This window comes from Segetibacter sp. 3557_3 (assembly GCF_004354985.1).
In the GTDB taxonomy this organism is placed as follows: domain Bacteria; phylum Bacteroidota; class Bacteroidia; order Chitinophagales; family Chitinophagaceae; genus Segetibacter.
Map to the genome: position 1 here is coordinate 1 of NZ_SMSK01000021.1, position 57671 is coordinate 57671.

The window sequence follows — 57671 nt, forward strand, 5'->3', positions numbered from 1 at the left end:
AAAGCAAGAAGCAGCATGATAACAAATAGCAGTCCTGTCAAGCTCAAACAGCCGATGACTATTGGCAATCCTCTTGAGCTTTCGAGAGGAGTTGCATAGAAGTGCGACGCAACGATGTCGCCAAATGTTCCTCAGCTCGTTACCAAAAAAATCCTGGTATCGAACTCCATTGTGTATGGCAATTACCTCGATGTTGATTTATTGCCCTACTTGCCGGAGAGCATTGCTTGTAGAAAATGAACCATCTGGTGCAGGGTGGAGAACAGCGCCTCCTTTTGTCTATTTATTACAACGCATGTGAACATTTAAACCTTGTTGGCCGTCTGCATGGATCGTTTTAGATCAACATGCAACCGGTGATCCAAGGCCTTACATGCACTAAGGCGGTTCGATACAATTAAGTTTGGTTGGCCGCATTATACTATAGGCACAAACAGGTACCTATTGGTCACACGAACCCAACCTTGATTAACAACCTTTTTAATCAAGCCACCCAGAGAGGTGTTTACTTGGTTGCATATGCCACGCAATTGCAAACAAAGTTGATCAACGGTTGGAATGTAAGTGATTGTATGGTATCTTTTGTGTTAAACTCAGCTGATGTCAACCAACTTAAATGCAAAGTTCTCGCTACGTGTTGCATCAGAAAACGACCGCCAGCAGATATATCGTATCCGACACCAGATTTATGCAAAAGAATTAAAGCAACATGCCGTAAACACAGAAAGTGAACTTAAAGATACACTTGACTTAAGCAATCACTATATCGTTGCCATGGAAGCTACAGCGGTGATCGGATTTATTAGTATTACCACACCGGTATCCCCGACCTATTCAGTTGACAAGTACTTTACCCGTTCTTCGATACCCTATGCTTTTGATGAATATCTGTACGAGATCCGCCTGCTTACCATAGTTGCATCGAAACGCAGGAACTCGCTGGCATTCGCGCTGATGTTTGCGGCCTTTCGCTGGGTACAGTCGCACGGCGGAAAGTATATCGTTGCTATATGCCGATCCGACATCCTGAGCATGTATACAAAAGCAGGACTTGTGCCCCTATACTTACAGGCTGCATCCGGTGCGGTATCTTATGATTTGTGTACCGCCGAGGTTGCAAAGCTTGACCAACAGGTTCGATTACATTTAAGCTCCTATCGGGCATTAGCACGTAGGGTTGACTGGCAACTTCCGTTTAAATTCTTCTCACCGCCTCCGTGTTATCATGGTGGATCATTTTTTGAGGCCATTGGTGAGGACTTGCAGAACATTGGAAATGCCGGCAGCATTATCAATGCAGATGTGCTTGACGCGTGGTTCAATCCCTCTCCAATGGTACTCGGGATGTTGGGTGCACATTTACCATGGCTATTGAAAACGTCTCCTCCAACCCATGCTGGTGGACTAATTAAGGTGATTTCGGAGGAGCGTGGCGTAAGGGTTGAATCCCTGTTACCAGGCGCCGGATCGTCCAACCTGATATTTGCTGGTCTTAAGAGCTTTTTGAATGCAACATCCAAGGTATTGATACTCGATCCTTGTTATGGAGAGTATATTCATGTGCTGGAAAAAGTAATCGGATGCGAGGTTACCCCTTTCACCTTAAGTAAAAGACAGGGATTTGTTGTAGACACTTCTGCTTTGCGAACCGAAATGCAGAAAGCGTATGACATGGTGGTATTGGTGAATCCAAATAGTCCAACTGGTTTACATACTCCAAGAGAAGAAATGGTAAACTTGTTAAAGTCCATTCCGTCAACTACACTTGTATGGGTCGACGAAACTTATGTTGAATATGCGGGTCCTAACCAGTCGTTGGAGGTGTTTGCGAGTAGTACAGAAAACGTGATTGTATGCAAATCGATGAGTAAAGTTTACGCCCTTAGCGGGGTCAGGGCTGCATACCTTTGTTGTTCTCCTCACCTGATCGAAAGTTTAAAAGTACTTACTCCACCATGGTCTATAAGTTTACCCGCTCAGGCTGCAGCGATAATGGCCTTAAAGGATAAGGACTACTATTCGGCAAGGTATGTGGAGACGAAGCACCTGCGCGAAAATTTGAGACAGCAGCTATGGGAGATCGGCATTCGTGAGGTTATACCTGGAGTAGCCAACTTCCTGTTGTTTTATTTACCAGTTGGCATTTCAGGAAGTAGATTTTTGCACCTCTGCAAAGCACAGGGACTTTACTTACGGGATGTAAGCAATATGGGAAAAAGCCTTGCCGCAAACGCCGTTCGCATTGCGGTAAAAGATGCAGAAACCAACAACAAGATGGTTGGGATTATTAAAAGTACGCTACAACAGTTGATGGAAACGCAGCTAGGCGAAATGGAAACTAGTGCGGGGTATGACAAAGTATAGCTGTCTGTTCTCCTGCTTGCATGTACCTCGTTCAGCATACATCTAAATGTCGCATTAATGTAGCAGAAAGAACAAAACGAGTTCAACGGACATGCCTACTATAAATAGGGTGGAAGCCCAGGCTAAATACTCGCTTTCCAGGATGTGGTAGAGGCCAATTGTTATGAGAAAAAGATTCTCTGTTACTTCAGGGCGCCACAGAAACTTTGGGCAAAACAGCTCCTTCAACCAGACATCGGTAAATCGTCCTGTACTGACACCGCAGCATTTCAACAACGCCGGTGGAACACACAACATATTTTTACGCCATATTTTTTGGGAATAACAACGTGAAAGTTGCCCCGAAGCCTTCCTCACTACTTGCACGGATGGTTCCATTGTGCCTGTCCATGATAGTTCTGCAAAGGGATAAGCCGAGACCAGTACCTTCAAAATCATTGAAACTGTTTAATCTTCGGAAGGCTTTAAAAATTGACTCCGAAAATTCTTCCTTAAAACCAATGCCGTTGTCTTGAACCGTGATTTCGAAGTAGCTGTTATTTGTATAACTCGTGCCTGCTTCCGGGGTTGAAGCGTTAGTATAGCTTATTTGAATCATTGGTTGTATACCGACTTTCGAGAATTTTAATGAATTGCTGATTAAGTTGTAAAAAAGTTGGTGGATTAACAAGTCGGTCCCGTAAACATCAGGTAAAAAATCGATATGTATGATTGCATTCTTTTCGCTTATAAGAACTTCCAGGTCAACCAGTACCTGGCCCAACAGATGATTTAAGCTGATGAGTTCGAAAGTGCTTTCAATCCTGGTTGCAGTTGAATACTCCAAAATGCCTTCAATCATAGTTTTAAGCCTTTCTGAAGCATTGATAATCTTTGAAAGGTATAATTCCGCTGACGGCGATCTGTTGGGCCCAAGTTCATCTTTGAGCTTATCAGCAAAGATCATGATTTTTCGGACTGGCTCTTTGATATCGTGGCTGGCGACATGGGCAAATTGTTCCAGTTGCTTGTTAGAGCTTTCCAGTAACGCTTGTTTTTTCTGCAACTCAAGTTCGTTTATTTTCTGCTGGCGGATATCCCTGATAAAGGAAATGAATGCATTACGACCATCAAGCATAGTGCTGGATATGGTAAGCGATATAAAGAACTCCTCACCCTTTCTGTTTAACGCTGTAATTTCAACTGTTTTATTTAGGGGATGGGCCTGACTTGCACCAAGATATCTTTTCATGCCCTGGTAATGTGCCTCGCGGTGCTGCTCAGGAATGATTGTCTTAGATAGCGGTTGGTTAACTATCTCTTCCGCGGTCCAACCAAACAGCTTTTCCGCAGCCGGGTTCCAGAATATGATGTCGCTATCTTGATTGATAACGATTATAGCGTCGGGAGCATTTAAGAACAGTTGCTGTAAATTGAGTTCACTTGCCATGATAGTTTGAAGGAAGGTGTCGTTCCTGGTTGAGCTTTCGCTGTCATTTACCAGATTATTCAAAAATACGCCCTTCGTTGGTGGGACCGGGAGTTTATATCTTCGAAGCGTATTTGAATACTTTTCAGGGTGCCGGATTGTACTCCGGTGACTCAAACATATCAAGATCTAAGCTTGTTTATAAAACGAAGCTACCCTTTACAGACGTTAAAGGAACATTGTTGTGGAGCGGTCGACTTGTTTTTGACACCCTCGACCAACACGTATTGAATTGCACACATAATTGGAATCTTCCTTAATTAATAAAGGTTCCTCCTATCCACTAAAACGAAACTCAGGTAGGTCAGAGCAATGGGGAAAGCGCTTTGGCCCATCCTGGATGATCCTGGTTCGGTTGAACGACTCTTCTGTGTTTGTATAGATGCAAGGACCATTCTCGCTAATGATGCCGAGGTACAAAACATCGGCATCTCACGAGATACTATCTGTCGACAACAGCGACTCAATTGGATCCCGATGTAATGACTGACGGGTATTCCGTTTGTAACGCAATATCACTTCGAGGGCACCGGGAGAAAGGGGCGCTCCCAGGTGCGCGGTCAGCTACTTTATAATATATGGCATAGGTTTTACATGTGTCTCACCAAAACTTCTGCAGTATGCCGGTATTACTCTTGTTTCTGATACTCACCGAACTTTGTACAATAGGAATTGTGTTTTTCGGAATTCACCTGTTCCGGGAGTGGTACTTGTGGAAGGATACCCTTGATGACGAATATGCCCTTCGCTGCCTTTACGGCGCTCTTGCACTGACCGCTTATTCTTTGTTGGGAAAATTTCCTGTTTCCTGGATATTGAGCAAGTCGCATAAAGATGAAGATGAGCCTACCCAGGAACATAGTAAGAATAGTTAACAGCTTAAACGGCCGGATGGCTCCTTGATCCATATCGAGTTCATGGGTGACAATAAATTGCAGCCCATTCTTTTCGTGCATGGATGGAATGAAAACAGTACCGCCTGGTATTACCAAAAAAAACAGTTTAGTAAGAATAATTATGTTATCCTGATCGACCTGCCAGGTTTGGGTAAGTCGAAAAGACCGGATAACAAAGATTTTTCGTTGCAAAAAATGGCTGCAGACTTAGAAGCCGTCATAGAGCATTTAAAGCTTTCTAAAGCCATCTTGTGGGGGCATAGTATCGGAGGGATGATTATACTTACTTATCTCACCCAAACAGCTAAAGACGTCGGGCAAAAAGTTAAGGGTATCATTTTGCAACACACTACGTTTACCAACCCTACTTATACCAGCATTGCCAGCACCTTACTACCGAAAATCCAAAAAGGGGTCCTTTATCCTATTTGTTATATTATGATCGCACTTTCCCCTGTGTTTTGGCTTAGCAAGTGGATGAGTTACTTAAATGGTAATATGCTTATCTCAACCCGGTTCTTAACCTTTGCCGGAACCCAAACACCTGCGCAACTGGATTTTATCTCGCGGCTTTCGGCTATGGCACCGCCTGCCGTTTTTGCACGCGGTATGCTTGGTATGATGAAAACCTATGATGTGAGCCAGGATTTACTTAAAGTTACCGTACCTACCCTAATCTTGGGCGCTGAACATGACCGGCTTACCAAACCTGTAGCAAGTGAGTATATGAATAAAAACATCCGCAACAATGAGCTTGTTATGTTATCACCAGCCGGGCACCAGGGCCTGATTGAAAGACATGTTGAAACGAATGATGCGGTTGAGAAGTTTATCAAAGGCTTGCGGTAATAGCCATGATGATTGTTGAAAGGCTCCTTTAACTGAAGGAGCTTTTTTTTGTAAGGACCCCGAGCCCGCCTTGAAGCACCCGGCAAGTAGTAACAGCTTTGGTTTGCGAGTGTATTCGAGCCGAACCTGCCTAACAGAAGTGGAGCTCGGAAATGGGATCTCCCCCTCAAAATTGGGTTTAACGACCTACGCAAGTATGGCACAAACTAATATATTTAAGTCAGCGCCGGTAGACTAACGTTTGCAGCATGGACCCCACTTATTGCTTATTGAAATCTCGGAGACTCCCGGTCTTAATCTTTTCTGAAGTTATCCAGGTAGCTGCAACAGTGCGCAACAAGAAAGCCTTGTATAGCACCGATGAATATTTAAGCGCCCCGTTGGCGATATCTGCACTTCTGGTGGAACTCACCAGGCAATAAGCAGTTTCCAGGATTGCTTAACACAATACTTTCTGCAAGAAGGATAAGGCGGGAAGTATCAGCCCTATGTTCCCTGTTAGGTTTTTCAACATCGGAATCTTCGCTACCCATCTAAAAACAGGGCACAAGCTTACCACCCCGGAGGCATGAGTAGGTTCCGCAAACAACAAAAAGCATAGGGGCTGTTGCACGTAACACCTTCCAGAGCTTAACGCCTTGTCCATCAAGGCGGAACATGTCATGAAAAGTGAGGGTTTTTGCTACTGTTTGAAAGAAGTTTTTTGGCACAAACAAGCAATAATGTAGAAAAGCGGCTAAAAACATGACTGGATTCAATCATTTTAACACATTTTAGATAACTTCATCGTTTTAGTATATACGCTTAAACAGTTCGCTCACCTCTTAACGATTAACGTAACGCCATGATCATTGCAAAACGTATTTTCATTTGGTTCATTTGCCTCTTTTCTGTTTGTTTTATTGGTGCTACCTGGAAAATCGCGGATGCGCCCCGGCGGCTTGAGATCTTATTCCTGGGTCATAAAAGCAAGCACCACGACTCGCAACTTCTTGCAGACATCTTGAACAAGGAGTACTTCAAAGACGGTATTAACATTACCTACACCAACGATCCAAACGACATGAACGATGCATACCTCAAGCATTTCGACGGCTTGGTGTTGTATGCCAATCACGATCAAATCACAAAAGACCAGGAAAAAGCCCTGCTGGGTTTTGTAAGAGGAGGAAAAGGATTTATACCCCTTCATTCCGCGTCGTATTGCTTCCGGAACTCACCCGAAGTCGTGGAAATGATTGGCGGCCAATTTGCGAATCACAAAACCGACTCTTTCCCAGCCGTTGTGGTAAAACCAGACCACCCTGTTATGAAGGGAATCAATGCATTTACTACCTGGGATGAGACCTATGTGCATACAAAAATCAGTAAGAATATAGAAGTGCTTTCGGAAAGGGTAGAGGGTGACCATCATGAACCTTATACATGGGTAAGGCCCTTTGGCGATGGTAGGGTTTTCTATACTGCCTATGGCCATAATGAAAAAACATTCAATAATCCTGGTTTCTTAAACCTTGTAAAAAACGGGATACTTTGGGCTGTAGGAGAAAAAGCAAGTGCAAACCTTGCTGCATACAAAATCGCCCAGCCGAGCTATAGTGAGGCCCAGATCCCGAACTACGAAAATCGTAATCCTGCTCCAAAGTTGCAGGCTGCGTTAACACCAGAGCAGTCCATGTCGTTAATGCAGGTACCTCCGGGATTTGAACTTCAGTTATTTGCTTCCGAGCCCGACATCGTTAACCCGGTCTTTATGAACTGGGATGAGCGTGGAAGATTGTGGGTAATTGAAACGGTAGACTATCCAAACGAAGTAAAAGAAGGGGATGTCGGAGACGATCGCATTAAAATACTGGAGGACACGAACGGGGACGGTAAGGCAGATAAGTTTACCGTTTTCGCCGACAAGCTGAATATCCCTACAAGCTTTGCCTTTGTTAACGGTGGTATTGTTGTAAGTATCGCCCCTTCATTTCTATTCTTAAAAGATACAAATGGAGATGATAAGGCTGATATCAGACAACCAGTTATCAGCGGCTGGGGTAAATCGGATACACATGCCCAGGCATCTAACCTTCGATATGGGGTCGACAATAAAATATGGGGTGTTGTAGGTTATTCCGGGTTTAATGGCAAAGTAGGGGATAGTACCATGAGGTTCAGTTCGGGTGTTTACCGGTTTACACCGGATGGCAAAAAACTTGAATACCTGTCGAACACCAGCAACAACACCTGGGGATTGGGCTTTTCTGAAGATTTTGATGTATTTATTTCAACCGCAAATAATACACATACAGCCTTCTATGGTATGGACAGGAAGTATCTGGCTATGGCTAAAATTGATGAGTCTGGCGTAGAAAAATTAGATGCGCACTACGAAATGCATGTGGCAACGAAAAATCTTCGGCAGGTCGATGTATTTGGCGGGTTTACCGCAGCTGCAGGTCATAGCCTGTATACCGCCAGAAATTTTCCTAAAGAATATTGGAACAGGGTTGCCTTTGTAAACGAGCCAACGGGCCGTGTGGTTCACCGCGCGTTCCTGAAGCAAAATGGTGCCGGTTTTATAGAAGATGGCGACGGGTGGAACATGCTTACAAGTGCAGATGAATGGGCCGGGCCGGTACAAACAGAAGTGGGTCCAGACGGAGCTGTCTGGGTAGTTGACTGGTACGACTTTATCATTCAGCATAACCCGACTCCTTCACCTCAGCGCGGTGGATACCAGGCAGAAAACGGGAAAGGTAATGCCTATATCAATCCTTTAAGGGACCATGAACGTGGACGCATTTACCGGATCGTTAATAAAGAAAACGATGCGCGTAATACGCTTAGTTTAAATAAAAATGACAGCAAAGGACTAATCAGCGCCCTTTCAAATAACAATATGTTCTGGCGTTTACATGCCCAACGCTTACTTGTTGAGAACAAAGACAAGACTGTTTTACCGGAGTTATACAAGCTGGTTCGAAACGAAAAAGCTGATGAAGCGGGTCTAAATCCAGCTGCAATTCATGCACTTTGGACCATGCATGGCCTACAGGTTTTGGATGGCACTAATAAAGAAGCATTCGATGTTGCTACAAAAGCGTTGTCACATCCTATTGGCGGGGTACGCCGTGCAGCCATCCAGGTTTTACCGCGCACAGCTGCTACATTCCAGGCCATCCAGAGATCAAAGGTGTTGGATGATTCCGATGGAAGGGTTAAGCTGGCTGCAATTCTTGCACTGACAGATATGAATGGGACTCCTGAAGTAGGGGAAGCATTGGTTGACGTCGCTCTAAAGCCGGAGAATGAAAAAGACAACTGGTTGAAGTACGCAATAACAGCGGCTGCAACCAAACACCAAACACATTTTGCGGCAGCTTATGCAAAAAAAGGTGCTGGTACTGCGGCAAGCAATATCGGTTCCGCCTCTTTTGCTCAACGCCTTTCCGTATTAAATCGCATTACAGCCATTCCCCTTCAGGCACGCAGGTTTCCCGGCGCAGCTCCATTAGAAGCTCCTGATGTAATCAATAAGGAGATCAACATTACAGGAGAACTGTCAAAAACCAGGGATCTTCCTTATGACGGTTTAATAGTAGCGCATGGGGATATTGTAAACGGCTACGGCTTATTCATGAAAGAAAACAAATTGTTCTTCCAGGTAAACCAGGGTGGTAAACAGTTTGTGGTTAATAGTGAACCGTTGTCGTCTGCTGCTAAAGTTACTTTTAGCGCGTCCCTGTTAAAAGAAGGTGCAATGACCCTTTCCGTTAACAACAAACAGGTTGCAAATACACTTGCGTCAGGATTGTTTAGCCAGACTTTTAAATCCGGTCTTAGGGTTGGATTAGAGGACAAACAAGGTAAGGACAAGGTTGCTGAATATCCGGATACCTTTAGGTTGCGGAGCCAGCTGGCAAAAGGGCGGTTAGAAGTCTTTACACCGGGTTCGCCAAAAAGCCTGGCAGCTGCTCCTAAGGCAGCCGTTGCAAAAACCATTTTAATGGGTGTGATCAAGGATGTGATGAAGTTTGACAAAGCAGTCATCACCGCAAAAGCCGGCACAGTAGTTAGCCTCGTATTCCGTAACCCGGATCATATGCAGCATAATTTTGTTTTAATCAGACCCGGAACAACGGAAAAAGTAGGTGCAGCAGCTGATAAACTTGCAACAGATCCCAACGGTACAAAGCTTAATTATGTTCCAAGAATGGCGGAAGTATTAGCTGCAACCCCGCTTGTGAACCCCGGCGGCAAAGTCACCATCACATTTACCGTACCCGATAAGCCCGGCGATTATCCGTATGTCTGTACATTCCCCGGACACTGGAGGATCATGAAGGGTGTCATGAAGGTTACAAAATAAGCCGGTATAAATAGATCGGATCAGCTAATGTTCCATTGCTGTAAAACACTGCCGTTAACACCAGCAGAACAAGCACCAATATGTTGTTTTCTCAAGAATTTTTTTGGGGACCAACAGCAATTGATTGCTCAACATCGTTGTGTCACTCACTTGTACGGCATACCCCTATTTACCAAATAATCACTACGTAAACAGTCAAACAATAAAAGACAAAAACGAAAAATGCAAATACAAGAAACCGCTGTCGCGGCTCCATCAGGAAAGGATATGAAGTTATTTTATGCCTGTTTTGTTGCATTGGTTACAACTGCTTTTGGGTTTATAACAAGAGCCGTCGTGTTACCTCAGTGGGGTGTTGAGTTTAACCTTACGCAAACCCAGTTGGGCGAAATAGCGGGGGTGGGCTTGTGGCCATTCGCTATCAGTATTGTTTTGTTCAGTCTTATCATCGATAAGATCGGCTATAAAACAGCGATGATCTTTGCATTCGTCTGTCATCTTAGTGCAGCAATTATTACCATTTTCGCCGACGGTTACTGGATGTTGTATATCGGTACGTTTATCGTTGCGATTGGTAATGGTACGGTCGAAGCGGTAACAAACCCGGTTGTTGCTACCATGTTTCCCAGGGCTAAGGTGAAGTGGCTGAGCATCCTGCACGCCGGTTGGGCAGGCGGCCTTGTACTGGGTGGTGTCATGGCCCTGTTACTGGGAGAAGAAACAAAGTGGGAGTATAAAATAGCGCTGATTATATTACCTACGCTTATCTATGCCATAATGATGATACCCCGGAAATTCCCTGTGAATGAAAGGGTAAAGGCAGGAGTATCCTATAAAGAGATGTTACAGGAAGTTGGCGCCGGCGGAGCTTTGATTATTGTGGGCCTCATCGTGTTCCAGTTGGGAGCTGTATTCGGATGGCCACTTGCAGCAAACATTGTTCTTACGCTGTTGATTACCGGTTTTTTCTGGATGTATACCAAAAGTTTTGGCCAGCCACTTTTTGTATTGCTTTTATTAATCATGATACCGCTCGCTACCACCGAACTGGGTACCGATAGTTGGATCAGTGACCTGATGTCTCCTGAAATGGGCAAGTTAGGTTTACAGGGAGGTTGGGTGCTGGTTTATACATCTGCAATTATGTTTGTCCTTCGATTCTTTGCGGGCGATATAGCACACAAAATTTCCCCCTTGGGGCTACTTGCCACCTGTTCGGCCATTGCTGCAATTGGCTTGTATATGATGTCTTTTTCGTCGGGGGTAATGATTTTACTCGCAGCCACCATTTATGGTTTGGGAAAAACCTTTTTCTGGCCAACTATGCTTGCGCTTGTTTCTGAACGCTTCCCCAAAGGCGGCGCGCTAACGCTTAATATAACCGGTGGATTGGGTATGATTGCAGCAGGTGTTATTGGTGCGGGTATCCTTGGCTTTATCCAGGACAAATCAGTGGACTCAAAAATTGCAGATTACGATAGCCAAAACAATACTGCGATCCATAGTACTTATGTTACCGAAAAGAAAACCAGTTTGTTTGGCGACTACGGCGGCCTTGACCAGAATAAACTTGCAACCGCAAGCGACGCTGATAAAGAAACTGTCGTAACCATACGCGAAACGGCAAAGAAAGAAGCGTTGCGTTACATTGTTATCTTCCCACTCATTATGCTGGTAAGTTATCTTGCACTTATGGCGTATTTTAAATCGAGGGGCGGGTATAAACCTATTGTGCTTGAAGAAGAAGCCCCCGCAACACCTTATTAATTTTTTCAGCTATGTCGTTACAAGTTAAGTTTGGTGTTTCTACCTGGCTCTGGACATCGCCTTTTACTACAGCATCAATTTCAACATTATTTCCAAAGATCGCAGAACTGGGCTTTGATGTGGTGGAAATTGCGGTGGAAGATCCGATGCTGATAGATTCAAATGCGGTTGCAGCAGGACTGAAAGAATATGGCTTACAGGCAGTTGTTTGTGGTGCTTTTGGGCCTTCACGGGATCTTACGAACGACGATCCCGCTGTTCATGAGAATTGTTTTGCTTACCTGAGGTCATGTTTCGACTTATGTAATACACTGGGTACTTCTTTTTTAGCCGGACCCATGTATTCAGCAGTAGGTAAAGCGCGAATGGTTCCGCCTGAACAACGAAAGCGGGAGTGGGATCTGGCCGTTAAAAACCTTCGTATCGCCTGTGAAATGGCGGCAGCAAGAGACTTGCAGTTAGCTTTGGAACCGTTAAACAGGTTTGAGTCCGACCTGGTAAACACGTCGGCAGATGTATTGCGCCTGATAAACGATATCTCCCATCCGGCGGCCAAAGTTATTTTGGATGGTTTTCACATGAATATCGAAGAGCCCGATGTGGAGCAAGCGATTATAAACGCGGGCGACAAGCTTATCCATTTCCAGGTATCTGAAAATTATAGGGGAACCCCCGGAACAGGTCAAACGCGGTGGGATGCTTATAAAAGGGGACTTGAAGCAATAAATTATAATGGTGTTGTATCAATCGAAAGTTTTACCCCCGATAACAAGGAGTTGGCAGGGGCAGTTTGTTTCTGGCATCCCATGGCGGAGAGCCAGGATGGATTTGCTTCTGAGGGGCTTAAATTTTTAAGGAATTTACTTGCTTCCTGATCTTTAGCGGGATATCACATAAGGGGGGTCAACCCGGATAACAAGACGGCCTTCCCGGATGATCAGCAGACGGGGTCAAAATCCGCCAGTCGCCAACATAGGGGAGTGGAAGAAGTAGGCCGGAATCCTTAATGGTCTTCCATGACGGGAGGTACAGGCTGAGCAATTAGGAAAGGTTACCAACACAGGCAGTAAGCGTTTGATGTTGGGGTATTAGTATGGCAATAACACGATCTTAAGATTAGAACCATCTTCAAAAAAATATATCATCATGGAAAACGACAAATTCAACGTTGCAATCGTGGGCTTAGGTTTTGGCGCAGAGTTTATACCCATATACCAGCGTCATCCTTACGCCAACATGTATGCAATATGCCAGAGAAATACCGACAAGCTAAACGAAGTTGGGGATGCATTTGGAATTGATAAAAGGTATGATGACTATAGCAAATTGCTTGCAGACCCGGCAGTGGATATCGTTCATATCAATACCCCTATCCAGAGCCACGCAGAACAATCGATTGCTGCGTTAAGGGCTGGTAAGCATGTAGCCTGTACTGTTCCAATGGCCACCACAGTTGAGGAGTGCCGGCAGATCGTAGAAGCAGTAAAGGAAACAGGGCGTATGTATATGATGATGGAAACCGTGGTCTATAGCCGTGAATTCCTATTCGTAAAAGAGATGTATGAAAATGGCGATCTGGGTAAGCTTCAGTTTCTTCGCGCTTCACATCAACAGGAAATGGCGGGATGGCCAGGCTATTGGGAAGGGTTGCCTCCAATGCATTATGCAACCCACTGTGTAGGTCCTGTGGTTGCCCTGGCAAAGGCCGATGCTGAATACGTATCCTGCTTTGGCTCTGGGCGAATTGATGAAAATCTTATTGGTAAATATGGCTCTCCGTTTGCGATTGAAAGCTGTCATATAAAGTTTCGCAATTCTGATCTGGCTGCCGAAGTCACCCGTTCCTTATTCAACACCGCGCGCCAGTACCGTGAAAGTTTTGATGTTTACGGTTCCAAAAAGTCGTTTGAATGGACCCTGGTTGAACATGAAGAGTCAGTTATACACACTGGTGAAACACCTGAAAAAGTAAAGATACCTGACTACGCACACCTATTGCCGCAAGAAATTCAAAGTTTTACAACAGGCGGGGTTTATGATGCCGACAGCAAACAGCACCTTTCGTTTATCCAGGGTTCGGGGCATGGCGGCTCGCATCCACACCTTGTACACGAATTCCTTTCCGCCCTCAAAGACAAGCGGGAACCTTTTCCAAATGCAAGACAATCTGCAAATATTACCTGTGTTGGTATTTTGGCCCATGAGTCTGCCATGCAAGGTGGGGAGAAGAAATATTTGCCTGATTTCACATTGAGTTAATCTGATTGAGACCAACAGTAAATTGTTTTAGATACAAGAACAGATCGAAGATTAAGCAGCTTCGTTAATCTCACAAACAAACACCTTTATGAAAAGTAAGCTGATTTATGTTTTAGCGTTGGTACTTTTTACCAACGCTTGCAGCGAGACAAAGAAAGACGCTGAGGCTACCAAAGCACCCGACACGCAAGCTGAAGCGCCACCACCACCACCTGCGGCACCCACCCGGAAAAATGGTTTAACCCAGGAGGACTATGATAAGGGACTGGCATTAGTAGTTAAGTCGGATTGCCTTAACTGCCATAAAGTTTCAGAAAAATTTGTCGGACCCGCTTATAGAGACGTATCCAATCGATACACGGCAAACCCCGACACTATCAACATGCTCGCAACCAAAATCATTAAGGGTGGTGTAGGACGCTGGGGACCGATACCGATGACCCCTCACCCCACACTTCCAAAAGAAGACGCTGTTCAAATGGTTAAGTACGTGCTTTCCATCGAATAGCACTATCACGTACGTTGCTAAATCTTACCCGACATCAACTGCATCGCTGAAAAGTGATATGCTATTTGCTACCCGGTTTTTTCCGGGGGACTGGCAGGCGACAGTAATTTTGAGCGGGCAATTAACAGGCTATGAAAGCAGTTAACATCTTTTTCATCATCATCTTTGTACTATCGGCTGCGCTGCAGTACAATGATCCGGACCCATATATCTGGATGCCGCTTTACTTATATGGTGGATTGTTGTGTTATTGGGCGTACCAAAAAAAGTATAAGCCGGTATTGTATTATATCGGCTTTGCTGTGTATATACCCTATGCCCTATACCTCTTTTTTGATAAGACCGGCGTTTTGAATTGGGCCGAAGAACACCAGGCGGAAAACATAGCACAATCTATGAAGGCAACAAAGCCCTGGATTGAAGAAACACGTGAATTTTTCGGTTTACTTATCCTGATATTTGCATTGACTATTAACATGGTTTGGTTGAGAAAACTTAAGCGGGTCGTACCATAGTATCGTTTTCGCAATCGGCTGAAACCAGTTAACCATCCTAAAGTTTGTTTAATAAAAGATTATGTGTAAAAGGACAATCGTATGGCTCCTGTTGTTGGTTTTTTTTAACACAGGGCTAAACGCTCAAATAACATCCAGGTTAACGGGTAAAGTTCTGGATGAAAATTCAAACCCAATCAGGGGAGCCTCGATTCGTTTGCTGAATACGAATTCAGGTGTGGTTTCAGACAACGATGGATCGTTTACCATACCTGATGTTTTTAATGGAAAGTATCTCGTTCAGGTATCTGCCGTCGGGTATGCCACCATATCTAATGAAACGGTAGTTAACGGAACAGGTAGCAACCTGGTAGTGACTTTATACCCGAATGTTAAGCAGTTGGATGAAGTTGTCGTATCTGTTCAAAAAAGGGAAGAGCTTTTGCAGCGATCACCCCTGAGTGTTACCGCCCTTTCATCTAAGCAGGTACAGGATTATCGGTTATGGAATATCCGGGACGTAACTGCCATCTCTCCAAATATGTATGCAGCCGATCCTGGAGACAAGCGAAATGTTACTTCCATAAGAGGAATAACCACTACATCCTACGATCCCGCTGTGGCTACATATGTTGACGGTGTAAATCAGTTTAGCCTGGACACATATATTAGTCAGCTGTCGGATATCGAACGCATTGAGGTACTAAGAGGTCCGCAGGGAACCCTTTACGGCAGAAACGCAATGGGCGGGGTTGTGAATATTATTACCAGGCAGCCAACAAACAAAACAGACGGCTTTGCTGAAGTTAACTTTGGTAATTACGGGCAACAGCGCTATGCACTCGGTATCAGAACTCCCATCATAAAAGATAAATTATTCGTGGGCATCTCTGGTTTGTTCGACAAATTCAATGGATATTATACCAATAAATTCAATAACTCGAAATACGATAAGCAACACAGTACCATCGGAAACTATTACGTTAAGTATTTGCCGGCGAAGCATTGGGATCTTACCCTTAACGTAAAGCACAACAGCAATCGAAATAATGGTCCGTTTCCATTAGTCGTTGGTGTTGCAGATGCCTTTAATGAGCCGTTCGTGCTGAGCCAAAATGCAACAACCAAACTTGTCGATAACATTTTCAACACCTCTTTTTCAATTAACCATACTGGTCGCTATTTCAACTTTACTTCTCAGTCATCTTACCAATCAGATTACAGGTATTATACACGGCCGATAGATGCGGATTTTTCTCCTATTGACGGGATAGAACTTAATTACAATTTCGGGAGAGATTGGAATAATGTAAAGGTGTTAAGCCAGGAGTTTCGGTTTACATCTTCTCCCGCGTCCACCTCACCAATCAGCTGGAGCGCAGGCACATACCTGTTTTACCAGGATAATCCCGTAAAACAAGCCACCCACTTTGGCAAAGATGCGCAGCTCGTGGGTTCCCCTGATGTTAACTATTCTCTTATTAATACTACCAGGGCGAAGGGTTCGGGTGTTGCGGTCTACGGGCAGGCAACTTACCGTATCAGTGATAAACTGGACATTACGGGTGGACTGCGATACGATAGGGAACACAAAAAGCAAAGTGTATTGGGTGAATACCAAAAGGACCCCAATCCGGTAACCTTGTTTGACTATCGACCCGATACATCGGCGAATGCCAATTTCAGCGCATTTAGCCCGAAGCTTGGCTTCAATTTCAAAGTAAATCAGCAAACGATTGTTTTTGCAAATTATACGAAGGGGTTCAGGGCCGGCGGCCTTACCCCGCTTGCCTCTGATCCTTCGCAACCTGCGCTATTTGCTTTTGAACCTGAACACAGTAACAACATCGAACTCGGTATTAAAAACCAATTGATGGCCAATCGACTGAACATCAACGTAACGGCATTCTATACCCGCGTATCCAATACACAGGTTCCAACATTGGTTTTACCAGAAGCAGTTACCATTACACGAAACACCGGCCGGCTTAACAGTAAAGGTATCGAGGCTGAAGTTAATGCTAACCTCATCAAAGGTTTGGAAGTAAACTACAGCTTTGGATATACCAGTGCCAAATACCTGGATTTGAAATTATCTCAGAATGGCGGAGAGGTTAACCTAAAAGGAAATCGCCAGATATTTACTCCCGAAACAACTTCTATGTTAGCGGCTCAATACACCCTTGCCCTGGATGCAAGACATGGAGTCAACCTGGTAGTAAGAGGAGAATGGAGATATCTCGGCACCCAATTCTTCGACCTGGCAAACAATATTCGACAGTCTCCTTACAATATTTATAACACGCGTTTAGGCGTCACCGCGAAACACCTTTCCTTATTCGTGTGGGGAAGGAACCTCGCAGACAAGAGGTACATCAGTTATGCATATGACTTTGGTGCTGTTCACCTGGGTGATCCGAGAACTTATGGAGTAACAATAGCAACAAGGCTCTAAGGCTTCCTGTGATAAGGTTAAAACCTCAGATGAAAAATGCTGTGAAGTCATCTTAGTAGCATATTGTCGAAATGTTTGCCTACATGAAGTCGATGTCTTTACGGCAGCAGAACCAGTTGCTTTGAACATTAAGTTGCTCTAACTGGTTCTGCTATAGTACAAAGAAATGCCACCATCATTCCCAACGGATAACAGGCTCATGTTGGTTAGTGATGGTTTTCTTGTGTATGCCAGTGAAACAATTTTTGTGAAATCTTCCAGCCCTCATCGGTTTTAATTAGGTTAAACAAGTCCGACATATGTACCCCGGAACCAACGTTTTTTCCGGACCATTGCTTTATCTCCAATCTTACAACAGCAATGGTGTCGAGAATCTCGATACTCGCAAATGTGGGTTCTATATCCGGAGCAGGCCCGTTTTCATCGATCCAGTCGAATAACACCTGGACCGGAGTAAACAGGAAGGACTCACCCGCGTATCCGACGAGGGAAGCATCAGCATGAAAAGCAGGACGCATGATTTCACCTTTGCCCTGCCTGGATCCCTCAATGTAATACTGTAATTTCTCTACCACATCGTTATATTCGGTCAGGTAGTTATTTGCCGTAGCGAAATCGGTAGCTGCTTGCATTTTTTTAAAGTTTATAGGGTTAAGGGTGATTTGGTTTGCAAGGAGTATTATTGATGTTAGCTCATAAATGGATTTGTTTCAAGTGTATAAAAACTTTGCACTTCCTGTTGTACTTGTCTACCAATAAGCGTCAACCTGGTAAATGGTAAGTGTCATTTGAGATTAACACCGCTTACTACATTATAAATCCGTGTACAGGATAAAAATTCATCGATCGTAACTTCGGCAACTTGTAATACCTCTACCGCCCAAAGCAAATGAAAGAGGTCTTTATATCTTCCGGCGCTAACACAACAGTTTTTCGCAATACGAAACTGGTTAGCATATACCTGGCTATGGTATCAAAATGATTATGGACTATTGCTCGTGTAAGCTGAAGAAGATTAGAACAGAACAGCTTTGCCCGGTGAAAAGCTTATCACATCCTGGCTGATGTTAAACTGACCTGGAGCCAAAGAAAATAAATTATAGGTGATGTTCAAAGCATTTTTGATTAAAAAGTATGAAGGTTAATTTGTCGCCCATAGCTCCTGGTTTTTACAAATGAAATCATAACCTAAATGCGTGGGGATAGGTTGAACCAAGGGGATCTTCCGGTTGCGGTTGCCGGTATTATGGTAGATAGGGAAGATCCGCGGACGGCCTAACGAAGCAGAGACATTGGCGTCTGGTATTGTGAGATCATTCTTCCGCCCTGCAGCCGAAGTATAAGCGCAATCCCCATATCGCATCCCAATCATTACCGTTAACCTACGTGCTAGCCAGTTTTATGCGGCTGATGATGGTCTTAAATCTAATCACAGAAACACATCACCCGGAACTAATCAGGGGTCGGGTGCCGCCTGCCCTTTTGAGCTTGTATCAACTTATTCTATCCGCAACTTCTGGTGGCTGTTACCCGACGATAGTAGCGGGGGGGTATGTGGCAGGGCCTCACCGCATAACGCAACTTCCTGACTACGTTGTAATACCTGGGTGACATTGTCAAGCAAATGGAAGTTTATCATTTAAAGGTGAGTGCACGGCGAAAACAAACACAGTTGCCACGACTCTTTCCAATTGCTTGTTAGCCTGCAATTTCTGCGATTAGTTTGTTGTGTTAAACCCCGGATACCTGTTGTTTTTAAGCAGATAGACACCACCTTTGGGAAACTAGTTACGACCAAATGGAAATAAGCCATTGCAATAATAATTTCAGCAGTTTACCTTTACTGAATATCCGGTGTCCTTCTTAATTATTAGTCGCACTCGCAATCATTTCAAGGATTTGATCATCAGCCCGGTTATTGGTGCGCCCGGAATGTTCACGCCGTTTTAAAGATGATACTAATGCTACTTTCATTATTTAGGAATTGACCAATATTTTGGCACATAGGGTTAGGCATAACTTTAGAAAGATCCTTACTTACACGCAACGTCAGCTATATATTTATTAATTCATACTTCGCTAATCTATCAAGAAAGAAAAGGTTTGATCTTGTTTTAATCTCAGCTTAATTATTCTGTTTATTTTATTTTAATTAGTCAGGTAAATTTCTTGTCAGCATTAAAAGCTCGCAGACCAGCGTGTGTTTTAATTTATAATCCAATCAATTTTTGCTAAAGCCATAAATTATCCAATGATGGAGCCTGTAAAATCCGGGAGTACTCAAGAGGCTCCCATCGAGGGCATGGAGAACGAATTTGGTTTTTCTTGTCAGCTTTTAACGGACAATTCCGAAACTATAAATTCTTTAGATTCAAGCAATTCAGCTTCGAAGCACCTCAATGCCAGGTCTGGAAACAATCAATCTATTAAGGATGAAAATAACATCCAATCAAACAGCCTCCTGCGCTTATCTGTCAAGGATGGAGAATATACTTATGCAAAGGCCGACGATATAATCATGATTGAGAGCAGTGATCATTTAACAATTGTACATGTTGCGCGACAGTCCGGAAAGGTGAAAAGAACAATACGCAATACTTGCTTAAAAGATTTTATAGCTGAATTACCTGTGAATTATTTTTTAAGGGTAAATCGTTTTTGCGCAATTAATTTAAAACGTCTCTCCGGGGGAAGTTACCATGGTCAATATTTTGAATTTGATCATTGTATAGTAATTAAACCCAAACGGCCGATTGCCCACGCTATATTTAATTCAATTGGTAAGTGATGATTTACTCACGTGATTATTGCTGCTGTTCACGGTTTCAAAAAGCCAGTTCACGTGGTTTCGATTTCTAAAGCAAAATCTTCCGTCTAGTTTCAAGGTGCGATTAATGATGTCTGACTATCTCAATCGATTGTTACGCATATTTAAATTTTACAGTCTTTTAAACAGTTTATTATGATAGAAGATGTTCACTTCCACAAACGCTACCTCACCCCAATCTGAGTTTTAGTTTAGTTCAAGTTTAATCACTTCACGTTCAATTCCTTCTATTATTGAATTGTACCAAATCTTTTACTCCAGCTACCAATCTATTTGCCGGTTTATATTTCAAATTTCTAAATCCTTATTATCATGGAAACAAAATCCAAAGTAACACAACGTAGCCTCCGTCATGCGCACAATGAGCTGCCGAATGGTAACGGCGGCAGGCAGCCGCTTGCAGACCAGCTGACGGATGAGTCAGACTTTTCTGACCAGGTGGTTGAAGAAGTGCCAGGCACTACAGACGAAGCCATGCCTGCAGAGTCAGGTACTGAACTAACCCTGGCAGACGGGCACCGCCCCGTAATCAGCCCGGCAATCAGGCCGGGGAGAAAACGCGAATTTGCGGAGTCTGCAGCTGAAGCCGACCCCGTAGTTGAAGCTTCCCTTGCAAATATTAACTCCTCACAGGACGAGCAGGAGTTTTGGGGAACATTCGCCAGTGCGATAGCACCCTTACTGGTGAAAACCGTAAAACAAACCGGTACAACTGTGGTAAAAGCGGGCATAAAGAAGCTTAGTCCCACACTTGCTAATATGCTAAAGCAAGAGGGCTTCAGCGAAAGTGCCATTCGGCAGCTGGAGTCCATGCAGCAGGAGTCTGGCATCGATCAGTCTGCTGTACTTGGCCGGGAGTTTTGGCAAAAGCTCGCTAATGCATGTATGCCTGTTTTGAGGAAACGACCCGGAATGTATCCAGGCCTTTATCCGGGTTCATACATGCAAAAGGGTATTGCTAACAAGCAGTCAGATGGAAACCAGAACGAAGCAGGTACAGGCGAACGTGAATTCTGGGGAGCCATAGCCAGCGCCGTTGTGCCTGCGCTAATGCCCGTTGCAAAAAAAGCAGTTGGCGTAGCAATTAAATCCGGCACTTCCATCGTCAAAAGTGGAATGAAAAAGATTTTTGAGTCCAGCGAGCAGGAGTCAGATGGCGGTACAGAAGCAGGTGTTCAGCACCTTGAAGAACTGTTCCTGGGGCACCTTGATTTAAACCAGCAGGAGTCGCAGTCGGATACCGCCCAGGGCGAGCGGGAGTTTTTTGGCTCTTTGGCGAAGAAACTGGTACCGGCGCTTATGCCTATCGCGCAAAACCTCGCCGGTACAGCCATTAAAACTGCCACTTCCGCAGTTAAAGGTGGTATCAAAAAACTTAGTCCTACGCTCTCTAACATGTTGAAACAGGAGGGCTTTAGTGAAGCCGCCATACAGCAACTTGAAGCAAACAAGAAGCCAGGTGGCGCTACCCAGGCTGTGGGTGACCGTGAATTCTGGGGTGCAATCGCCAGTGCGCTGGTGCCTGTATTGACGCCTGTAGCTACAAAAGTTGCAGGAATGGCAATTAAGTCGGGCACATCTATGGTTAAAAGCGGTATCAAGAAAATATTTGAGTCCAGCGAGCAGGAAGCCGGAACAGCAACAAATGCTATCAGTGAACAAGTGGAGGCCATGTTCCTTGAAGAACTGGAGAATGGACAGCAGGAATTTGGCAGTGACACTGGGCAGGGAGAACGGGAGTTCTTCGGTGCGCTAGCCAAAAAGCTTGTTCCCGTATTGATGCCAGTTGCGAAATCGGTGGCAGGCTCGGCCGTCAAAGCCGGAACCTCGTGGGTGAAGAAAGTGTTTGAGTCCAGCGAACAGGAGTTTGATGGCAGTGACGAAGTAACCAGCCAATTGGAAGCTATGTTCCTTGAACAATATGAAGCTAACCAGCAGGAGTCAGCTACAGAAACAGCCTCTGCCCAGCGTGAATTTATTAGTGCCTTCGCAAAGAAGATTGTTCCCATCTTCAATCCTATAGCGAAAAGTTTGTCCGGTATAGTCCAGACCGGGGCTAAAAAGTTCAGTCCCATCCTGATGAACATGATGCGCCAGGAAGGTATCAGTGAATCTGCTATCCGCCAGCTGCAGGCAAGCCAGGAGAAAGCAGGTGCTCAGGCCTCTACCGGTGAACGGGAGTTCTGGGGAGCCATTGCGAGTGCACTCGTGCCAGTGCTAACACCCGTTGCAAAGCAAGTTGCCGGGGCAGCCATTAAGTCGGGTACAGCCCTGGTTAAAGGTGGTATTAAAAAGATTTTCGAGTCGCAACAGGAGTCCGGAACCAATGCGCAATCTGCAGCCCGGCAATTGGAAACCTTATTTATGCAAGAGCTGGAGTCCAGCGAGCAAGAAACAGGCGCCGGGTCTGCTTCAGGCGAGCGGGAGTTCTTTGGTGCATTGGCCAAAAAGCTGGTGCCTGTATTGATGCCGGTAGCACAAAGCCTGGCAGGCACTGCAGCCAAGGCCGGCACCGCAATAGTGAAAAAAGTCAGTCCTAAGCTTGCAAACATACTCCGCACGGAAGGCTTTAGCGAAAGCGCTATCCAACAATTGGAGTCAGGCCACGCCGAGTCCGGAATGGGTGAACGGGAGTTTTGGGGTTCTATAGCAAGTGCTATTGTTCCTGCACTGGCGCCTGTTGCAAAAAAACTGGCCGGAGCAGCGGTTAAATCAGGCACATCGTTCGTAAAAAGTGGTATTAAAAAGATCTTCGAGTCTTCTGAGCAAGAAGATGATTATGAAGTTGAAATGCTGGTACAGGAACTTGAGTCCCACTTTCTGGAGGAGACAGAAACCATTCAGCAGGAGTCCAGTAATGGTGTTGAATCAACTGAAAATGAGCGTGAATTTTGGGGATCCCTGGCAAGCGCACTTGTGCCTGTATTGAAGCCAATAGCAGGAGCCGCGGTAAAAAAGGGTACCTCCTTTGTAAAAGGCAGTATAAAGAAAATGTTTGAGTCCTCCGAACAGGAGGATGGTGAAGAGTCTGCATCAAGTGACCGTGAGTTTTGGGGATCGCTGGCCAAGGTGCTTGTGCCAGTTTTGAAACCAGTTGCAAAAAATGCTGCCGGGGCAGCAATAAAGGCAGGCACCTCTTTCGTGAGCGGCGGTATCAAGAAGATATTTGAGTCCAGCGAGCAGGAAGCAGGAGATTTAGCGGTGGCGGAAGCGACAGCAATTTTACAGCAGTTTGAGGCGATGGAAGTAATCATAGATACGGACGAAAGAATACAGATTACGAATACAACAGATGTTCCTTTCAGAAGAATCTGTCACCTGAGCATTAAAGCAGCCGATGGTACCTCTTACCTGGGTACCGGGTTCTTTATCGGGCCGCGCACCATTATAACCGCTGGGCACTGTGTCTATATTCATGAGCACGGAGGATGGCCACAGCAGATCATTGTTTCACCAGGCCGCAACCTCGCCAACCGGCCTTACGGGCAGATTGTAGCAACCAGCTTTGCTTCTGTTAAAGGCTGGGTAGACAACCAATCGAGAAACCATGATTACGGGGTAATACACCTGGCTAAAACCGACAAGGTATCTCCCGCAATTGGATCTTTTGGATTTGGCAAGTTCTCCGACGATTCAATAATGGCCAAGGAACTGAGCACTGCCGGCTACCCTGGCGATAAACCATCGGGTACCATGATGTTCAATAGTCGTCGGGCAACAGCAGTAGACGCCAACACCATCGTTTACGAAATTGATACAGTAGGTGGACAAAGTGGATCACCGGTTTACGATGAGAACAATGTTGTGGTGGGCATTCATACAAACGGGGCCTCATCCGGCAATTCGGCCACACGCATCAACCAATCTGTTTTTAACAACCTGAATAAATGGCGCTTACAAGGCGGAGCCATTTGATCACGTGAATGAAGTTGGTAAAGGTGGGCTGGATAGTAGCAGTACGCTCCGGCCCAACATTGTTATCAGCTTTCTTCAAACGAGAAGCTTTATACATTGTTTACCAGTAAAGCAGAATATGATGGGATCAATAACCGGTATCATTCGGAACGCTAATGACGTTCCCCTCGAGGATGTAAATGTACTCATCGTGTCGGGCCCAAACCACAATGATGTTGCCGTTATAACGGGTGCTGATGGGCAATTTAGCATTAACAACATTCAGCCTGGCAATTATGTACTAAAAGCATACGGTCAGGTGGAGAGCGATGAGGTGCCGGTTCAGGTTCAAACGGAGCAAGTGCCTTTCGTAGAGATCTGGCTCGACGCAGATGTTGCCAGCGGAACAACCAGGTAGCCAATGTACGATTCTCAGGCAGGCTAAGTAAACATGTTTTTACACAAAGGCCAAGCTTCCCTTTTGAAGGCACCTATGAAAGCTGCGGTTATCACAAACCTGTTTCCTGGTAGTCATAAAGGCTAATATTTACTCGCGAAAATTGTTAGGTGGGTACAGCGCCCGGTCTCGTGTTTTCGAAGCGTTCACAATTAACAATGCGAACCCCGCTTATGCGGGGTTCCCTATTTTCTGCCTGTTCTTGTTTCGGGGATTGAACGGGCGAATACCATAGCCGGAGTCACAGGTCGTACTCGAATGGGACGATATTGTATGGATCGTCGGCACAAGAAAAAGGTTAAGCAGCTCGTGCAGGATCGGCAACGTACAGTTGGGAGATTGAGGAACCGGGAACAGGTTAAAACTATTACGCTAAATGAACATTAGAATAGGATCAAGAGAAAGCTTTAGATAACAATTGTAATCATCCACTAACTACACATCCATCGAATAGGAGTTGCCCTTGCATAGTATTATGGGTTTATTCAAATTATTCATGGTTTATATATCCAATTCGATAATTAAATTCATTAATCCATTCTATGACCTGGCTTTTATGTTTTTAAATAGTATGAGCTGGAAATGAAAATTCCTTTGTAAAATGCAGCACTAAAATGGTGGTAAATTGTGCTTTTAATTTGCCTCGCACAATATATTTTCTTTTGTCGTCATCGTATTTGTTCGAACCACTTCGGTTATTGGTAATTCAATATCATATGGTCAGGCCGCCTGTTAATTGATTTGCTCAATAATGCTATGCAGTACAAGAGTGCGACGCAACGATTTACAATTGAAGTACTGCAGTTGGGTCCACAAAAAAATTGCAATGAAGCCGAATTTATGTTTAATCGGGAAGGCTAATAACAGTAGCTAACAATGGTGTTACATTTGTATTTGTGTTCAGAAACAATGCCAGGGGCAATGAATAAAGTTCTAATATAATTCTAATTTCTCGTGAAAGAAAGGTACTAATGCATAATTTTAGTTAGCAGGTTTTAACTGTGCCTTCATTCACCAATCCTAATTCGTAATACGTCCACACCTTTTATCCAACCAATGATTATTAACTTCATCGGCATCCCAGAGCGCTGCTTGCCAAACTTAAATTTTCTTTAAAAAGGGGATAAAACTATCTTGTGCCGCCACAACGTTGATGTTAGTGGAATTTACTGACACGCAATAAACAGCACAGTACGCTATTACAAGGATTGCTGCTTTGCGGGATTAAAAGCATCCAACATGTTATTAGCTGTACTGTCTGGATTTATTGTTGCTTCAATTATCCCTTTAATCGGTAAATGGCTGAAAGGAAAGTGGTCGGTCGTTATGACAATGCTTCCCCTGACCTTGTTTGTCTACTTCCTTTCGCTTATACCATCCCTCCCGGCAGATCAGCACCTTCTTGCTTCCTACAACTGGGTTTTGACCATGGGCATTAATCTCAGCTTTTTAGTTGATGGATTGTCCCTGTTGTTCGCCCTGATGATAACCGGGATAGGGGTCCTGGTATTCCTTTATACCTCGGCTTACATGAAAGGCGATGCTTATCTCGACAGGTTCTACGGCTACCTTAGCCTGTTTATGGGTGCGATGCTTGGGATGGTGCTTTCGGATAATATCTTCACCTTGTTCGTATTCTGGGAGTTGACAAGCATCAGTTCTTTTTTCCTAATCGGGTATAAAAATGAAAGTACAGCTTCACGCAAGTCCGCTTTGATAGCGCTTGCTGTTACAGGTTTAGGCGGATTTTTTTTGCTGGCTGCTTTTGCTATGTTGGGCACAATCGCCGGAACCTATTCAATACAGGAGATGATAGGTTCCGGTGATCAGTTAAAGGAACATCCGGCTTACCTGCCCATAATGGTCTGTTTGTTTTTTGCTGCATTTTCTAAGTCGGCCCAGTTTCCACTCCATTTTTGGTTGCCTGGCGCCATGAAAGCACCCACTCCCGTCTCCACTTACCTTCACTCTGCTACAATGGTTAAGGCAGGTATATACCTGCTGGCGAGGTTTACCCCGGTATTGGGTAATGTACCCGAGTGGAACAATACGTTACTGATAGTGGGCGGCTTCACCATGTTGTATGCAGCCTTTCACGCTATTTTTAAAAAGGACCTCAAAGAGATACTGGCTTACTCGACAATATCTGCGCTGGGTATGCTGGTGTTTTTATTGGGCCTGGGAACATCGGAAGCGTTGCTCGCTATGCTGGTATTTATCGTTGTGCATGCGTTGTATAAAGCCACTTTGTTCCTGGTAACGGGCATTATCGACCATCAAACAGGAACCCGGGACACCACGGTATTATCCGGGTTGCGAAAGGTAATGTTGCCTGTAGCAATAGCAGGTGGGTTGGCAATGTTGTCTAATTCAGGTATACCGCCAACGATTGGTTTTGTAGGCAAAGACCTGGTTTATGCATCTACCCTAAGTTCTGAAGGATTTGCAATCATCATGACGGTTGTTGCGGTCATAACCAATATACTGCTGCTGTATGCCAGTGTTTTGGCAGGAATAAAACCTTTTGCAGGCAAACTGCCTTCAACCTTAGAAAATACCCGCTTGCCCGAATGGCGATTATGGCTGCCACCTTTAGTCTTAGGCATTGCCGGCCTGGTGCTGGGCTTTTTTCCTCATATACTGGAAGGCGGGATTCTAGGGCCCGCACTCAATGCACTAGTGCCTTCAGCTGCCGAATTCCATTTGCAGTTATGGCACGGCTTTAATTTTGTATTAGCCCTGAGCGCAATCACCATTGCAGGTGGTTTGTTATTATACCGGTTCTTTAAGCCCGGTACAGGGGCATCAGCAATACTGGCAAAGCTTCATAAAACATCGCCCGAAAATATTGCCCATCTTTTCAATCGAAATTTCAGGGTTTTTGCTACCCGCTGGACCAGCGTGCTGCAGAATGGATATTTAAGGATCTACATACTCACCATCGTTTTTTTTCTTACCGCCTTAATGGCATATAAATCGATGACGAAGGTTGTCGTGTCAGTTAACCTGAATAAGGTATCACCGCTGACATCCACCGAACTGGTTGTGATGTCTATCCTGATTATCGCGATAATCTATGCGGTTTATACACCGTCGCGGCTGTCTGCAATAGCAGCTATGGGCGTTATCGGGTATTGCGTGTGTTTGATCTATGTTTTTTATAGTGCACCTGACCTGGCCATGACCCAGTTTGCTATCGACACCTTAACCGTGATCCTTTTTGTTTTAGTACTGTATAGGTTCCCAAATACATCAACCATTCAAGTTGGCCGATCAGGATACGTGACGGTTTGGTTTCATTGGTTTTTGGATCGCTGGTTACCATCTTAAGCCTGGAGGCATTTTATGAGGTCACCAATAAAGAAACCGCAAGATTTGTTGCAGAGAACGCTTACACACTGGCCAAAGGAAAAAACGTAGTAAATGTGATCCTAGTGGACTTTCGGGGAATAGATACCATGGTTGAAACAACAGTATTAACCATTGCAGCATTAGGTGTATTTGCACTTCTGAAGTTGCAATTAAATAAATACGACCAGGAATTATGAAACTATTGATATTAAGAACCACCGCAAACTTTCTACTTCCGCTATTGCTGTTGTTTTCGCTCTTTCTTTTATTACGAGGGCATTACCTGCCTGGAGGCGGCTTTGTGGGCGGGATCATTGCAGCCATAGCTTTCGTATTGCATGCATTTGCCTTTGGATTAAGAAGTACCCGAAAGCTACTCAGGGTGCATCCGATATCATTTATGCCCGTGGGGCTTGGTTTAGCCGTATTCAGTGCTCTACTGCCGTTATTAAAGGGCCTGCCCGTGATGACAGGGTTATGGCTGGATGAGCCTTTCCCGGTGGTAGGTTTGGTAGGCAGCGCACTGTTATTCGACGTGGGAGTTTACCTGGTTGTTCTGGGTGTGGCGCTAACAATTATTTTCACCATTTCAGAATCTGTGTAAAATGGAGATCATCTTAGCGATCATTGTCGGACTGCTGTATGCATCCGGAATTTACCTGATGCTCAGACGAAGCCTGGTGAAACTTGTTGTGGGACTGGTGCTGTTGGGTAATGGGGTAAACCTTTTAATTTTCTTATTGGGAGGGCTTGTGAGGGGGAAACCGCCGATCATTCCTGCTATGGATCGTGTGTTAGGTGAAATTTATGCTGATCCGGTGCCCCAGGCCCTGATCCTTACCGCCATCGTAATCAGTTTTGGCATGCAGTCCTTTGCCATTGTTCTTATAAAGCGCACTTATATCGTATTGGGTACCGACGACATGGACGAAATACACACAACAGAGGAAGAAGATGACTAATAACCTGATCATATTACCAGTAATGCTTCAGTTTACGCTGGCAATTGTTTTATTATTCTTCTGTAAAAGAATAGCGGCGCAAAAAATAATTAGTATAGCAGGAAGCATTGTTGCAGTTGTTATCGCTGTTGGTTTATTTCGCCAGGTTTACGAAAAGAGCATACTAACGATGCAGGCTGGTAATTGGAAGGCGCCTTTCGGGATAACTTTCGTAGCCGATACGTTTAGCACCACAATGATTTTGCTGGCATCGTTATCAGCCCTTGCCGTTGCGGTGTTTTCCACGGTGAGCATAAAAAGAGCGAGGATGAAATTTGGTTATTTTCCAAGTTTTCATTTCTTGATCATGGGTTTGAACGGCGCATTTCTTACCGGGGATATCTTTAATTTATACGTATGGTTCGAAGTCATCATCATCTCGTCGTTCGTATTCATCACCCTTGGGGGTAAGAAAGTTCAGATTGAAGGAGCCGTAAAATACTTTACGCTCAACTTCCTGGCCTCCATGATTTTTCTTACAGCAATTGCGGTACTTTATGGGCTTGCAGGAAGCTTAAACATGGCTGACTTATCGGGCAAAATTCAAACCATCAAAAACCAGGGAGTGGTTCAGGTAATCGCTATTTTGTTCCTGGTAGGTTTCGGAATAAAGTCAGCTATCTTTCCCTTGTATTTCTGGTTGCCGGACTCTTATCACACCCCTCAGGCAGCTATATCTTCCATCTTTGCGGGATTACTCACCAAGGTAGGAATTTACGCCCTTCTCCGGGTTTTCAGCCTGGTATTTATCCCTGATGATTTTATGAAAACCCTGGTGGTAATCCTGGGCGGACTAACCCTTTTCAGCGGCGGCCTGGGCGCACTTGTTCAAACGAATATGCGTAAGATGTTTTCTTATATGATCGTCTGCCACATAGGTTACATGATTGGTGGTATTGGGATGTTCACTGCTGCCGCATTATCAGGCGCAGTATTCTACCTTATTCATGACATCATTGTTAAAACAAATCTTTTTCTCGCAGGAGGGCTGATCTATAAAATAAATGGGGAGGTTAATATGAAACGGATGGGGAGCATGTATGAACAGTATCCGGCATTATCGCTCCTGGTTGCCGTACCACTGTTTTCGTTAATTGGTGTGCCGCCATTATCAGGTTTTTGGCCGAAAATCAATCTTATGAGCGAGAGTTTTGTTACGGGTAATTACTATCTGTTGGGCTGTATTATATTCGGGAGCTTCATTACTTTATTCGTGATTACCCGGTTTTGGTCTGAAGTATTCTGGAAAAAAAGGGAAGCACTTGCCAGGAAGCCATACATCAGGTATTTTGATCAAATGTCGCGGTCACAGAAGACGTTCCTGATTACGCCAATTGTATTCCTCAGTATCATTTCCCTGTACATAGGCCTGGGTGCAGAAAACATCTTCAGGCTTTCGAATCATATAGCAGCTGAATTGGTTGATACATCAACTTATATCGATGCCGTCCTGGGAGCTGCAACAACCAATGTAACGCCATGATGCAAAAGCGGTTTTTACTAAACATATTACTTACGCTGGTGTGGATAGCACTAACGGGCTCCTTTACTTATATCAATTTGTTCTTCGGTTTTGTGATCAGCTTTTTTGTGCTTTGGATCATCAGCAGGGGGAACCCCGACAAACGCTACTTTACCATCCTTTTTAAAGTGATAGGGTTCTTCTTTTACTTTCTGTATGAAATGCTCAAGGCGAATTTCCAGGTAGCTTACGAAGTCATGACTTTCAACCTGCATATGAAACCCGGGATCGTTAAAATGGAGCTGGATGCGCGAACAGATCTTGAAATTACATTACTCGCAAGCCTGATTTCCCTTACACCTGGCACATTGGTTATCGATGTTTCGGATGACAAAAAGGTCATGTACGTTCATGGCATGTACCTCGAGGATCGTGCCCGATTTATTGAGTCCATCAAGATGGGGCTCGAGAGGCCGCTGCTTAATATTATGCGTTAACAATGACATTACAGAATTTTATATCATATGGTATTCTACCGGCTTTGTCGTTAGCGACTCTTTTGGTATTTATCCGTTTCCTGAAAGGACCAAGCATTATAGACCGGGTAATCTCTTTTGATTTGATGGTTATCATTGGCATAGGTGCCATTGTCGCTTACAGCATTTTAACCGACCAGCCAACCTTCCTGGATATTGCTATGGTTGTAGCACTGATCGGATTTTTGTCTACGGTCGCATTTGCTTATTACCTTGAAAAAAGAAACCGAAATGATTAATATACTTATCGCCCTTTGCACAGGTGCTGGAGCAGTTGCAATTTTGCTAGCCGCAATTGGCCTGTTGCGCATGCCGGACCTCTATTTACGGTTATCGGTAACAACAAAAGCAGCAACGCTCGGTATTGGGTTAATACTCGTTGGCGGGGCTTTTCATTTCCAGGAAGTGGGTGTCACATCCCGGGTACTGGCGATTATCTTTTTCATCACCTTAACCGGTCCTGTTAGTGCGCAGCTGATAGGACGCGTAGCTTATTTAGTAAAGGCAAAGATGTGGGAACATACTATTACAGATGAATTGGATGGCAGGTACGATAGTGAGTCTCATACCCTTGAAAGCGACCTGAAGTCAGACGAAAATGATACGCCCAAACCTTAGAAACGGTCTACCAGCTTTGCAGGTACAAAGGCTTTGCACACCGTTAAGCCGGGGAAATTACTTGTGTCCGAAACAATGGCGTTTATCTAAGGCCCTTGCTGGCTTGATTTGCCCCGCAATGGTAAACGGTACAAGCCGGGAGTGTAATTCACCAAAAATTGGCGCAATCATCTACAATTAAAAAACCGGGGCCTGGTTCAAAGAAGATGGCCTGAATGACCTGGTTTCCCGTTGATCAATACACAACATTCTTAAACATGCCTCTGCCCGCCTCTGAAGGCCAGGTATAAAAGAAGGTTACGTAAAACGATTACGCAAACAGTAGTACCGGCTTTACCGCCTGGTTCCCCGGCAACCTGTTGGGCTTGTGTGGGAACAAAGTATTAACATCAAATTGTCACTTACTTGTACTTTCTGTTGTTGTTTTACAAATCAATCTAGTATGCGCAAAATCCGGAAGTTAGAATAATATTTCCGGCAGATTAAATCCGGTTACCAATTACGGTACCGGATGTGCAAAACAGTCTTTTATCACCAGCAAGCAGCAATCACAATGAAAGTAATATATACGGCGACGGCAACAGCAACCGGTGGCAGAAACGGGCAGGTAAAATCCGATAATGGTGTATTGAATGTACAGGTTAAACCACCCCGGGCAATGGGTGGCGCTAACGACGATCACACCAACCCGGAACAACTGTTTGCAGCGGGTTATTCCGCCTGTTTTGACAGCGCCCTTAACCTTGTTATCAGGCAGGAAAAAGCAAAAACTGGTGAGACTTCGGTGACCGCCAGGGTATCAATTGGTTCAAACGATAATGGTGGTTTTGGCTTAGCGGTAGAGCTGGCCGTCAACATCCCGGGCGTCTCTATGGAAGAGGCACAGCGACTAACTGAACGAGCACACCAGGTATGCCCTTATTCAAATGCAACCCGCAATAATGTCGAGGTAAAACTTACAACTACGAACAATTAGCGCGCCTAGCAGGGAACTTTACACAACTGAGCAACCTCAGTGTAGGGGAGTGTGTAGCCGCCATTATAGGGACGCTGATGCCGGACATCATCTTCCAAATTCTACGGCTTTACATCATTAGTTTAGCCTTTTGCTGGTGTTACCTGTTACCAATGCCCATATTGTTTTGTCAGTGGCGCGCCTTAATAATAATCAATCCGGTTTAAGCGATTGCCTGAAGAACAAGCATTGAACTTTAGCCAAATACATAGACCAACAGTACCAGATCTTATGAACAATCAAAACATCGCCTATTCTATTTTGGAGCTTGCCATTGTTTCGCAAGGTGATACCATCCAAAAAACACTCCACAACTCACTGGCATTAGCTAGGGAAGCAGAGGCAAAAATTTACAAACGCATTTGGTTCGCCGAACATCATAATTCGGATAGCATAGGCAGTAGCGCCACATCTATATTGATCGGGTTTGTGGCGGAAAACACGAGTACCATCAGGGTTGGTTCTGGTGGTATTATGTTGCCAAATCATTCTCCGCTTATTGTAGCAGAACAGTTCGGAACCCTTGCCCATTTATACCCGGATCGAATTGATTTGGGTCTCGGAAGAGCACCAGGCACCGATCAGCCCACTGCCCAGGCCATACGTTCAGACTTTATGATTGCTGCGCAGTCGTTTCCTGATGAGGTGGCGAAAATACAGCAGTACTTTTCTCTAGAAAACAAACGAGCCAACGTAAGGGCTACCGTGGCGGAAGGCACAAACGTACCATTGTACATATTAGGTTCGAGTACCGACAGTGCTCATCTGGCAGCAAAGAAGGGTTTGCCATATGCTTTTGCCAGCCACTTTGCATCGGCACATTTGCTCACTGCATTGCGGATTTATAAAAATGAATTTCAGCCTTCCCCTTTCCTGGATCGCCCGTATACGATGGCGGGTATCAATGTGTATGTCGCTGATACCGATGAGGAGGCTGAAAGCCTATTTACCAGCTTAATCAGGATGTTTGTGGGTGTTTTAACGGGTGCAAGAGATCCCTTACATCCGCCAACAGAGATGACCGAAGACCTAAAGGAGCTCTTCCAACATCCGGCGGTTAACCAAATGCTTAAGTACTCCTTTGTAGGCAGTAAGCAAACCGTAAAGAAAAAAATACAGGCTTTTCTAACAGAGACTGGAGTGGATGAATTAATCATGGTCTCAGCCATGTACGACATCAACGACCGGTTGAAGTCGGCGCGATTATTCGCAGAGATCATGACGGAAATCAACGAACAAGGTTAACCAGGATAGCTATACACCTTGCTATCACTTCCTGGCCACCTGTCTGGTCACGGGCACCCTGTTAACCTTTTTCTTACGCGCAATGCGGGTACCAACGGCGAATTATCATACGGGAAGTATACCTTATTCCGGCTGCCCGGTTAACTGGCTAACGTAGTTAACTTTTGGTTTACCCGAAGAAGCTGGCGGATATCTTCCAGGGCTGATGGATTCTTTACAAGTACTTTACATCGACAAATTACCTGGCTGATACATGCTGTTCACTGGTAAGGAAAGTGCTCCGGGCATTTCCCATTCGATTAAGTTGTGCTGGTAGATTACTGGGACGCCCTCCAAACCTGTTCAACTAGCCGGGCTAAAATGATGCCCTGAGAAACTACAGCTTATACTCCAATAACGGCAGTTAAACTCCACATAGCCGCATTAACAAAATATTTCCTGGGACACGATAGTACTTCATGTCCTTTGGAAGGTTTAATCAGCAGTCAGGTACAGGTAAGACATCCCACCATAATTATGCTTCCGGTATCAACTACGGGCTGGCTTGTACATTTAAAAGCATAACACACAAAATACAGTAAGCGCTCGAATAGTAATCGATCCATTCATCAATATGAAAAAAACACTATTGCTCCTTCTTTTTGTAACAACCATGCTCATGGGAAACGCACATATGCAAAATCCTGTTATGTGGAAATATGGCGCGCGGAAGATTGATGCTATAACGTCTGTGCAACTGAAAGCCACTGTTGATGCGGGCTGGCATGTTTACAGCCAAACTACCCTCAAAGGTGGCCTTGTTCCTACTTTCATCAAATTCAATGAAGACTCGTTGGCTTCATTTTCGTTAACAACCAAAGAAGTCGGAAAGTTTCCGGGGGGTGATACGAAAGTTGGTTTGAAAATCAGGCCAAATGTTTCGCCTGGTATAACAGTATATTAGCTTTAAACATTCGAAGAGAACATGGAGATATGCAGGTACGAAATTCGGTGCAAATACAGCCTTACTACTTTTTCCAGACGCTAAGAAAACAAACGTTTCCGGAAGGTTGCGGTGATGATCCGGATATAAACAAATTTTTTCAGCTTCTTGATGGTGTAACAGGAGCGTATAACAAAAAAGATCTTTAAGCATTAAATAACAAATAAATGAGTATTCTAAAAGCTTTCCTGCTGCTTACTTATGTTTCCTTTTCTGTTACGACCTTTTCACAGGATCGATATGAATGGAAGCAGGCGTCATCAAATGGATACACGTACCGGTATGTAACTAACGACCCGATGGCTACCCGGTTTTATACGCTGAAGAACGGGCTTTCGGTTATTTTATCTAAAAACACCAAAGAGCCCCGGGTAGCGGTTAAGATTGCCGTAAGAGCAGGAAGCAATAACGATCCGAAGGAACATACGGGTCTTGCACACTATTTAGAGCATCTCTTATTTAAAGGAACGGATAAATTTGGTTCCCTTGATTGGACCAAAGAGAAACCTTTGCTGGACAAAATCGAATCTTTATACGAGCAGTACAACGGTACTAAAGACGAGGCAAAACGCCGTGAAGTGTATAAGGAGATCGATCGGGTTTCGGGTGAAGCAGCAAAGTTTGCCATTGCCGGTGAATACGATCACCTCATGAAAGCCTTAGGGTCGCAAGGAACAAACGCGCACACTTCTGTAGAGGAAACGGTTTATCACGAAGATATTCCGGCTAACGCTATGGATAAATTTCTTGCTATACAGGCCGAACGGTTTCGCAACCCAATCATGAGGATTTTTCATACTGAGCTGGAAGCGGTGTATGAAGAAAAGAACAGGGGCTTAGATAACGACGGAAATAAAATGCAGGAAGCGATGTTTTCTACTGTTTTCCCGACGCATAACTATGGACTTCAAACGACTATCGGTACCATAGAACACCTGAAAAATCCCTCAATTACAGCAATCCGTGATTTTTACAACAAGTATTATGTGCCGAACAACATGGCGGTGCTCATGGCCGGAGATTTTAACCCTGATGAACTGATTAAAAAGATAGATAATCATTTCAGCTTCATGAAAGCTAAGCCCGTGGTAGAATATAAGGGAACTAAAGAGAAGCCCATCGAAGGGCCGGTTGTGAAGGAAGTTTACGGACCAACGGCTGAAAGCATCAGGATTCTGTATCGTTCAGCTCCGGCAGGTACAAGGGAGGCAATGCTTGCTGATCTTGCAAGCGATATCCTGGCAAACGGCAAAGCCGGTTTGATTGACCTGAACTTAAACAAGCAGCAAAAGGTACTCGGAGCGGGGGCGGCTTTGTGGCAGTTTAAAGATTACGGCATTTTCTTCTTATTAGCATCACCCAAACAGGGTCAAAGTGCTGATGATGTGAAGGATCTTTTACGAAGTCAGATTGCACATTTAAAGAACGGAGACTTCGATGAAACTTTGGTTAAAGCAACTGCAGCGAATTACAAATTGAGCCGTTTACAATCTCTTGAAAGTAACGCTGCACGGGTAAATAGTATAATGGATCAGTTTATCAAAAACAGGGGCAACGAGTGGAACAAAGAAGTTGCCCTGATTGATGAAATGAGCAGGATCACTAAAAAGGAGTTGGTAGCATTTGCTAACCGGTTTTTCACCGATAATAATTATGTTGTCTTATACAAAAGAAAAGGAGAAGATAAAAGCATCACAAAGGTTGAAAAACCCCCAATCACTCCTGTGGAAACTAATGCCGGAAAAAGTTCTCCTTTTGTAAAGGCAATTATCGAAACCCCGCTTCCATCTTTAAAGCCTGTTTTTGTTGACTATAACAAAGATCTCCAGAGAGGAAAGGTTGGAAACGCAGAAGTGCTTTATGTTCAAAATGAAGACAACAGCTTATTCAGATTGTCTTATCGCTTCGATATGGGAAGCTGGAATAATAAAAAACTGCCTTTGGCTGCACAATACCTGCAGTATCTTGGAACCGATAAGTACACCTCAGAAGAAATCAGCAAGCAATTTTACAACCTGGCCTGCAATTTCAATGTGTTTCCAGGTGATGAACAGACAACCATTACGGTATCAGGATTACAGGAAAACTTTGATAAAGCGGTGAGCCTGTTTGAAGAGCTCCTGAAAAACTGTAAACCCGATGAAGCTGCTTTGGAAGGCTTAAAGAACCTGCTCACCAAGGCACGGGCGAATAACAAATTGAATAAAGGAGCAATTGCTTCCGCCATGCAATCATACGCAATGTATGGCCCCAAAAATCCGTACAACTATACCCTCACGGATGAAGAACTTAAGAATTTAAAGGCTAATGATCTAACCGATCTGCTGCATGGCTTAACAAACAATCAGCACAGGATAGGTTACTACGGCCCCCAGCCGATTAACCAATTAACTACCAATCTTCAAAAGCTGCATTCGTTGCCGGCATCATGGGCCACTAATTCGGATGCTGTAAAGTTTGAACGCGTAAAACAAACCGCCAATAAAGTTTTGTTTGCAAATTACGATGCGGTTCAGTCGGAGATCTTTTGGGTTAAAAATCTTTCGGTATATGATCCAAAAAATGAAGCTATGATCAACCTGTTCAATAGCTATTTCGGTGGAGGCATGGGTTCAATTGTTTTCTCAACAATTCGTGAGTCAAAAGCCCTGGCATATGCAACAAACGCCAGGGTGATAACCCCTGGTAAAAAGGACGACTATTTTTCAATTGTGGCATACGTGGGCAGTCAGTCAGATAAAATGAATGATGCTGTAACAAGTATGAATGAATTGCTGAATGAACTTCCAAGAACAGAGCAGAGTTTTGAAAATGCGCGCACAAGCCTGATGAAAAATATAGAAACTGACCGGATTACCCAGGATGGAATTATTACCAGTTACCTGAACGCACAACGTAAGGGTTTAGATCGTGACCTCCGGCAGGAAAACTATGCCCTTTACAGCACACTTAAGTTGGATGACATTTATAAGTTCCACCAGGAAACGTTAGCCAAACAGCCCTATACCTACTGTGTAGTTGCATCGGATAAACGGATTAGTATGGATGACTTAAAGAAATATGGTGAGTTGCAGGTCTTAAACCTCGAAGAATTGTTTGGCTATTAACATTCGGTGACACAGGGGAACACTGTTTTTACTTCAGTTTTTTGGATTCTTGGGGACCAACCGGGTATTTTCAATGGAGCTCCGGTTGCCCGCCCGCTGCGCCTGTCGGACGGGTGTCACTCACTTGTACAATATCTTTTCATGCTGCCTTTTCGAAGGAGAGCTTTGGGCCGAAATGCACATATCAGGTTAGACCGGATGTAATTTCATCCCTGGTAAATTGCGATCCACTTTTTGTAAAAGATGGGAAAGGCCGAATAACATAGCTGCAAATACAAGTGTGTGAGCCGCCAGAAATTGGGGGCACGCACATCTATGCGCAACGAGCATTGTGCCGTTTGTACCAAAAGAAAAAAAATTAAGCGTTAACCAGGTGTCATAATTAGATAATCAATAAATATGGAATTGGAAATGATGACCGGTATTACGAATGTCGATGATTGCGGTTGTTATGAAACCGGGCTACCCGCAAATACAGAATCAAAGCTTACCAACAAGCTTGAGCACTTATGGCATATGGTAGGTAATACACCCATGCTCGAAATATCTTATCGCTACAAGCGGGAGTGCCGGAAATTGTATGTGAAATGTGAGAACTATAATTTAACCGGTAGTATTAAAGACCGTATGGCTTTGTATATACTTCAGAAAGCTTATCAACTGGGAACAATAAAGCCGGATGATGTTATTGTAGAAGCTACGAGCGGCAATACCGGTATCTCGTTTAGTGCCATCGGGAAAGCGTTAGGACATGATGTAAAAATCATTATGCCTAACTGGCTAAGTAAAGAAAGGATTGATATCATTCGGAGTTTAGGTGCAGAGGTAATATTAATAAGTAAAGAAGAAGGTGGATTTTTAGGCAGCATCGCACTCAGCCAGAAAATGGCGCTGGAAAACGGCAAGGTTTTTCTTCCAAAACAATTTGAAAACCTGTTTAACGCCGAGGCGCATGAGAAGACAACCGCCAGGGAGATATGGATGCAATTGCAATCCTTAGATCTTAGTCCTGAAGCCTTCGTTGCCGGAGTAGGCACCGGTGGAACGGTAATGGGTATTGGTAATTATCTTAAGAAACGGGATGCGTCGATAAAAATCCATCCCCTGGAACCCTTAGAATCGCCAACCCTGTCAACCGGGTACAAAGTTGGTTCGCATAGAATACAGGGTATTTCAGACGAGTTTATCCCCGCTATCGTTGACCTTAGTAAATTGGACAGGGTAGTAAAGGCTTCGGATGGGGATAGCATCATCATGGCGCAAAAACTTGCAAAACAGCTGGGCCTGGCCGTAGGTATATCATCAGGTGCAAATATCGTAGGCGCTATACAGTTGCAAAATGAACTTGGTGCAAAATCGGTTGTCGTTACCGTATTCAGCGATAGCAATAAAAAATACCTGAGCACAGACCTGATGAAGGAAGAACGGGTTTGTGACAACTACTACTGTTGCGACGTTGACTTCCTGGATTACAGAGCCGTTAACCGCCTGTAATTGGCGGCGGGACTAGCGTAAACGGCCAGCCTTTCAAACAACACTCGCGGCAACAAAACCCGGCATACCGGGTATTCAAATTCCGGCACAATCGCAGCACCCCGGACTACCAATATTACCTGGCCCATGCTTAGAGAAGTATACCCCGGCTTTCCTGCTTGCACTACTTTTTTAGTTCCTGCAGAAATTGGGTAGGCGTTTTGCCAAATTCTTTTTTAAACGCTTTCGTAAAATACGATTGCGTTTGCATGCCCACCCGGTATATCACTTCCGTAATCAGCACATCTTCTTGTGTCATAATCTGCATGGCTTTGCGTAGCCTGACAGTGCGGATAAAATCGCCAATAGGCTGGCCTACTATCGCCTTTGCATGCTGGTAAAGTTTGGTGCGACTCATGCCCATCTCTTTACATATGTAGTCCACATCCAGATCAGGGTTACTCAGGTTTGTTTCAACAACAGCAAGCAAGTGGTCGATAAAAGCCTTGTCTTTAACCGAATGTGCCAGCTCTTTTGTTTCCTGGTGAACGTCTTTCGTGTAATGTTCTTTAATGGTTTGTTGATGACTAAAAATATTCCGGATAGTGAGCAATAAAACTTCGATGTTGACCGGTTTGGAAAAGTAAAAATCCGCGCCTGATTGTACGCCTTCAATCTTTGCTTTTTCTGCTGCTTTCGCCGTTAGCATAATAACAGGCACATGACTCGTTTCCGGTTTTTCTTTTATCGTTTTACAGAACTGTGTACCACTCATCCCAGGCATCATTACATCGGTAATAATCAAATCGGGCAGTCTTTCAGTTGCGATTTCTATGCCCTTCAGCCCGTCTTCAGCCTCCCATACGTGGTAGTCCACACACAAGCTTTCTCTCAAGAATTCGCGTAGCTCCTCGTTGTCGTCTACAACCAAAATGTGTTTTGTTCGTTCCAGTTTGTTAGCGGGGATTTGTGCATTTTCGGCTTGGCTGGTTGCCGTTTCCTGATATTTGTAATCCATGCTTTCGATGTCCACCTTTTCTTTTTTGCTTTGAAGCCATTTTTCATCGTTCGCATAATCATCACTGTTGACGGGCAGCGCGATAATAAATTCAGTTCCCCGATGCCTTTCACTATACACCATAATGCTCCCCTTGTGTAAAAAGGTCAGGCTTTTCACAAAAGCCAGCCCCACCCCCGAACCAATATGGGAGTCGGAAAGCCGGTAATATTGCTCAAAGATGTGTTTAAGTGAATCTGCTGGTATTCCAATTCCCGTATCCGCAACCTGGATGAAAATACAGTCTTTGGCCAGGTAGTCGCTTTTTAAAACAAGTTCGTGTTGAAAAGCCGGCGACAATTGCTGTACGGATTTGGCGACCCTGACGGCCACACATCCACCATTCCCGGTGTATTTGAAAGCATTGCTGAGAAGGTTAATCAGGATTTTTTCCAAAACCTGCCTGTCAAACCAAAGCTGGGGAAAGTCGTCCAGCAACTGTATGCCAAACCGGATGTCTTTTTCTTCCGCGAGGCCATGAAACTCGTCACCAATTTCTTCCAGGAACAGTTGAATACTACCAGGCATTACCTTCAGCTTAAGCACCCCGGATTCAACTTTCCGGAAGTCCATCAGTTCGTTTACCAGTCCCAGCAACCTGCTTGCGTTGCGGTGCATAATGTGGTATTGATGGCGAACCCCGGTGCGGCTTTCTTCCTTTTCCAATCGTTCCAGCGGGCCCAAAATCAGCGATAGCGGTGTTCGGAATTCATGTGAGATGTTGGTGAAGAACTGCAGTTGCATCTGGTGTATTTCCGCTCTTTTGCTTTCTTCCATTCGTTGTATCTCCAGCCGGCGTTTAAATAAAATAAAAACTCCCGCCGTTCCCACCAGTAGCAGAACGACCAGTGTTTTAAACCACCAGGTATTCCAGAAGGGGGGTGTGATGATAATCTTCACGGATGCCGGGGTTTCGTTCCAAATCCCGTCGTTATTGGCAGCTTTCACTTCAAATACATAGGTCCCTGCCGGAAGGTTGGAGTAGGTGGCCTTGTGTTCGTTGTTAACATAGTTCCAGTTGTCGTTCAAGCCCTTAAGCCGGTAAGCGTACTGGTTATTTTCAGGAATAATAAAGTTTAAAGCCGCATAAGAGAAAGAAAATGAAGATTGCGTATACGACAGCTCTACCACGTCGGTATAACTGATGGTGTACGGTAAAATAGCAGGTTTGTCGCCCGGTGAAACTGTTCCATTCAACAGTTGAAAATCCGTAATTACCACGGGCGGGATAAAGGTATTTGGCTGAATGTCTTTGGGGTAAAATGCATTAAAGCCATTGAGTCCCCCGAAAAACATCCGTCCTTTCCGGGTCTTGAGGTATGCGTTTGCCTCAAACTCAAGGCCCTGCAATCCATCGGCAGAATTATACTTTTTAAACGCTTTGGTTTGCGGATTGATTTTGGTCAAGCCATTTGAGGTGGAGATCCAAAGGTTTCCATGATCATCTTCAGCAATACCTTTGATGAACTCCGAAGCCAGGCCTGCCCGATTGGTAAACAGCGAAAAGGACTGTTTTGCTTCGTCAAACAGGTATAGCCCGGAATGGCCTACCCATAATCGCGCTTTGCTGTCGATATACAATACCCGCAGGTCGGGCATCTTTTCGTCGTTAACAAAATAATGCAGAAATTTTTGGGTGCTGCTTTGCAAGCAGTTCAAGCCGCCGTCGTCAGTTCCAAACCACAGATTTCCCCTGGTATCCTGGCAGATGGATACAATATTCGTCCCCGTCAGATGGGTCAGGTGTTTGTCGTCGCTTTCTACCCGCTGAAAACGTTTTGTCTTTCGATCAAAAAGATTTAAACCGCCATAATAGGTGGCTACCCATAACCGCTTTTGATGGTCTTCAAAAACCTGTTGAACATAGTCGGAGCTGATAGAACTGTTGTCGCCGGGCTTGTGGATAAACCGGGTGAACGTGCCGGCATTCCTGTCGAACAGATTCAATCCCCCTCCCCACGTGCTTACCCATAAGTTCCCCTGGCTGTCTTCTGTTACATGCAGCACTTCATCACTGCCAAGGCTGTTTGTATTAAAAGGGTTGTAGCGGTAATGTTTAAATTGTTCTGTGTTGGGATCAAATGCGTTGAGACCCCCGCCGTCGGTACCGATCCATATCTTCCCAGCCCGGTCTTCAAAGAAGCACTTTACATCATTATAACTAAGGCTATTTTTATTAGCGTCTTTCTGGTACAACCCAAAGTTTTGCCGATTCGGAATGTATAAATTGATGCCGCCCCGGTGTGTTCCGATCCAGATATTGCCTTGTTTATCTTCAAACAGCGCAGAGACGGTACGTTGGGAAAGACTTGCAGCATTTGCCGGTTCGTTTTGAAAATGCAGGAAGGCATCGCTTTCCGGCATAAACAGGTTTAAGCCACCATTAACGGTGCCTACCCATAGCTTACCCTTTTTATCGCTTAGAATACTTTTTACCAGGTTGCTGCCTAAACTGCCCGCTTCCTGCTCTCCATGTTTGTATTGTTTAACCCTGTTTGTTGCGGGATCAAACAAAAAGAGTCCATCCTCTTTAATCGCCATCCACATTTTACCATCCGAACCCGGATGTATAATCCGGATTGCTTTTTCAAGGTGAACGTCAAGGGTTGATATGGGCCGGAAAAAAGGGGTAACCTTTTCTTGGAAGAGGTACAAGCCTTTTTCGGAACCAACCCAGAATTTCCCTTGCGCATCTTCATAAAGGCAATTCACCTGGTTGCCCGCAGCTGCTGAAGACGCATCGATATAATAGCGTTGAAAGCTTTGACTCTCTGGTTCAAACCTGTTCAGTGCATTGCCCGTTCCTGCCCAAAGCTCACCGTTTTTTGTCTCAAGTACACTGGTCACCAGGTTGTGACTGATTGACCTTTCGGATCGGACCTGATTTTTGAACCGGGTAAAACGTCCCGTTTTGGCATCAAACCGGTTCAGACCGTTGCTGGTACCAATCCAAAGTACCCCGGCCTTGTCCTGGGTAATACAGCGGATGTAGTTATCGCTGATACTATTGGAGTCTGAAGCATTATACCGGTACACCTGCATCTGGTGCCCGTCGAACCGGTTTAGTCCATCCCTTGTGCCGATCCAGATAAATTGGGTTCGATCCTGGAAAATGCATTCAATGGTGCTGTTAGAAAGCCCCTGCTCGTTGGAGATATGTTTGAAGCGAATATTTGCCGGTTGCGTAAACCCCAATCCTGCCCGAAAAAGCAAAACAAACAGGAGAAAGTAGAAATGGCATCGATTCACTATGGCGGCGATTGTAACTGAACAGGTTGACTGGCGCTAATATAAAAGAAAGCCCTTGCACTCTACGAAAAGCCAAAACATTTGAACGTTAGAACCAAAGAAATGGACAATCGAACCAATGCTAACACCCGGTATAGGATAGTTTAGCACTGCCTGATTCAAAGATTGCTTGCTGCTCATATGCAGTATAATAAACGGCCCTGTACGGGAGAATGTGAATCAGTTTCTTTCACCTATTAAACTGCAAGATGAAAATGAACACACGATTACTTCGCTTTTCGCTTTTCCTGCTGGTTTTATTTGCTGCTTTTACCTCAGTTGCCCAAAAGGTCTTCACCGGGAAGGTGACAGACGTGGGTAATCAGCCGCTGGCGGGCGTAACTGTAAGTATCAAAGGGCGGCCGGCTGCAACCACCAATACCAATGAAAGTGGCCAGTTTAGCATTACGGGCGCTTCGGGCGAAACACTTCAATTTAGTTCTATTGGATTCCTGCCAAGGGATATCAAACTTGGCGAAGACGGTGTGGTGTCGGTTGTTATGAACTCGAATCCTGCCAGTATGGACGAGGTGGTTGTGATTGGATATGGCAGTACCTCCCGCCGGAACCTGACCACCTCTGTAGCCAAAATCGACCCGAAGGTCGTTCCGCAGGCAGCAAATAACTCTGTAGCACAACTGATATTTGGCCGTGCACCAGGTACCGTTGCTGTGCAAAACAGTGCGGAGCCGGGCGGGAACATCAATGTTTCCATACGCGGCAGGGGTAATCCATTGGTGGTGGTAGACGGTGTGTTATTGCCATTTTCCGGCCTCGAGCCTGGTAGTGGTAACCGAACCATGAACGGAAACGTAAACCGGGGAGGCTTCGCCGGCATCAATCCAAATGACATTGAGTCGATCGAATTCCTAAAAGACGCCAGTGCCTCCATTTACGGCGTAAATGCGGAAAACGGTGTAATGATCATTACCACTAAAAAAGGCCGTGGAAGAAAAACCAGCGTCAGCTACGATGGCAGTAAATCCATTGTTACAAACATGGATTATTTCCAGCCCCTTAACGCCACCGAATACATGAGCTACTACAACCAGTTAACCCTGGACAAGTACCTGTTCGACAACAAAATGGCCCCGTTCGGATCTGCAGCGGTTAACCTTACCAATTATTACAGCAACCCCGCCATAAAGCCTTTCACCGAAGCTGAAATCAATGGTGCCGGTGAAGGCACCGACTGGCTTAGTCACGTACTCCGTAGCGGCAGCATTGATAACCATAATATCAGCATCAGCGGCGCAACTGAAAAAGTAAACTACTACTTTTCCGGCGGGTATTTCAACCAGCAGGGAACCGTGCAAAACTCCGGCATGAAACGTTATACCGGCCGGATGAACCTCACCTTCAACCTAACCTCTTTTCTTTCGCTTACCACAAACGTGAATTACGGCAGAAACGATTATATGAACTCTCAGGCCGGTGCACAAACCGCCAGTGTGGGTCCGGAAGGTTTTGGCGCGGTACAGGCTGCACTCGCTTACCCGGCCTATTTACCCTTATATGAGCCGGGCAGCGGAAGATATACCCAGTTTCGAATAATTGGCAACCCGCTTTCCCTATTGAATATACAGGACCGTTCAAACAATACGAGCCTGTTTGCAAACTTCTCGGCCGACATAAAGCTGATACCACGCGTACTGACCGCACGTTTGATCTATGGAAACAATACCGAAAATGCCGAACGCAACTTCTTTATTCCTTCTGCTACATACTTCGACCAGTTGAACCGTTCACGTGGCGGCCTATCCACTTCCAAACGCCAGAACCAAACCCTCGAAGCAACCGTGTCGTATAAGCAACGACTGCTGAAAATGGTGAATGTTGATGCACTTGTTGGTATCGGGCAATACCCGTCGAGCAGCTTTGGTTTTACGGCCACAGGTGCCGATATGATGGATGCTATTGGAACAGATGCATTGGGCACCGCATCGCTTAGCTCACAAACCGTTTCTTCAAATCGCAATGAAACCAAGTTGCGCTCCTACTTTGCACGTAGCTCCTTCGACTTCCTTGACCGCTATATCGTCGCGCTATCTGTTCGATACGACGGCTACAGCCAGTTTTTTCCACAGAACAAATATGCCGCTTTCCCAAGTGCTTCCCTCGGCTGGAAAATTTCGAACGAGTCGTTTCTAAAGAATTCAAAAGCCGTTAATTTACTTAAGCTTAGGGCAAGTATCGGGGTTACCGGCAGCGCAGGTTCACAGGCTTATGGCACTTTCAGTCCCGATGGAAACATCATTACCTTCAACAATGGTGGAGTGGCCTACGTGCCATATTTCCTTACCCAGCTGGATAACCCCGATCTGCAGTGGCCCAAAACCCTCAACAAAAATCTGGGTCTCGACTTTGCCTTTTTTGGCGAACGGATTTCGGGCTCAGTGGATGTCTTCAGGGATGACCTTACCCGGTTGATCACCAACGTAAATACCCCCTTACTATCGCAGATTTCTACAGCCCCTGTAAACAGTGGTCACCGTGTACGCCAGGGTTGGGAGATGGGTATCAATACGGTAAACCTTCGCCGCGGTCCTTTTGAATGGACCAGCATGATCAACCTCTCCAGAACGAGGCTACGTTGGGAAGAACGTTTCCAAAACACATTTTTGCGGGGCTGGCAGAATGAGCGCGACCTGGTAAACTCATATTATGTGTTTAAAACCGATGGGATATACGATGGTATTAAAGCCATTTCCGATGCACAACCTACCAGTGCACGCCAACCCGGCTCACCTGTTTTTGTTGACCGCAATGGAGATAAAAAGATCGACACGCTGGATGTTTTCCGCATCGATCCAGATCCAAGGTTTACACTTGGTTTTGGCAACACTTTCCGGTATAAAGGGTTTGACCTTGCTGTAATGTTTTATGGCCAGGTAGGCGGCAAAGGCACAACACCGGCAATCGCCTGGAGCACCGCGGTTGATTTTGTGACAGGCGGGCAAAATGGGGTGCGCGAGCTTAATGAAGTCTGGACCACCTCTAATCCTACAGGGTTCCGTCCCGGGGTAGCTTACAACGAAAGCGCATTGGGTTTGCCTGTGGGTACCGATATTGGTTTACAAAGCACCGACTTTGTTCGTTGCCGCAACATTACCCTGGGCTACACCTTCAATTCAGGTTCATTTAGCCGGCACGTATCCAATTTGCGCGTGTATGCTGATGTACAAAATGCGTTTATCATTACCGACTTCAAATATGTTGACCCTGAAGTTTCCGTTGCCAGTGTAAAAGGGGGGCCGGCACCATATCCCATGGCCAGAACATTTTCAATCGGCCTAAGGGCAAATTTCTAACGAACGCTTAAAACTTAATAAATGAATAGAATACTATTAGCAACCCTGCTGAGTATTGTTGCCATCACCATCGGCTGTAAAAAGGGTCTTGATCGCACTTCTTTTGGTGTACTTTCTCCCGTAAACTTTCCAAAGACGGAGGCGGAATTTGAAACCTATGCGCTTGAGGTGTATAAGCCTTTTGGTTCCAAATGGTCGTATAGCGACGGTAGCACGCAGTACCTATGGCATGGCATGGAGTGGAGCAATACCTTTATCAACGACCTTCCGTCAGACCTTATTACCCCGTTTCCCGAATGGGGCGGTTATTGGACCGAGATGAGCAACGCCAATTTTCTTCCCCGCATCAACATGGGAACGAATGGCCATTTTCAAAAAACGCGCTTTATTACCCGCATAACCAAGATCATTGATGATATAGAGAAATCGAGCATATCCGACACCAAGAAAAAAGCACTGATCGCTGAAGCACGCATGTCGCGGGGCTGGCTGATGTACTACCTGTATACGCTTTATGGGGTGGTGCCGGTTGTGCTCGATCCTGCGAAGATTGGTACGGATGCCGAAGCTGATTTAACCCGGCCCGATAAAGCCGTTTTTTTAAATGCTGCTTATGAAGACCTTCGGTATGCTGCCGATAATCTCGTAAAAGCGCCTGCCGAATATGGTCGCTTCAACAAGGGCATTGCATTAGGGGTGCTCTTACGCTTTTACCTGTTTGAAAAAGATTATAAAAAGGCGGAAACGGTCGGCAAAGAAATCGGTGCGCTGGGCTACTCCCTTATTGCGAACTACCAGGATCTGTTTAGAACAGCTACCGAGAAAAACAACGAGACCATTTGGGCAGTTTCAGTTGATCCTGCAGGTGATGGGACAGGGGCCAAGTCTAATTTTAATGCCTGGGATTTTTATACTTATCCATCCGATTACCCCGGTCTGTTAACCACCGGACCTAAAAAAGGAGGCTATTCTAACCCCGCCTCATTTACCGCTACATGGGCCTTTTACGATTCCTTTGATCCTGCTGATAAGAGGAGGGCGCTTTTGATTGCGAATTACAGCGCGGTAAACAGCGCTGGCAACCCAACCAACGTTACCAAAACAAGGGCAAACCTCCGCGGTCCCGTTATCGCAAAATACCCTGATGATGATGCAACCGCTTTCCAGGGCAATGATATACCGGTGCTCCGTTATGCCGACGTGTTACTGATGCTGGCAGAAGCGATTAATGGCGATGCTGGTCCGACAGCAGAAGCTGTGGGGCTTGTTAACCAGGTGCGTGCCCGTGCAGGTATCGGCAATCTTCCCGCTACAAGCACCGCTTCAAAAGAAGCATTTGCTACGGCGCTATTGCAGGAGCGGGCATGGGAGCTCTATTTTGAAGGGTTCCGCCGGATCGACCTGATGCGCTTTGGTAAGTGGAATGAGTATCTGCTGGCTGCGGGTAAAACACCAAACCCCGCCGGTGCAAATGGCTACTTCCCGATACCGCAATATGTGTTAAGCGCAAGCGGTGGCAAGATTCAGCAGAACTCAGGCTATTAAACCGAAGTTGCGGGTGGATAGATTGTTTTGTGCCGATGAGATGGGAAAACAGTTTATAATAATTGAACTTCAACTAACTATGTTGTTTTAAAAGGCATTTTTTGGGGATGGGCTTCGGGAATACGATTTGGCATCGTTGCCCGCCCGGATGAACCCCGCCAGAATGATTCTTTCGGGCTGGCGGTTCGGACGGGTGTCACTCACTTGTACCCTAACTACGTTAATCAACAAGTGTTCGATGGCCGAAGAAGTATACAACATGCATTTGGCTGGTTTGCATAGAACAGCAATGATGCTCCATTATGCTGGTCCACAAACTGTTTGGCCCTGCTTGTTCCTAATTCGTAACCGACGGTATTTTACCACCGCGGCCATGGCGCCGCCATGAAATATAGGGTACAAGTGAGTGACACAACGGCCGCCGCCATAAAAAATGGGTGTTGGTCCCAAACAGAAGAATATGTAATACATGAGTTGGAGTGTAAATAGAAAAGAATAATTATCTATACCCGGTGGCGTGGGTATAAGGTCTGACTGGAATACCAACAACGGGTGATCCCGAACCAATCGCTGAATTTTACAACTTGTACTATGGGCTGGAAATGTTTATTGTTTTTGTTACTCTTAGGAATACAAACTTGTTTACGGAGCCACGCACAAAAACCATCAAAAGACCACCTGGTATATGTCGACGGCAAGGGCGTGATCCGCTACACAAAGGGTGGAGGAGAGGCGGCATTTTTCGGGGTTAATTATACCGCTCCTTTTGCATATGGCTATCGGTCAATTAAAGCGCTGGGGCTCGATGTTAAACAGGAAATTGATAAAGACGTTTACCACTTTGCCCGTCTTGGCATCGATGCCTTCCGGGTGCATGTTTGGGATGTGGAGATCTCCGACTCGGCCGGCAACCTGCTGCAAAACGATCACCTGGACCTTTTTGATTACCTGATTGCGGCGCTAAAACGGCGGGGGATTAAAACGATCATCACACCAATCGCTTTTTGGGGCAACGGCTATCCCGAGCGGGACGAACGTACACCGGGTTTCTCAACCAAATGGGGCAAGGGCCGGGCTAATGTAAACGACTCAGCCATCCGCGCGCAGGAGGTTTATCTTCAACAGTTTTTTACGCACGTTAATCCCTATACAAAAAGCACCTACCACAATGATGTGGATATAATTGCTGTTGAGATCAACAACGAACCAAGTCACAGCGGGCCAAAGGCTGGTGTAACAAACTACATTAACCGCATGGTTGCGGCAGTAAAAGGGACCGGGTGGACAAAACCCGTGTTTTACAACATCAGCCAGAACCCGTTTTATGCTGATGCTGTTGCAGCATCGGATGTAAATGGCTTTAGCATGCAATGGTATCCCAGCGGGCTGGTGGCTAACCGCGAAGTGGAAGGCAACTTTTTACCGCATGTTGACCGGTATGCGATCCCGTTTGATACCATTCCGGCATACCACAACAAGGCACGGATGGTTTACGAGTTTGATGCGGCAGATATCTTACAGTCGAACATGTTGCCCGCGATGGCGCGCAGTTTCAAGACCGCGGGCTTTCAATGGGCAACCCAATTTGCATATGATCCACTGGCAACGGCCTATGGTAATACAGAATACCAGACGCATTACCTTAACCTGGCATATACCCCGGCAAAGGCCATCAGCCTGTTGATCGCTTCAAAGGTTTTTCACCAGGTTCCGCGTTTGAAAACTTTCGGTAACTACCCTGCAGACAGCGCCTTTGATGTATTCCGGCTGAGCTATAAGAACAACCTGAGCGAAATGAACAGCAGCGATGAATACTACCATTCGAATACTACTACAACTGCGCCCAAATCGGCTGCAAGCTTGCAGCACCTGGCGGGTGTAGGCAGCTCGCCGGTGGTACAATATGATGGCAGCGGTGCCTATTTCCTCGATAAACTTGAAAATGGCATTTGGCGGCTCGAGGTAATGCCTGATGCTATTCATATCCGTGATCCTTTCGAAAGGGCTTCGCCCAAAAAGGAAGTTACCCGTATTGAATGGAACAGGAGGGCAATGCAAATCGTTCTTCCCGACTTAACTGGCCAATTTTCTTTGCAGGCACTGGATAATGGTAACAGCTATGCCGCTACAGCAACCGATGGTCGTTTTGATATTCAACCCGGAACCTACCTGGTAACCCGCTCCGGGAAAAACGCAGGCAAGTGGAACAAATCCGCACAATCGGGTTATATCGGACTAAGTGAATTTGTAGCACCAAAGGCGAAGGAAACGTCACCCCTGATTCGCTATGAACCAGTAGGGCAAGCTGTCGCGGGCACACCATTAACCCTGCACCTGCAAGCAGTTGGGTTGAACCCCACTAACCGGATCACGCTACAACCGCAGGGGATGGGTCGGGCTGGTGCGGGCCCAATTACCTTCAAACGGACCGTTGGCAATACCTATACAACCCAACTTCCCGCCCAGCTACTTACCCCCGGGCTGCTGAACTACCGTATTGTGCTGCAAAATGACAGCGATTATTATGTGTATCCCGGCAATGTAAAAGGAAATCCAATGGCCTGGGACTATTACAATACCGGGGCATACGAGCTTATGGTGCTACCGGAGGGCAGTGGGGTATCTTTATTTGATGCAGAACGCGATAAACAGCTATTGACGTATTCCTCATCGCGCCGCGCCAATGAAAACCGGCTCCTTGCGGGAGAACGGCCGGGAAATTTTGTATATCGAATGGCTGCAGCTGAGTTGACCGGGGCTCATGTTATGGGTTTTCAAACCCATGTCGGCGATAAACTCAATCCCGAAGCTTTATCGGTGGCTGCCCTGCAAACACTGTTGGTAAGGGGTCGCACCACCAACCCACAACCCATAACGGCAAAACTAATCCTGGTATCAAAAGATGCCGTGTCTTTTTCGGCGACCTTTACGCTTCCGACAACCATACAGGATATAACCGTTCCGGTAAGCCGTTTACAAGCCGACTCAATGCTTTTACTGCCACGCCCTTACCCCGGTTTTATGCCGCTATGGTTTTCGGCCGCATCCCCAAAGCCGTTTTCACTTGTTGATGTGGAGAAACTCCAGGTGGTGCTTGGTGCAGACCTGCAGCCGGCTGATTATTTGAAACCCCATTCCATGGAAATTGAATCTGTTTGGATAAAAAAATAACTGTGCATGTTTAAACGCGATTTACCCTTTCTTATCTGTTTTATTCTTCTCTTTTCAACGTTTGGGGCTGAGGCCCGGGATGGATCCTTACGGCGCCGGACCAGCCTCGATGAAGACTGGCGTTTTCACCTTGGCCATGCTGCAGATCCTGTAAAAGATTTCAATTATAGCATAGCCACCATTTTTGCTAAAAGCGGTGGCACAGCCGGTACAGCCATCGATCCCAAATTCAAGGACTCAGCCTGGCGAAAACTAAGCATACCACACGATTGGGCGGTGGAACTACCCTTTGTAAACTCGCCCAACTTTGATGTGATGGCGCATGGTTATAAACCGGTTGGCGGACTGTTTCCCGAAACCACGATCGGCTGGTACCGCAAACAGTTTACGGTTGCTAAAAACGACTCCAGCCAGCGTTTTCAATTACAGTTCGACGGGGTGTTCAGGGACGCCCAGTTTTGGCTCAACGGATTTTACCTGGGCAACAATAAAAGTGGCTACGTGGGTGTGGCCTACGATGTAACGGATTACATGTTGTACGGCAAGCCCAACACCCTCGTGGTAAGGGTTGATGCCAGCCAATACGAGGGCTGGTTTTATGAAGGGGCCGGAATATATCGCCACGTATGGCTAAATCAATATCACCCCGTGCAGATCGTGAACGATGGCATATTTGCGTATTCAACGGTGAAAGGCAACAGTGCCGCGGTTACCATTGAAACCGAGCTGCAGAACCAGCTGGGGTCACCGGCAAGAGCTACCGTGGCTTCGTTTATGACCGACAGAGCGGGCAGAAGAATAGCGATTTCGCCGGAACAACCGGTTAGCCTCGCTATCAATGGAAAATCAACCGTAAAGCATAACCTTAAAGTCACCAATCCAAAGCTTTGGTCGCTTGAGGATCCTTACCTCTACCGTGTTGTATCCATTATCAAACAAGGCGGCAAAGTGGTTGACAGTGTCTCGCAACGTTTTGGCATTCGAACTGTTGAAATCAAACCCAATGGCGTTTTCCTAAATGGCCGGCATATCAAGATAAAGGGTACAAACAACCACCAGGATCATGCAGGGGTAGGCGCAGCATTGCCCGACTACCTGCAATACTACCGGGTTCGTTTACTAAAGCAGTGGGGCAGCAACGCCTACCGCACCAGTCATAATGCACCAACACCCGAGCTGCTCGACGCCTGCGATAGCCTGGGCATGCTGGTGATGGACGAACAACGGCTGCTGAACAGCTCGCCCGAATACATGGACCAGTTTGAACGTTTGCTCAAAAGAGACCGTAGCAGGGCATCGGTGTTCATGTGGTCCATTGGTAACGAAGAAGGCTGGATTCAGGGCAATGAGACCGGTCGTGCCATTGCGAAGACCTTACTGGCCAAACAACGCGAGCTCGACCCCACCCGGGTGAGCACCTATGCAGCCGATATGGCGAATGTATACCGCGGCGTTAACGAAGCAATCCCGGTGCGAGGCTTCAATTATCGCCAGTTTGCCGTTGCCGATTACAACCGCGATCATCCTATGCAGCCCATCATTGGAACTGAAATGGGTAGTACGGTTACCACCAGGGGCATTTATGAAAAGGACTCCATTCGGGCATATGTTCCCGATCAGGACATTACCGCGCCCTGGTGGGCAAGCACCGCCGAAACCTGGTGGAAACTTGCCGCTGAAAACGACTTCTGGCTAGGTGGTTTTATTTGGACCGGTTTTGACTACCGTGGCGAACCCACACCCTACAAATGGCCAAACATTTCTTCGCATTTTGGTGCAATGGACGCGTGTGGCTTTCCGAAAAACATTTATTACTACTACCAAAGCTGGTGGACAGATAAGGATGTACTCCACATCTCCCCGCACTGGAACTGGAAGGGCAAAGAGGGCCAGCCCATCGATGTATGGGTGAATACCAATGCCGACAATGTAGAGCTGTTCCTGAATGGGAAGTCGTTGGGTAAAAAAGATATGCCCCGTAATTCCCACCTGAAATGGGCGGTTCCTTATGCGCCGGGAACACTGGAAGCGGTAGCCTACAAACGGGGACGTAAACTTACCAGCAAGGTGGAAACCACCGGTGATCCATATGAGATTGTATTGTCGCCTTATAAAACCACGATGCTGGGTGATGGCAAAGACGTGGCCGTGATTAACATAAGCGTAATAGACCGGCAGGGTAGGGAAGTGCCCGAGGCGGGACACCTGGTTCGGTTTAAGCTAAAAGGTGATGGAAAAATCATTGGGGTTGGTAATGGTGATCCCAGCAGCCATGAGCCGGATAAATACCTGGTGGATACAGCCTGGCAGCGCAGTTTGTTCAATGGCAAAGCACAGGTGATCCTGCAGGCAGGTAAAACGGCCGGTACCATTTCGTTCGAGGCAACTAGTGCAGGGCTCCAAAAGGGGTCAACTGATATCATCACCATCCACCCCGGAACACCAACAGCAGTGACAACAGTAAAGCACACTTTTCCTGTGAGCAAAGGCGCTGGGCGAACGGCAGATAAAATGCTGGGTGCCGACATCTCGTTTTTGCCACAACTGGAATCGCGGGGTATAAAGTTTTCGGATAACGGCAAAGAAGGGGATGCGATTGAAATCCTGAAGCACCACGGTTTTAATTACATCAGGCTGCGCATCTTTCATAATCCTGCTGCAGACAGTGGCTATTCACCCGGCCGCGGCTTTTGTGATCTCGAGCACACCAAACAAATGGCAAAGCGGGTGAAAGCGGCAGGTATGAAATTCCTGCTTGATTTTCACTACAGCGACACCTGGGCCGATCCGGGAAAACAATTTAAACCGGCGGCATGGAAGGGGAAAGCATTCCCGGAGTTGAAGCAGGCGGTGTATGATCATACCATAGAAGTGATGCGGGCCTTGAAGGACCAGGGAACCCCGCCCGACATGGTGCAGGTAGGTAACGAGATCAACCATGGTATGATCTGGCCCGAGGGCAAAATTGGCAACCTCGACAGCCTCGCGCAACTCATCTATGCCGGTATCAACGGGGTGAAGGCAGTAGCACCAGCAACCACCATTATGTTGCATGTGGCACTGGGTGGCCAAAACGACGAATGTATTTTATTCTACGATGCTATGCAGCAGCGCCAGGTGCCCTATGATGTGATCGGGCTCTCGTATTACCCGAAATGGCACTGCACCCTCGAAGATCTGCAATACAACATGAATGATCTTGCCCGCCGCTACGATAAAGACGTGATTGTAGTGGAGTACTCACATTTGAAGAACCAGGTCAATGAGCTGGCCTTTAATGTTGAGAACGGCCGCGGAAAGGGTTCCGCTATCTGGGAGCCATTGAACACCTGGGAGTCGGTTTTCGACAGGCAGGGAAAATCTAACGACCTATTGAAAGTGTACGACGACATTAACAAGCGTTTTATCAACAGCACTGAAGCGGTGGGAGTTAAAAGTTTAAAGTGAGGAGTTATGAATAGTTAAGAGTGTAGAATTAAGAGTTATGAGTGAAGCGTTATGAGTTTAGAGTTATGAGTTTAGAGTAGAGCGAAATAATGTGGGAGTGCTGAATTATGAATATTTGAAATCGATAAGTTAAAAGCATATGAGTACAGGCAACAATCGGGTAGTAAAAGGAACTATGAACATGACTGTATTATTATTCCTATTATGCTCTACTGTGCTGCATGCACAAGGGGTGAAAATACCGGAGGGCTGGTCGGACGGTTATGTATATGCCAATGGCATTCGCATACACTACTACCGCGCTGTGCCTGCACCGGGTAAACCGGTGATGGTAATGGTGCATGGTGTAACGGATATCGGCCTTTGCTGGACGACCCTTGCATTAAAGCTTCAGAACGCATACGACATTTATATGCCTGATGCACGCGGGCACGGCCTTACCGATCCGTTTACGACAGCAGACAATGGTGAGACCATGATAAAAGATGTGGTAGGGGTTGTGCAGGCAATGAAATGGGAGAAACCCATTTTGATGGGGCATTCCATGGGTGCCGCCACCGTCATGCGTTTAGGTGCGGAGTATCCTGGTGTGGCAAAAGCGATCATCATGTTAGATCCATTTGTGGGTAGCCGGCCAGCCAGGTCGGTGGCCACAACAGCGGATACCACTGCCCGGAACAGGCCTGTTGCTTCCGCGCCGCCCCAGCAACCAACCGCACCCAACCGGCTTTCGGTAGCGATGTTTGGTACGGCTGAAACGCTGGTGGCTCAAAACAACTATCGTTTCGAGGACCTGGTAGCTACGGGACGTCGCCAGTTTCCGAAGTGGGACGACCTGGATGTGCAATATTGGGCGCTCTCTAAAAAACAATATCATGGGGCATACAGCAGCGAAACCTCGGGAGCGATGGGTGGAGCGATGAACACGGCAAATTCGCTTGCAAAGATTGCTGTACCCGCGCTTATCCTGAAAGCCGATGCAACACCTGAGGTGCGCAAAGCCAACGAGGAAGCAGCCCGTGTAATGCAAAAGGGTAAGCTGGTACACATCGATGGTGCGGGCCACAATCTTCACCACGATCAATTGCCAAAAACGGTAGAGGTATTGAACGGGTTTTTGTCGACGCTTTAGTTGGAACACGGATGACAGGGATGCAATGGATTGATAATGGATTTTTTTTTAGAACACGGATAACACGGATGGGATGGATAGATAATGGGATTTGTATTGGAATTCGGATGGGATGGATAGATAATGGGATTTGCCTTGGAACACGGATGGGATGGATAGCTAATGGGATTTTCCTCGGAACACGGATGACACGGATTGGATGGATGCCGTGGAGATGAAAGCCGGTTTTCTAAAGACAATTGTTTCTGGCCAATTTCATTCCAGGTCGTTAATCCGTGAATATCCATTCGATCCTTACCATCCTTGTGCTATAGATCAAAATCAGCGTGTTCGAAGTATTCCAACATCCATCTTTTGTTATCCATTAAACCCGTGTCATCCGTGTTCTATTGTTCAGCATCGAACATCAATCTCTAATTATCCATGGAACCCGGGTCAACCGTGTTCCATTCTCAGCGTGTTCGAAGTATTACAACATCCATCTTTTATTATCCATTTAACCTGTGTCATCCGTGTTCTATTGTTCAGCATCAAACATCCATCTTTTATTATCCGTTAAACCCGTGTCATCCGTGTTCTATTGTTCAGCATCGAACATCCATCTTTTGTTATCCATTAAACCCGTGTCATCCATGTTCTATTGTTCAGCATCGAACATCAATCTCTAATTATCCATGAAACCCGGGTCATCCGTGTTCCATTCTCAGCGTGTTCGAAGTATTACAACATCCATCTTTTATTATCCATTTAACCTGTGTCATCCGTGTTCTATTGTTCAGCATCAAACATCCATCTTTTGTTATCCATTAAACCCGTGTCATCCGTGTTCTATTGTTCAGCACCGAACATCGATCTCTTATTATCCATGGAACCCCTGTCATCCGTGTTCCATTCTCAGCGTGTTCGATAAATCACAACATCCATCTTTTGTTATCCATTAAACCCGTGTCATCCGTGTTCCACTGTTCAGCATCGAACATCGATCTCTTATTATCCATTAAACCAGTGTCAACCGTGTTCCATTCTCAGCGTGTTCGATAAATCACAACATCCATCTTTTGTTATCCATTAAACCCGTGTCATCCGTGTTCTATTGTTCAGCATCGAACATCGACTCTTATTATCCCTTAAACCCGTGTCATCCGTGTTCCATATTCCTGCTCCCAGAACACATTTAAACTTTGCCATGAAACCATTTTTACTCCTGTTCACTGCCATTTTCCTGATCCCATCAAACAACACCAGCTTCGCCCAAAATAGTCGCCAGCGGTTGCTGATGGACAAGGGCTGGAAATTTTCTCAAACGGATACGGTTGGTGCCGACAAGACCGCATT

The 57671-nt window shown here is 45.6% G+C and carries 35 protein-coding genes (1 of these 35 running past the window's edge); 32 read left to right on the top strand and 3 right to left on the bottom strand.

Annotated features, from left to right (window positions below; all coding sequences use genetic code 11):
- Window positions 1-600: 600 nt before the first annotated feature.
- The gene (locus EXU57_RS21925) at window positions 601-2364 is read left to right on the top strand and encodes a histidinol-phosphate aminotransferase family protein (RefSeq protein WP_133270411.1); all 1764 of its coding nucleotides are present in this window, start codon (window positions 601-603) and stop codon (window positions 2362-2364) included.
- A gap of 301 nt (window positions 2365-2665) precedes the next feature.
- Here the strand turns inward: EXU57_RS21925 and EXU57_RS21930 are convergent, their stop codons facing one another.
- Window positions 2666-3856 carry a sensor histidine kinase gene (locus tag EXU57_RS21930; protein WP_133270412.1) on the bottom strand — a complete coding sequence of 397 codons (1191 nt, stop codon included), beginning with the start codon at window positions 3854-3856 and terminating at the stop codon, window positions 2666-2668.
- 596 nt (window positions 3857-4452) lie between these two features.
- Between EXU57_RS21930 and EXU57_RS21935 the strand changes: the two genes are divergently transcribed.
- The 9 genes from EXU57_RS21935 to EXU57_RS21975 all read left to right on the top strand — a co-directional run bounded on the left by EXU57_RS21935 (window position 4453) and on the right by EXU57_RS21975 (window position 17417).
- On the top strand, window positions 4453-4707 hold the full coding sequence (locus EXU57_RS21935) for a hypothetical protein (protein ID WP_133270413.1): 255 nt from the start codon (window positions 4453-4455) through the stop codon (window positions 4705-4707).
- A 42-nt stretch (window positions 4708-4749) separates the two neighbouring features.
- Window positions 4750-5577 carry an alpha/beta fold hydrolase gene (locus tag EXU57_RS21940; protein ID WP_133270414.1) on the top strand — a complete coding sequence of 276 codons (828 nt, stop codon included), beginning with the start codon at window positions 4750-4752 and terminating at the stop codon, window positions 5575-5577.
- Between the two features lie 844 nt (window positions 5578-6421).
- Window positions 6422-9934 (top strand): PVC-type heme-binding CxxCH protein, encoded by a 3513-nt coding sequence (locus EXU57_RS21945; protein ID WP_207955572.1) that lies wholly within the window; start codon window positions 6422-6424, stop codon window positions 9932-9934.
- 222 nt (window positions 9935-10156) lie between these two features.
- Window positions 10157-11701 (top strand): MFS transporter, encoded by a 1545-nt coding sequence (locus EXU57_RS21950; RefSeq protein ID WP_133270415.1) that lies wholly within the window; start codon window positions 10157-10159, stop codon window positions 11699-11701.
- Window positions 11702-11712: 11 nt separating this feature from the next.
- Window positions 11713-12576: a sugar phosphate isomerase/epimerase family protein gene (locus EXU57_RS21955; RefSeq protein ID WP_133270416.1), complete on the top strand. Its 864-nt coding sequence runs from the start codon at window positions 11713-11715 to the stop codon at window positions 12574-12576.
- 271 nt (window positions 12577-12847) lie between these two features.
- Entirely contained in the window at window positions 12848-13960 is a 1113-nt protein-coding gene (locus EXU57_RS21960; protein ID WP_133270417.1) for a Gfo/Idh/MocA family protein, read from the top strand.
- Between the two features lie 88 nt (window positions 13961-14048).
- On the top strand, window positions 14049-14468 hold the full coding sequence (locus EXU57_RS21965; protein WP_133270418.1) for a c-type cytochrome: 420 nt from the start codon (window positions 14049-14051) through the stop codon (window positions 14466-14468).
- Window positions 14469-14599: 131 nt separating this feature from the next.
- On the top strand, window positions 14600-14983 hold the full coding sequence (locus EXU57_RS21970) for a transmembrane 220 family protein (protein WP_133270419.1): 384 nt from the start codon (window positions 14600-14602) through the stop codon (window positions 14981-14983).
- Between the two features lie 61 nt (window positions 14984-15044).
- Window positions 15045-17417 carry a TonB-dependent receptor gene (locus EXU57_RS21975; RefSeq protein WP_133270420.1) on the top strand — a complete coding sequence of 791 codons (2373 nt, stop codon included), beginning with the start codon at window positions 15045-15047 and terminating at the stop codon, window positions 17415-17417.
- A 206-nt stretch (window positions 17418-17623) separates the two neighbouring features.
- On the opposite strand, the gene EXU57_RS21980 is transcribed toward EXU57_RS21975, so the two are convergent.
- The gene (locus EXU57_RS21980) at window positions 17624-18049 is read right to left on the bottom strand and encodes a nuclear transport factor 2 family protein (RefSeq protein ID WP_133270421.1); all 426 of its coding nucleotides are present in this window, start codon (window positions 18047-18049) and stop codon (window positions 17624-17626) included.
- 1619 nt (window positions 18050-19668) lie between these two features.
- Between EXU57_RS21980 and EXU57_RS21985 the strand changes: the two genes are divergently transcribed.
- The 16 genes from EXU57_RS21985 to EXU57_RS22055 all read left to right on the top strand — a co-directional run bounded on the left by EXU57_RS21985 (window position 19669) and on the right by EXU57_RS22055 (window position 39406).
- Window positions 19669-20205 carry a LytTR family transcriptional regulator DNA-binding domain-containing protein gene (locus EXU57_RS21985; RefSeq protein WP_133270422.1) on the top strand — a complete coding sequence of 179 codons (537 nt, stop codon included), beginning with the start codon at window positions 19669-19671 and terminating at the stop codon, window positions 20203-20205.
- Window positions 20206-20556: 351 nt separating this feature from the next.
- A complete protein-coding gene (locus tag EXU57_RS21990) occupies window positions 20557-24159 on the top strand; it encodes a trypsin-like serine peptidase (RefSeq protein WP_133270423.1) in 3603 nt (1200 codons plus the stop codon).
- Between the two features lie 118 nt (window positions 24160-24277).
- On the top strand, window positions 24278-24556 hold the full coding sequence (locus tag EXU57_RS21995; RefSeq protein ID WP_133270424.1) for a carboxypeptidase-like regulatory domain-containing protein: 279 nt from the start codon (window positions 24278-24280) through the stop codon (window positions 24554-24556).
- A 1278-nt stretch (window positions 24557-25834) separates the two neighbouring features.
- Window positions 25835-27925, top strand: a complete 2091-nt coding sequence (locus EXU57_RS22000) for a proton-conducting transporter membrane subunit (protein ID WP_207955573.1) — start codon at window positions 25835-25837, stop codon at window positions 27923-27925.
- A complete protein-coding gene (mbhE, locus tag EXU57_RS25470) occupies window positions 27886-28143 on the top strand; it encodes a hydrogen gas-evolving membrane-bound hydrogenase subunit E (protein WP_207955574.1) in 258 nt (85 codons plus the stop codon). Before EXU57_RS22000 ends, mbhE begins: the two co-directional genes overlap by 40 nt.
- Complete coding sequence (locus EXU57_RS22005) at window positions 28140-28550, top strand: Na+/H+ antiporter subunit B (protein WP_133270425.1); 411 nt, start codon at window positions 28140-28142, stop codon at window positions 28548-28550. Before mbhE ends, EXU57_RS22005 begins: the two co-directional genes overlap by 4 nt.
- Before the next feature lies 1 nt (window position 28551).
- A complete protein-coding gene (locus EXU57_RS22010; protein WP_133270426.1) occupies window positions 28552-28908 on the top strand; it encodes a Na+/H+ antiporter subunit C in 357 nt (118 codons plus the stop codon).
- On the top strand, window positions 28901-30430 hold the full coding sequence (locus tag EXU57_RS22015; protein ID WP_133270427.1) for a proton-conducting transporter membrane subunit: 1530 nt from the start codon (window positions 28901-28903) through the stop codon (window positions 30428-30430). Before EXU57_RS22010 ends, EXU57_RS22015 begins: the two co-directional genes overlap by 8 nt.
- On the top strand, window positions 30427-30906 hold the full coding sequence (locus EXU57_RS22020) for a Na+/H+ antiporter subunit E (RefSeq protein ID WP_207955575.1): 480 nt from the start codon (window positions 30427-30429) through the stop codon (window positions 30904-30906). Before EXU57_RS22015 ends, EXU57_RS22020 begins: the two co-directional genes overlap by 4 nt.
- A 2-nt stretch (window positions 30907-30908) precedes the next feature.
- The gene (locus EXU57_RS22025; protein ID WP_133270428.1) at window positions 30909-31184 is read left to right on the top strand and encodes a cation:proton antiporter; all 276 of its coding nucleotides are present in this window, start codon (window positions 30909-30911) and stop codon (window positions 31182-31184) included.
- Entirely contained in the window at window positions 31177-31563 is a 387-nt protein-coding gene (gene mnhG, locus EXU57_RS22030; protein WP_133270429.1) for a monovalent cation/H(+) antiporter subunit G, read from the top strand. The genes EXU57_RS22025 and mnhG overlap by 8 nt, the downstream gene beginning before the upstream one ends.
- Before the next feature lie 553 nt (window positions 31564-32116).
- Window positions 32117-32539, top strand: a complete 423-nt coding sequence (locus tag EXU57_RS22035) for an organic hydroperoxide resistance protein (protein WP_133270430.1) — start codon at window positions 32117-32119, stop codon at window positions 32537-32539.
- A gap of 270 nt (window positions 32540-32809) precedes the next feature.
- A complete protein-coding gene (locus EXU57_RS22040; protein ID WP_133270431.1) occupies window positions 32810-33823 on the top strand; it encodes an LLM class flavin-dependent oxidoreductase in 1014 nt (337 codons plus the stop codon).
- 613 nt (window positions 33824-34436) lie between these two features.
- Window positions 34437-34766 (top strand): hypothetical protein, encoded by a 330-nt coding sequence (locus tag EXU57_RS22045; RefSeq protein ID WP_133270432.1) that lies wholly within the window; start codon window positions 34437-34439, stop codon window positions 34764-34766.
- Between the two features lie 206 nt (window positions 34767-34972).
- Window positions 34973-37912 (top strand): M16 family metallopeptidase, encoded by a 2940-nt coding sequence (locus EXU57_RS22050; protein ID WP_133270433.1) that lies wholly within the window; start codon window positions 34973-34975, stop codon window positions 37910-37912.
- 399 nt (window positions 37913-38311) lie between these two features.
- Window positions 38312-39406, top strand: a complete 1095-nt coding sequence (locus tag EXU57_RS22055) for a PLP-dependent cysteine synthase family protein (RefSeq protein WP_207955576.1) — start codon at window positions 38312-38314, stop codon at window positions 39404-39406.
- Between the two features lie 163 nt (window positions 39407-39569).
- On the opposite strand, the gene EXU57_RS22060 is transcribed toward EXU57_RS22055, so the two are convergent.
- Window positions 39570-43691 carry a two-component regulator propeller domain-containing protein gene (locus EXU57_RS22060; protein WP_207955577.1) on the bottom strand — a complete coding sequence of 1374 codons (4122 nt, stop codon included), beginning with the start codon at window positions 43689-43691 and terminating at the stop codon, window positions 39570-39572.
- Between the two features lie 254 nt (window positions 43692-43945).
- Here EXU57_RS22060 and EXU57_RS22065 point away from each other — a divergent pair, with 254 nt between their 5' ends.
- From EXU57_RS22065 to EXU57_RS22090, 6 genes are all read left to right on the top strand, one after another.
- Entirely contained in the window at window positions 43946-47041 is a 3096-nt protein-coding gene (locus tag EXU57_RS22065) for a SusC/RagA family TonB-linked outer membrane protein (RefSeq protein WP_133270434.1), read from the top strand.
- 21 nt (window positions 47042-47062) lie between these two features.
- Entirely contained in the window at window positions 47063-48586 is a 1524-nt protein-coding gene (locus EXU57_RS22070; protein WP_133270435.1) for a RagB/SusD family nutrient uptake outer membrane protein, read from the top strand.
- 591 nt (window positions 48587-49177) lie between these two features.
- Window positions 49178-51757, top strand: coding sequence for a cellulase family glycosylhydrolase (locus EXU57_RS22075; protein ID WP_133270436.1), 2580 nt, complete (start codon window positions 49178-49180; stop codon window positions 51755-51757).
- A 6-nt stretch (window positions 51758-51763) separates the two neighbouring features.
- Window positions 51764-55204: a beta-galactosidase GalA gene (gene galA, locus EXU57_RS22080; RefSeq protein WP_133270437.1), complete on the top strand. Its 3441-nt coding sequence runs from the start codon at window positions 51764-51766 to the stop codon at window positions 55202-55204.
- Between the two features lie 181 nt (window positions 55205-55385).
- Entirely contained in the window at window positions 55386-56336 is a 951-nt protein-coding gene (locus tag EXU57_RS22085) for an alpha/beta fold hydrolase (RefSeq protein WP_165958240.1), read from the top strand.
- A gap of 1186 nt (window positions 56337-57522) precedes the next feature.
- Window positions 57523-57671, top strand: the 5' portion of a protein-coding gene (locus tag EXU57_RS22090) for a glycoside hydrolase family 2 TIM barrel-domain containing protein (protein WP_133270439.1). Its footprint extends 2341 nt past the window's final position; 149 of the gene's 2490 nt are visible here — the first part of the coding sequence; it begins with the start codon at window positions 57523-57525; its stop codon lies off the right edge, out of view.

Excerpts from the sequence above, each read along its gene's own strand:
- EXU57_RS21925 (WP_133270411.1), top strand. The coding sequence starts at position 601 with ATGTCAACCAACTTAAATGCAAAGTTCTCGCTACGTGTTGCATCAGAA.
- EXU57_RS21935 (WP_133270413.1), top strand. The coding sequence starts at position 4,453 with ATGCCGGTATTACTCTTGTTTCTGATACTCACCGAACTTTGTACAATA.
- EXU57_RS21940 (WP_133270414.1), top strand. The coding sequence starts at position 4,750 with ATGGGTGACAATAAATTGCAGCCCATTCTTTTCGTGCATGGATGGAAT.
- EXU57_RS21945 (WP_207955572.1), top strand. The coding sequence starts at position 6,422 with ATGATCATTGCAAAACGTATTTTCATTTGGTTCATTTGCCTCTTTTCT.
- EXU57_RS21950 (WP_133270415.1), top strand. The coding sequence starts at position 10,157 with ATGCAAATACAAGAAACCGCTGTCGCGGCTCCATCAGGAAAGGATATG.
- EXU57_RS21955 (WP_133270416.1), top strand. The coding sequence starts at position 11,713 with ATGTCGTTACAAGTTAAGTTTGGTGTTTCTACCTGGCTCTGGACATCG.
- EXU57_RS21960 (WP_133270417.1), top strand. The coding sequence starts at position 12,848 with ATGGAAAACGACAAATTCAACGTTGCAATCGTGGGCTTAGGTTTTGGC.
- EXU57_RS21965 (WP_133270418.1), top strand. The coding sequence starts at position 14,049 with ATGAAAAGTAAGCTGATTTATGTTTTAGCGTTGGTACTTTTTACCAAC.
- EXU57_RS21970 (WP_133270419.1), top strand. The coding sequence starts at position 14,600 with ATGAAAGCAGTTAACATCTTTTTCATCATCATCTTTGTACTATCGGCT.
- EXU57_RS21975 (WP_133270420.1), top strand. The coding sequence starts at position 15,045 with ATGTGTAAAAGGACAATCGTATGGCTCCTGTTGTTGGTTTTTTTTAAC.
- EXU57_RS21980 (WP_133270421.1), bottom strand. The coding sequence starts at position 18,049 with ATGCAAGCAGCTACCGATTTCGCTACGGCAAATAACTACCTGACCGAA.
- EXU57_RS21985 (WP_133270422.1), top strand. The coding sequence starts at position 19,669 with ATGATGGAGCCTGTAAAATCCGGGAGTACTCAAGAGGCTCCCATCGAG.
- EXU57_RS21990 (WP_133270423.1), top strand. The coding sequence starts at position 20,557 with ATGGAAACAAAATCCAAAGTAACACAACGTAGCCTCCGTCATGCGCAC.
- EXU57_RS21995 (WP_133270424.1), top strand. The coding sequence starts at position 24,278 with ATGATGGGATCAATAACCGGTATCATTCGGAACGCTAATGACGTTCCC.
- EXU57_RS22000 (WP_207955573.1), top strand. The coding sequence starts at position 25,835 with ATGTTATTAGCTGTACTGTCTGGATTTATTGTTGCTTCAATTATCCCT.
- EXU57_RS22005 (WP_133270425.1), top strand. The coding sequence starts at position 28,140 with ATGAAACTATTGATATTAAGAACCACCGCAAACTTTCTACTTCCGCTA.
- EXU57_RS22010 (WP_133270426.1), top strand. The coding sequence starts at position 28,552 with ATGGAGATCATCTTAGCGATCATTGTCGGACTGCTGTATGCATCCGGA.
- EXU57_RS22015 (WP_133270427.1), top strand. The coding sequence starts at position 28,901 with ATGACTAATAACCTGATCATATTACCAGTAATGCTTCAGTTTACGCTG.
- EXU57_RS22020 (WP_207955575.1), top strand. The coding sequence starts at position 30,427 with ATGATGCAAAAGCGGTTTTTACTAAACATATTACTTACGCTGGTGTGG.
- EXU57_RS22025 (WP_133270428.1), top strand. The coding sequence starts at position 30,909 with ATGACATTACAGAATTTTATATCATATGGTATTCTACCGGCTTTGTCG.
- mnhG (WP_133270429.1), top strand. The coding sequence starts at position 31,177 with ATGATTAATATACTTATCGCCCTTTGCACAGGTGCTGGAGCAGTTGCA.
- EXU57_RS22035 (WP_133270430.1), top strand. The coding sequence starts at position 32,117 with ATGAAAGTAATATATACGGCGACGGCAACAGCAACCGGTGGCAGAAAC.
- EXU57_RS22040 (WP_133270431.1), top strand. The coding sequence starts at position 32,810 with ATGAACAATCAAAACATCGCCTATTCTATTTTGGAGCTTGCCATTGTT.
- EXU57_RS22045 (WP_133270432.1), top strand. The coding sequence starts at position 34,437 with ATGAAAAAAACACTATTGCTCCTTCTTTTTGTAACAACCATGCTCATG.
- EXU57_RS22050 (WP_133270433.1), top strand. The coding sequence starts at position 34,973 with ATGAGTATTCTAAAAGCTTTCCTGCTGCTTACTTATGTTTCCTTTTCT.
- EXU57_RS22055 (WP_207955576.1), top strand. The coding sequence starts at position 38,312 with ATGGAATTGGAAATGATGACCGGTATTACGAATGTCGATGATTGCGGT.
- EXU57_RS22065 (WP_133270434.1), top strand. The coding sequence starts at position 43,946 with ATGAACACACGATTACTTCGCTTTTCGCTTTTCCTGCTGGTTTTATTT.
- EXU57_RS22070 (WP_133270435.1), top strand. The coding sequence starts at position 47,063 with ATGAATAGAATACTATTAGCAACCCTGCTGAGTATTGTTGCCATCACC.
- EXU57_RS22075 (WP_133270436.1), top strand. The coding sequence starts at position 49,178 with ATGGGCTGGAAATGTTTATTGTTTTTGTTACTCTTAGGAATACAAACT.
- galA (WP_133270437.1), top strand. The coding sequence starts at position 51,764 with ATGTTTAAACGCGATTTACCCTTTCTTATCTGTTTTATTCTTCTCTTT.
- EXU57_RS22085 (WP_165958240.1), top strand. The coding sequence starts at position 55,386 with ATGACTGTATTATTATTCCTATTATGCTCTACTGTGCTGCATGCACAA.